The organism is Mesorhizobium loti CJ3sym, from assembly GCF_000472785.1.
Taxonomy (GTDB): Bacteria; Pseudomonadota; Alphaproteobacteria; order Rhizobiales; family Rhizobiaceae; genus Mesorhizobium; species Mesorhizobium loti_E.
On sequence record NZ_AXAL01000039.1, the window covers coordinates 1 to 45,158 of the forward strand.

General features: G+C 60.8%; 14 protein-coding genes. 8 read left to right on the forward strand and 6 right to left on the reverse strand.

Annotation, left to right across the window (positions count from 1 at the left end; all coding sequences use genetic code 11):
• Positions 1–711: 711 nt before the first annotated feature.
• The 6 genes from A3A9_RS0133430 to A3A9_RS0133455 all read right to left on the reverse strand — a co-directional run bounded on the left by A3A9_RS0133430 (position 712) and on the right by A3A9_RS0133455 (position 9,437).
• Positions 712–1,542, reverse strand: coding sequence for an efflux RND transporter periplasmic adaptor subunit (locus A3A9_RS0133430; protein WP_027062465.1), 831 nt, complete (start codon positions 1,540–1,542; stop codon positions 712–714).
• 4 nt (positions 1,543–1,546) lie between these two features.
• Positions 1,547–3,535, reverse strand: a complete 1,989-nt coding sequence (locus A3A9_RS0133435; RefSeq protein WP_027062466.1) for a preprotein translocase subunit SecA — start codon at positions 3,533–3,535, stop codon at positions 1,547–1,549.
• Positions 3,528–5,681, reverse strand: coding sequence for a peptidase M50 (locus tag A3A9_RS0133440; RefSeq protein ID WP_027062467.1), 2,154 nt, complete (start codon positions 5,679–5,681; stop codon positions 3,528–3,530). The genes A3A9_RS0133435 and A3A9_RS0133440 overlap by 8 nt, the downstream gene beginning before the upstream one ends.
• A gap of 1 nt (position 5,682) precedes the next feature.
• A complete protein-coding gene (locus A3A9_RS0133445; RefSeq protein ID WP_051371399.1) occupies positions 5,683–7,563 on the reverse strand; it encodes an efflux RND transporter periplasmic adaptor subunit in 1,881 nt (626 codons plus the stop codon).
• 10 nt (positions 7,564–7,573) lie between these two features.
• Positions 7,574–7,900: a DUF3467 domain-containing protein gene (locus A3A9_RS0133450; protein WP_027062469.1), complete on the reverse strand. Its 327-nt coding sequence runs from the start codon at positions 7,898–7,900 to the stop codon at positions 7,574–7,576.
• Positions 7,901–8,132: 232 nt separating this feature from the next.
• Positions 8,133–9,437, reverse strand: coding sequence for an outer membrane protein (locus A3A9_RS0133455; protein WP_027062470.1), 1,305 nt, complete (start codon positions 9,435–9,437; stop codon positions 8,133–8,135).
• 172 nt (positions 9,438–9,609) lie between these two features.
• On the opposite strand from A3A9_RS0133455, the gene A3A9_RS0133460 reads away from it, so the two are divergent.
• The 8 genes from A3A9_RS0133460 to A3A9_RS0133495 all read left to right on the forward strand — a co-directional run.
• Positions 9,610–10,638 (forward strand): methyltransferase, encoded by a 1,029-nt coding sequence (locus A3A9_RS0133460; RefSeq protein WP_027062471.1) that lies wholly within the window; start codon positions 9,610–9,612, stop codon positions 10,636–10,638.
• Positions 10,629–12,071, forward strand: coding sequence for a hypothetical protein (locus tag A3A9_RS41990; protein WP_152536238.1), 1,443 nt, complete (start codon positions 10,629–10,631; stop codon positions 12,069–12,071). Before A3A9_RS0133460 ends, A3A9_RS41990 begins: the two co-directional genes overlap by 10 nt.
• Entirely contained in the window at positions 12,064–12,927 is an 864-nt protein-coding gene (locus A3A9_RS0133470) for a hypothetical protein (protein ID WP_027062473.1), read from the forward strand. The genes A3A9_RS41990 and A3A9_RS0133470 overlap by 8 nt, the downstream gene beginning before the upstream one ends.
• A 17-nt stretch (positions 12,928–12,944) precedes the next feature.
• A complete protein-coding gene (locus tag A3A9_RS40190) occupies positions 12,945–13,883 on the forward strand; it encodes a radical SAM protein (RefSeq protein ID WP_051371400.1) in 939 nt (312 codons plus the stop codon).
• A gap of 84 nt (positions 13,884–13,967) precedes the next feature.
• The gene (locus A3A9_RS0133480; RefSeq protein ID WP_027062474.1) at positions 13,968–14,750 is read left to right on the forward strand and encodes a SapC family protein; all 783 of its coding nucleotides are present in this window, start codon (positions 13,968–13,970) and stop codon (positions 14,748–14,750) included.
• A 123-nt stretch (positions 14,751–14,873) separates the two neighbouring features.
• On the forward strand, positions 14,874–44,519 hold the full coding sequence (locus A3A9_RS40195; protein ID WP_033839016.1) for an LEPR-XLL domain-containing protein: 29,646 nt from the start codon (positions 14,874–14,876) through the stop codon (positions 44,517–44,519).
• Between the two features lie 25 nt (positions 44,520–44,544).
• Entirely contained in the window at positions 44,545–44,751 is a 207-nt protein-coding gene (locus A3A9_RS45460) for a hypothetical protein (RefSeq protein WP_027062475.1), read from the forward strand.
• A 205-nt stretch (positions 44,752–44,956) separates the two neighbouring features.
• On the forward strand, positions 44,957–45,158 hold a 202-nt coding region (locus tag A3A9_RS0133495; RefSeq protein WP_027062476.1), incomplete at its 3' end, for a transposase.

Here is a 45,158-nt window from a genome sequence, read left to right on the forward strand (position 1 = left end):
TGGCGAGGCCGAGCAGTATCTGTGCCCACTCTCGCACCGGCATGGCCAGCGTGCGGCGTTGGTAGAGCGCCAGCAGCGACAGAACGAGATGCGTGGCGACCGCGCCGTAGAGGAGCAGCGTGCCGGCCGGGTTGCGCCAGATCAGCAGGAACACNGCGCGCCCCTTATCCGCTGCTTCAAGCGAGATCAGGAGCAACGCATGGTTCAGGAAATGCAGCGTCACGAAGGCCATCAGCACGAGGCCGGACACCAGCCGTGCGTTGCGGAGCCACGCGTCCGGCAGCCATCCGGGCGGTGCTGCTGGGACCTGCGATTGGCTCATTTCCAGTGCCTTGAACGATTCGCTAACCAAAACACGCCGACAATAGCGCCTTCCGGTCAAGATTTGCCGGCGGCGACAATCAGTCAATCAAGCCTTGCCGCCTGCCATTCTACGACGTGGTGGCAGTTCGATACGGCCAAATCGCCTGGGGTTCCTGGAAGCTTTTTGAACTTTCTGGATCGCGCCTCAACCCGAATTGCGTCTGCTCATGGGACATGGGTCATCCGATTCGATGGTGCGGATTGCTGTCAAGCAGAGACGTTGTAGGCAGGTTTGAAGGCGTTCACGAAGGTCGTCGAACAATTCTGCGGCACGGGTGGAAGGGGCGGATGCAAATTTCTTGCAAGCCTTCCCGACACCGATGCTCGAACAGAGGCGCCGCGTGAACATCACGGCGAGACGGACGCCTGTGAGGTCACGTTAAAGTCCACCTGACATCTCTGTCCCGCCGGAATCTGATCATCGGGATTGGGAAGTTCCAACCTTACGCCGAAAGTGCCACTGGCGGCATCGAAGACCTTGTCTACCACTGTGACGGCAGCGCTTCGCCGCTGCTGGTCAGGCTGGTTGAGAATGATCGAGCCGCGAGTGCCGACGATGATCTTTCCCCAAAGACTGACAGGCACATAAGCCTCGATATAAAGCGGGTCGATCTGCACGATCGTCATGATAGGACTGTCCTGGCGGACAAATTCGCCGGCACGCAGGGTTTGTTCGGCGACAAATCCCTTGATGGGACTGCGAATGCTTTGCCGATCAAGCAACGTCTGCTGGCGCTGAAGCTCGATCTGGGCCAACAGAATCTTTCGCTTCTCGGTGTCCAGGTCTCGCTTGGCGATCTCGACATTGGCCTGCAACTCCTCGACTTTCGAAGTCGCAACCGAGCCCGAATTCACGAGTTTTTGTGATCTGCCCAGATCTGCCTCCGCGAGCGTCAGCCGCGTCTGCTGCGCTTGTACCGCTTCGTCGGCCTCCGCCTGCGCCTTTGCTAGCGCAACGTTTGCCTGCTCAACAGTCGATTCCAGTCGGGCCACGATATCGCCAGGCATGACAAGCGCGCCACGGCCAACATCGACAGATGCCAACAGCCCGGTCACCGGAGTACCGATCTGCACGCGCTGCGCAGGCTGAGCAAGGCAATCAAACGTCGTGTCCCCAGCGTACGTGGCCGTGCTGGCGATACAGATAAAGGCGGCTGCAACTGGGACTGTTAAATTCATTGGTTCACTCTGGTCGACCCGAAAAGGCCAATGTGCGACTTTGCTTTTCATCGGAAGCCAGCAGGTCCTTTCGCATGCCCGCATGGACACGTTCGGCCCTGCGCTGTGCGTGCCGCAGCAGCCAGCGCGACGGGCCTTCGCCCAGCACCGGACCAAGGGCAAGACACAGATTCTTGAATGTACGGCTGGCGGCGAAATCGACGAGAGGGTCGTCGAGGGACAGGATTGCCTGGAAGCAGCCCGGCTGGCCTTGTCTGCCGCTGCGGCCCGCGAGTTGATCGTCGATGCGCCGCGCCTCGTGGCGTTCCATCATGATGACGTGCAACCCGCCGAGGTTCTCGACCCCTTCGGCAAGATGGATGTCGGTGCCGCGCCCCGCCATGTTGGTGGCAACCGTGATGCGACCGAGTTCGCCGGCCTGGGCAACGACGGCGGCTTCTGTGCTGTCCTGCGCCGCGCTGAGAACAAGGTGCGGCAGGCCGGCATTGGCAAGATGCTCGCTGGCAACCATCGAGCAAGCCACCGAGCCGGTGCCGACCAGGACTGGCACCCCTCGCGCATGGAGATCTGCTATCAGTTCAACCGCGAGCCGCCATTTGGCCTCCTCATCGGCGAGCACGCGATCGATCAGGTTTTTTCGTTGTCGCGGCCGATGCGTTGGGATCGTTACGACTGGAAGCCGGTAGACGGTCCAGAATTCCCGTGCGACCTGCCGCGCTGTTCCGGTCATGCCCGAAAGATGAGTGTAGCGCCGAAAGAACCGCTGGTAGGTCATGCGGGCTATGGTCGTGCGCCGCGCCGACGGCTTGCAGCGCTCCTTGACCTCTATCATCTGGTGCAGTCCATCGGTCCAGGCACGGTCGGGCATCAAGCGGCCCGTATGCTGGTCGATGATCTGCACCTTGCCGTCACGCACAAGATACTCCTCGCCGCGATGAAAGAGATGAAGCGCAGACAGGGCCTGGCGAGCGAATTCCTCGCGAACGATGACGCCCCGCCACTCCTTGCCATGCGCTTCGGCAAAATCCGCGATCCGTTCGCGACCGACGTCGGTCAGCACCACGCGTTTTTGTTCGCTCAACAGCAGGTAATCGCTGCCTGGTTGCAGGGCGGCGGCGAGTTCAAGCGCCTCGCGCGCGGCGTTGGCGGAAATCTCACCCTTGGCTTCACCTGAAATGACGAGAGGTGTCCGTGCTTCGTCGACCAGGACGCTGTCCGCCTCGTCAACGATGGCAAAATGCAGTCCGCGCAGGCGCAGCCTCGTCGAGCGCGGCGTCGCATCCTGCAATCCCTCGATTTTCAACCTCAAATTTCCGGCGCGTTGCCCCAGGATAATGCGGTCGCGCAGATAGTCGAAAGCGAGTTCCTTGTTGGTGCAATAGGTGATATCGGCGCGATAGGCTGCCTGTCGCTCCTGCAGGGATTGGCCGCCAATGACGACACCAACCGAAAGGCCGAGCGCATCGTAAATAGGCTTGGTGAGTTCGGCGTCGCGCGTGGCCAGATAATCATTGACCGTGACAACATGCACCGGCATGCCGGCCAGCGCTGCCGTGCCGGCGGCCAACGCCGCGGTCAATGTCTTGCCTTCGCCGGTGGCCATCTCGGCGAGGTATCCTCGGATCATTGCATAAGCGCCTATCAGCTGTACGGGGTAGTGCCGTCGGCCGCTCAAGCGGTCGGAAAGCTCACGGATGACCGCGAAGCATTCCGCCACTGAATCCTCAGGAAAGCCTCGACGGCGCCGCAGCGACATGGAGGCCTGCCTGGCACGGAGCCGCAGAGCATCGTCCGACAGCGCTCGAAATTCAGTGTCGAACGCGTTGACCCTCGGAACGATGTTTGCCAGCCTGCGCGAACGGCGGCCGGAGCCGGCGACCACCGCATAGGCCAGCAGCCCCGAAGCGAGCTCTTCAAGTGGGGCTTTGCGAGCAACCTCTCGCTCGGCATAGAGAACCGGCAAAGGCAGCCTTGTCGAAACGGCGTCAGACATTGAAGCGGCTCAGGAATGTCTGGCGCACTGTGCGTACCCAACGCCAGATCAAGGGCTCCCTGCCATGATCGAAGCGCACGAAAACGCGGCTGCCGAGCAACAGATGCTGTCCGGGCTGGTCAGGAGAAACGTCGAAGACAAAGAGCCCTTCCAGCGCACGAGGTTTGCCGTTGGAGTCATTTCCCGACCGCATGGCGACGGTCCCGCCACCTTCGACCGACAGAGCCAGGCTTGGCAGGTCGTACTGAGCCGCCGGAACCTCCCGGCTAACATGGGCTCGAACCGGCTTCCCGGTTTCGCCTGCGTAACGCACCTCGACACCGCTAGTGCGTGCTCGGACGAGATCAACCTCGCTTTGCGGTACGATGACGCGTAATTGTGGTGTTGCCGATGAAACGACATATCCGACGAGATCGCCCTGATTAAGGAATCTGCCGGGGAGGTTGGTTGCCTTTGGCAAAATGAACCGCCCGGCCTCATGCGCGTTTATTACAAGTCCGTCGCGTCGCTGTCTCACCGAGGCGAGCACGCCATCCATATTCTTTATCTGCTCAAGTACGACATCGGCCTCGACGCGGTCGGAAAATCGAACAGCCTCATAGCGCAGTTGCAATTCGTGTCTTTGCGCTTCGATCAGCGCCACGCGACCGCTGATGCCGGGGTCTTCAAGCCTCAGGAGCGGCGTTCCGGCTGAAACGATTGTATCCGGCTTGCTCAGAATCTCGGTGACAATACCTGCCGTGTCCGCCCGAACCTCGGCGCGATCCGGTATCCACACCACGCCTTGCGCCACCGTCCCATACGGCATCGGTATGAAGATGACCAGGATGGCAAGTGCCGCGAGACCGACACCGGTCAACGCGATTGCGCGTCCACGCTGGCCCTGCAGGCGCGGTGTGGTGAACAAGAATTTGGCGCCCTTGAACACCGGCATCACCATGGTGCCGAACACTGTGAACAGGGCAAGCAAGACACCGATGAAGAAAAGTTTGCTGGCCACCAGAAGGGCAATCGTGAGGCTGAGCGCGATGCGATAGCAGAAAGATAGGACCGCGTAACCGAACAGCCATTTGCGCTCGCCCGGCGCCGACGCCGGATTGTCGATGTTGGTTATTCCCAGGATGTAGTGCTGGACCAGATACCAGAAGTAGCGGTTGGCGCGTGTGCCCAGATTGGGGACCTCAATCAGGTCGGCGAATATGTAGTAGCCATCAAAGCGCAGCAGGGGATTGCCGTTGAAGAAAAGCGTTGAAACGCCTCCAATGACCATAATGTTGAAGGCCGCGGCCCTCGCCAGACCGGGTTCGGCATTGGCCCAGAAGATCATGGCGGCAGCGGCAAGCGAGAACTCGACCATGATGCCGGCACTGCTGACCACCATGCGGCGCCATTTCTCCCGAAACGCCGTCGACGATGTGGCATCGACATAAGGTGCCGGCACAAAAATGAGCAGCATCAGGCCAACTTCGTGAACCGCTCCGCCCCAGGCTTTCGTGGCATAGGCGTGGCCTGCTTCATGGAACGTTTTTACCAGCGGATAGATGGCGATGATCAATGCGACATTGCCGGCGCTGAGTAGGCGATCGGACGCATCAGAACTCAGTTCTGACCAGTTCATCACCGCCAGAACAATGCCACTTCCAACTAAAGCCAACCATGCAAGCAAACCATAGATGGTGAACAGCGGCCGAACCAGCGGCATTGTGAGATCCAGCCACCGGTCGGGATCGAACAGCGGCAAGCGCAAAGCCATCGGGTTGCGCAATTTGTTCATCACATCGTTTCGCGCCTGCTTGGCAGACCGGTCGCTCAGTTCCCCGAAGTCGGGCGGCAGTTCGCCCTGCAGGAGATCGGAGGCGTGCAGTTCGGCAAGCAGGTGAATGGCCTCGTCCTGCGTCGGTGGATCGTCGCCGGCGCGCCGCCCCACGAGATCCCAGATTTCATGCAGTGTGCGTCTGCCGTCCATCAACGAAATCATGAGGTTGGATGATGACGACAGCCGGTGAAAGCGGCCTGTCTGGTGATCCTGCAAGACATACCAGGTTTCACCACGAAATTGCTGCCGATGGATTTGGGCATGTCTGCGAAGTTTGAGCTTCAGCTCGGCGACACGATACCATGAGGAACTGAAGAGCGACTTTGCCACGTCACGGCATCCAACGCCAGCTGGCTAGGCGCCACCACTCAAGCGCCGGCCTCAGCCAGATCGAGACTAGCCGGCGCTGGTCGATCGCTATCTTGGCGACACCGATCATCCCTGGTCTCAACCTTGGCGAGACATGGGTGAGGCTGCCCTCCACCTGGAACAGGTTCTTGCCGTCCTTGGCCTGAGCCACCGGTGTGATCTTGTCGACCGTCAGATCGAAATGCTCCTCTGGTAGCGACGCGAAGATCACCTCGCCACTTTGGCCCTCGCTGACATCGGCGATTTCCCGTTCGTCGACTTGCATCACCACGCGATAGTCGGTCAGCGGCGCAATCTCGTACAGCAGTTCGCCGCGGGTAACAGAGCCACCAATGCGTTGGCTGAGATCACCGGAGACGACAAGACCGTCGAATGGCGCCACGATTCTTGTGCGGGCGATCTGTTCGTCGATCAGCTTGAGCTGCGCGTCTGCCTGATCGATCTGGCTCTTCACGACATTGATGGTTGCAGGTTGGCGCGTCGCCAGCGCCTTGTCGTATTCAAAACTGTATTGCTGCCGCTGCGTCGCCCAGCGCAGCCGCTCCAGAGCAAGTTCACGGTCTTCAAGCGTGGCCAGTTCGTCGCCGGACTTCACCAGATCGCCGGCCCGCGCCTTTGCCTCCTGAATAAACCCGTCATAGGAGGAGATGATTGCCCGGCGAACGGACCCTTCGATCTGCGCATCGGCATTGACGCGATAGGTGTCGGTGGCGAAGTAGCCGAAAATGCCTGCCGCGACTACGGCGATAGCCGAAAGCTTGCGTCCGGTGTAACCTGGACCGAGAAGTCGCTTGACCTGCTCCCAAAGCGATTCCGCGGCCTTCAAGATCAGCCAGCGGTCGTTCATCCGTTTCTCATTGAGGATTGGCCCGATGGCCGTCGAGATCATATCGAGAATCTGCACGATCTCCGGCTCGAAGACGTGGCCGCGCCGGCGCTCAAAGGTTACGGCGCCGACAAAGGCATCGACGACGAACATGGGCACGGTAAGGACTTGGCCGTCATGTTGCAGCCGGGCGACTTCGCTGTGGGCGTGGGTCGCGATCGGTTCGTCAATGCCGATCGGATAGAGAATGGAGCAACGCTGGTCGATGGCCTCGTCCATGGCCGCACCGATCGCCCGCACCAGCCCCATCTGGCGGCCGAACTGGGCCGTATGCGAAATCGCTGCGACTTTGGCCGATCCACGATTGATGAAACCGATGCTGACGCGGGCGCAATCGAAACGGATTGCCAGCTCGGTGGCGGCCGCCATGGTCGCGGACCCGAACCGCTGATGGTCGAGAATCGACGCGATCAGGTCGAGCGTGGCGCGAGACCGATCGAGTTGACGCACGTTGGTGGTCGCCCTCTGGCTGCGCAGATGATCGCGCAGCCATGCCGAGCCCCACTGGATCTGGCGAATGGCGGCCCGCATCGCTTCTTTTGCCTGCGCCGGCTTGGCGACGTTGATGGCGACCGCCACCACGGCGACAACGATGTCGTCAAGCAGGATCGGGAAGGCAACCGACGGTCTGGCGGTTGAATCGATGGCGGTGCCACGGGCCACGGCACGGCGCTCGGAGCGAGCGAGGTCGATTGTCGTCAGCAGATCAGCGGGTTCATCGTTCGCCTCTGGCCATGCCGACAGCAGGCGGTATCCGGTTGGTGTTTCGGTCCGTACGATGGCCTTGGTCGCGCCTGGTATCATGCTGCATTGCAGCGCCAACCACGCCGTCGCGAGGTCTTCCGATGTCGTCGCGTCCGACAGTCGTTTCCAAAGGGCGGGCGCAAGCAGCGTCAGCGAACTGGCCGAACCATCCTCGATGGTGCCCGTATCGTCGCTGTGCGTGACCTTGGCCATTGGTCGGTCCCTAATCGACGTTGAGAGGCCCGTAACGGGATTCGTGTTCGCGCAGCACGCCGCCAAGAACCGTCCAGAGCCGCTTGGCCGCCAAGGGCGTCAAAATTATGCGGTTGGACAATTCGACGGAAACGGAGCTGCCTTCCTCCACGTTCCAGGTGCGGTTGGTGCCGAAGAACAGATCGACCTGTTCCCTGGTCCCTTGAACGTTGACCACATTGGCAAAGTGCGTCGACATCTGCCCTTCCAACCATTCAACGCCTTTGCGGGGCTTGCCATTATCGTCGGCAGATGCCGCCGATTTTCCTGCCTTTGCCGATGCTGCTGCCTTTGCCATGTGTTCTCCCACGCCTGTCATCGTTTTCTGATCCCGGTCGAAACCGCGATTTTAGATGCAATGCCGTTTGTCGATGCTCACCCCGAGAAGGCGCCGGCCATTTTTCGCCGGCGCGCCCTGGGGCGGACAATAGTTCAAATGGCATTAGACCGGAAGCGGTCTTCGCAGCATGCGGCGAGAGCGAGGCGGCAAGGTTAATCCGCCTTCGGAATACATATTGGCACAGCCCACGCTAGAAGTGATAGGCGAGTCCGATTTTGCCAGTCAGCAGGGAAGGCTTGAGTTCGTTCTGGTCAAGTTGGCTGTTGGCGACAGTCAGGCCTGTGAAGGCCTTGGTGTACACACCTTCTACACGCAGGCTGAGCTTGTCGGTCAAAGCCGATTCGATGCCGGCGCCAACCTGGTAGGCCGACAGCATTTTGCTGCCCCCACCGTCGAGGCCAAAGAATTCGTCATTGGCGTCGGTCAACAGACCGGCAAAGCCGCCCTTGGCATAAACAAGCGTCGACGGAGTGGCGAAATAGCCGGCGCGAGCCGTCAGCGACAGCGAGGCCTTAACCGTGCCGAACAAGGTCGGACCGTCCGGGTCGAGAGAGTTTTGCGTAGGATCCTTGAAGCGTGCATCAAGATATTCGGCCCCGGCCTCGACGCCAAGCAGATAGGACGAGCCGAGCAGGAAATTGTAGCCGGCGAAACCGCCGCCGCCGAAGGTTTGCGCCCCATAGGGCCCAACCGTTGCACCTGGAACATCGACATCGAGGTGCATGACGCCGAAATTGTAGGAGCCGTCGAGACCGGCATAGAAGCCGCTCCACTTCATGTCCGGTGCAGCCTCCGCCGAATAGGCGGATCCGTTCTGCGCATTGAAGCGATAGGCAAGGCCGGCGGTCACGAGCAAATAATGGGGCTCGAACGACTCTCCATCAGCATCGAGAGTGAACTTGTTGAACCCTTGAAAATAGTTCGCCTCGATCCGTCCCGTGAGGTTGCCATACAGGAAGGTTTCGGCGCCAACCCCGAGTTCGACCGCGCCAACCGTTTTGCTGGCGGTGTCGAAAAATCCTTCCTCGGCTTCAAGTTTGATGCCGCCATAACCAAGCCTGCCATACACCAGCGTCTGGGGCGTCACGAGATAACCCGCGCGACCAGAAACCGAATAGATCGAATTGGCCTTGACCAGTGTGCCGTGGCCTCCGGATTCGAAAGGCGAATAGTCGGAGTTGATCTGCGTGTAGTCGAGTTCGAATCCGGCCACCCAGCGGTTGCTGAACTGGTAGTCGAACCCGCCATGCACGCCATAGGCAAAATTCTCGGCGCCGAAGCGATAGCTGAGTGATGTGTCGCCCGGCGGCACCGGAAGCTGGTCATAGCCCATGTTGCCGAATGCGCCGCCGCCATGGACTCCAATGTAGAAGCCCGTCCATGACGGGCCAGTTACTTCCTGTGCCGCGACGACCTGATCGGCGGCGGAAGCGAGAGACGCGGTCGATAGGAGCGCAGCGAGCGACAACGATGCGGCAAATAGACTGCGGATCATGACGGCGCCCCCGATAAAGTACTGTATTGCGACTAACACGCGATTCTGAAATGTGTCAAAAAATTGGCCGTTGTATTGGCAGGATTTGTTACACTAGCCATACGGTGTGTCGAATATGCCACAATGGACTTCGGCAAGGATGTCGAGGCAGCGGCAACAAGGCAGGCCACACATGAGCGGGGCGGATTCCATCAGACAAGTCGACCGGTTCATTGAGACCGAGATCGAGGCACGCGCGCTGGCGTTGGCCTTTTCGCTTGGGATCATCGACAGGCTTTTGGTTGAGGAGTTCGTTGCCAAAGACGAAATCTTCCTGCTTGGCAAAATGCCCGAGGCTGCATTCCACCTTTTTCTAGATCTGCTCGTCGGCAACGAGGTCACGCGTGGCCATGAAACGATTGGCCTCACACCTCAATTCCGTGCCGCGCTGGCCTGTCGCGATCTTCTTGAAGCGAAGCTCTGGTTCGCAAATCTGGTCGCTCCCGACATACATGGCCTTTTCGCCGAACTGCTTTCGGATATACCCCAGTTCATGGCGCGCGCGCGGGTGTTCGAACTCTTCCGATACGACCGCTGCATGGTGGTGACCCCGGAAAATCTGGCCGCCACGGCGCAATGGGTTAACTACACCACGATACTTACCCGGTACGAAGCGCCGTCCTGTCTCGACCGACTCGTCCTCGCAGAACATCGACAAATCATGGATATCGGCGGCAACAGCGGCGAATTCGTCCGCCAGATTTGCGAGCGCAATCAGGCGATTAGGGCGACGGTGTTCGACCTGCCCGTCGTGTGCGAATTAGGCCGCAGGCATGTCTCCGGGTCGCCGCAGGCGGGGCGGATCGCCTTCTTGGAAGGCGACCTTCGGAACGATCCCTTGCCGGCGGATCATGACGTCATCAGTTTCAAGTCCGTTCTGCATGACTGGCCGCAGGAAGATGCAGCCGCCTTCATCGGCAAGGCCGCTCAGGCCCTCGCTCCGGGCGGTCGGATTGTGATCTTCGAGCGCATGCCGATTGAACTCAGGGGTGCGCGGCTTCCCTATTCAATGGTCGCCAACCTCGTTTTCCTGCCGTTTTTCCGCAGTCCGGATTTTTATGCTGGTCAACTCGACAAACTCAGCTTCATCGATATCACTGTGCGATCCATCGGGATCGAGATGCCTTTTGCCCTCATCACCGCGAGAAAAAAATGGCAATGAACCGCGCGCCCATCGTTGCGATATCGGGCCATCCCGGCAGCGGCAAGACGTCGCTGACGAAAGCGTTGCAGGATCGACTTGGCGTGCCTGCGCTGCACTATGACGAGTACGAGACGATCACCGCGTCTCCGCCGGCCAGGATAAGGGATTGGATTGAACGCGGCTCGGATTACAACGAGATCGCGCTGGAGCCCCTGGTCCGGGAGATGGTTCGGCTTGCCGAGTCGACGCCACGTCCAAAATGCGTCCTGCTCGACACACTGCTTGGTCGAGCACACGGCGCCACGGGCGAACTGATCGACACGCTGATCTGGGTCGACACGCCGCCGGATATCGCGCTCGCCCGCAAGATCAGTGAAGCAGCAGCAAGGGCTAACGCGGCACCCGATGAAGCTCCGGCCTTCGTCAACTGGCTGGAGTCCTATCTGGCGCACTACACGGGGTTCATCGCCGGCACCTATACCGAGCAACGCGACCGGGTGCGGCCCGCCGCCGACATCATCCTGGATGGCCGGGCTTCCGTGAACAAGCTGGCCGACGACGCCGTTCTGGCGATCCAGCAGCGGCAGGATCGTTTCGCGCAGGCCGGTGATCCGAAGAGGATTCCGATAGAGGCGCAAGGGCGGCTCATGCTCTCGTTGATCGAAAGCCTGAACTGTCCGTTCGGGCTCGAGCGGTCGGCCAAGCTTGGCGACAGCGACATCAACGAGGATCGGTTCCTCGCGATCGTGCACAAGGATTCACTTGGACGCGACGCCAAGGCAGGACTGAGGCAGATCGCCCGCAAGCTGTCACTGCCGGAAGACATGCTCGACATGCTGTGCCAGCATCTTGGCGAGGCAGAGATCGTCCATTTCGGCTATGAGGGTGGTAAGGTTGGGCTCTACAAGATCTATGTGGAGTTCTCCGGAAGAGTTAGGCGCGGTCTGGCCAAGGGGGCGAAAGTGGCGACTGAATTGGTCCACATCGCCGTCAAATGGCGTCCGGAAGAGCCAGGATCCGCCAGGGTATCGCGATATCTTTGGCCGGCCGAAGCGCGCGGCGTCGAAGCCATCGGGCAGCGGCTTGTAGGCCTGCGCTCCAATAGCGGCTTCTTCCCTTCGGTGGACGCGGCCTTCGAGATGATCGAGGTTGCGCGCCATCATTGCCCGGAGGACCGGATCTTCTTCATGGAAGTGCAGGAAGATGGATCGCCACGGCACTCCTTCGACATCAATTTCTATTCCGCCGGGATCCAGGTGGCCTCTGTTGAGGACGCAGTCAGGCGTCTGGCAAGCGCCTACGATATTGAGGCCGATAAACTTGATCGGTGGCTTTCGCGCATTGCCGGCGAGCCGCTCGGCCACCTGTCCGGCGGCCTCGGGCGCAATGGTCGGGACTTCGCGACGCTTTATTTTGGCGCGTCCGCGCGGAAAGGCGCGGAGCGTGGCTGATCTTTTCGACTGGGCGCAACCTGAGGACACGCAGTTCGACTATTGCCTTTGGCCCTACAAGCCCGTCGCCGCGACGACTGGCAAGCTCCGCTCATCGACGTTGTTGTGGCAGTCTTTCGAGGCGCTTGGCGCGCCGCCCCTGCTGGGCGAGATGGTCCGTGCGGTGCGCAGCGAGATCGGTCCGTTCCGGACCGTCTGGGGCGTCAAGCAGAAAGGAGCTGACTTCAGCTGGGAGCTCTACTTCTACGATTACGAGCGGCTGGAGCGAGATGTCTCGATCGAGCGTGTGCTTGGAGCCCTCGCGACCTACGCACCGTCAAGGCTCGCTTTGTCGCCGAAACGACCATACTTCATGTTTTCACTTGATCTCGATGCGGCGTTGGGCGAACGACAGCGCGCTATCGAGGAAATCAGCGTCTATCTCGGCAATCCGAGCAGTGTGGTTTCGTCTGGCCTTTGTTATCAGCTCACCGCATCCGGACTTCGATTTGACAATCTGTATTATTTCTTCGATGCCAAGGATGATTGGGAAGACATCGTTGGCAAGGTGGCGGCTTCGGCACATCTCGACCTTGACGGCCTGGACGTTTCATCGATCCTGTGGCCCGAATTATGCGACTGTGGGATCATCGTGGTTGCCAACAAAAAATACAATGACGGCATCTATTTCTCCCGAATCCGAATCGACCAGTTGATCTGGTTTGTCGATAAATTGGGCTATCCCTACACGATCAAGGCTTTCCTCCAGGCACACAAACACCAGCTCGACCACATGCTCTATGATGTCGGCATCGATTACCGTATGATCGACGGCAAGTTGGAAATCCTCAAGAGCGCCTATTATGGCGTTGTGTAGCTTCCCGTGGGCAATTGATGGCGATCTACGATCACAGCAAATACGTCTCGCTGACGATGGAGTTCCGCTGCAACCTCAAATGCGTGCATTGCATGATCGAGGGCACGATGGATCGGCTTGTGCCCGAAAGCGACGAGAGCTTCCATGAGCTTCTTGCCCACAACAGTCGCACGCGACAGTGGACTGGTCTCATTCTTACAGGTTCCGAGATCACGCTCCGGCGCGATCTTCCGGATCTGGCCCGGCAGGCCCGAGCCGCGGGGTTCAACCATGTCCGCATTCAGACCCATGGCATGCATCTTGGCCGTCGGGCGTACAGTGAGAGCCTCGTCGAAGCCGGCGTCGATGAGTTTTTCGTTAGCGTGGCCGGGAGCGATGCGCTCAGCCACGATAAGATAACCACGGTCAAGGGCTCGTTCGACAAGACGTTGCGGGGGCTGGAAATCCTCGACGAATACCCTGATGTCGCGACGATCACCAACACCGTCGTAACCGAGGCCAGCTATCGGCTGCTGCCTGCCGTGGTCGAAAGGCTGGCGCATCTCAAGCGGCTCACCCAGATGGAATTCTGGCTGTATTGGCCGATGACCGAAACCGACGAAAAACGGTTGGCCGCCAACCATCTGGACGTGTTGCCATATCTCAAGGAAGCTGCGGCGATGGCGCGGTCCCTTGGTCGTTCGGTGGAGATCAAGAACTTTCCGGAATGCCTGCTAGGCGACGATTCTTCACTCCTGGTTAACGATCAGCCCCAGCTGTTTATCGACCCTGCGTTTTGGGACGAATTCGCCAGGAATGGCTTCTACCAGTGCCCTTACAAGGATGAATGTAAGTCAACTCAATGCCTGGGTCTCAACACCGCCTATATTAAAAGACATGGCGACCACTCAGACCATCTCGTTCCTATGAACAAATCCCTAACAAAAGATATTGCCCTTAGGGAAACCATGGTCTAATCCTAAATTAGGGTTTAGCGAAATTTCGTTGGATGCGCATTGGGCGGGGGTGCCCGATCCGCATGCGTTTGGGTTTGGGTGGGCATGGCAAAGCAACTTTTGATTTACGAGCGGGCGGTACCGGTATCACGCCAAAGCCACGGGAATCTGTCTGTCAAGACGGGCAACAATTTTTCCTTTGCAAGAGATGTCAATTCGGTGCCCTTGATGGCAGCCGAGTTCGCCAGCGCCGCGGCCGAATACTCCGTGGTTTTTGCCGGCCAGGGCGAGAGCATAATTCCGGTCGTTCTGCTTGGTGTGCGTGATGGCGAGAACCTTTTCGTCAACGATGACGGATCATGGGGAGGGCGCTATGTGCCCGCCTTTCTTCGCCGCTATCCTTTTGTCTTTTCGAGCACCGACGACGGCGCGAACTTTACGCTGTGTGTGGATGAGAAATTTGATGGCTGCAACCGCAAGGGTCGCGGCGAACGTCTGTTCGACGGCGATGGCGAGCGCACTCTCTACATGCAGAACGTACTCGGTTTCCTGCAGGCCTATCAGGTGCAGTTTCAGCGGACCCAGGCGCTGACCAAGCGGCTGAACGACCTCAACCTTTTTGAGGCCATGCAGGCGCGTTTCACCCTGCGCGACGGCAAGATGCTGATGCTGTCCGGTTTTCTGGCTGTGAGCCGCGACCGCCTAAAGGCATTGTCCGGCGAGCAGTTGGCCGAACTGGCCAGGACCGACGATCTGGAATTGATCTACTTGCATCTGCAGTCCATGCGACATCTCTCGGCGACAGCCGAGCGAATGGGGGCTGGGGCGTTGAAGGGCAAGGACGAGGTCCCTGAGCCGGAAACCGCTCCGGAGCCCGCTGACGCATGATTTAAGGAAGGGCGCAAGTTTGCGCCCTTTTTTGTGCTTGGGCATTGGAATTTGGGCATTTGGATTTGGGGCGTTCGGCGCGGTCGCGTGAAAACGGTCGGCATGGGCGAGGGGTGAACCGGCATGGCATTTCCGTTCAAGTCCGAAGGCATTTCCGGCAAGCCTATTTCGCATAGGCGAGCAAAGCTGTCCGAAATCTTGCGGGCCAAGCTGGAACGCCTGGCCAAAGGTTCACGCGTGCAGCGCGAATTCGCAGACCGCGTTCGGCTGATCTTCGATCCGCTGGAGCCGCGCCTGCTGCTCAACGCGGACCTCAATGTGAATCTGGCTACCGATGGTCCGAACGTAGATCACGAAATCCTCGTGCGGCTGCTCGAGGAAGTGCAGACCATCAACAATGTCGCGACGACAGTCCAGCAGGTGCAGATCATCGACCAGACCGATGGCGGCAAGGTGCTTGCCTTCGGTGATCTGAGCACCATCAATGCCAGCGCCAACACGTCGTCAATCTCGATCACCGGCGGCAGCGGCAGGGATACGTTAAAGATCGACGAGGATTCGTTTGGAGGGCACACGCTTGCGAAGTCCATCCTGTTTGATGGCGCCGGCGGTGACGACAAGGTTGTGTTCGACAGTTCCGCCGACGCCGCCTGGACGCTGAGCGGCAATAATGCCGGCAGCATCAACGGCGCCAAAGTCGATGTGAATTTCTCCAATACGGAAAACCTGAAGGGCGCTGACGGCAACAACGATACCTTCACCATCCAGGCCGCCGGAAAACTCAGCGGCACGATGGACGGCGGCTTCGGTGGCCATGACACGATCGTCTATTCAGGCGTCACAGCGAGCAGCGCGGCGCTGGGAGCGAACGGCTCGGGAAAGGTGACTTTCACGAATCCGAACGGCTCGACGCTGGCCTTCGAGAACATGGAGCCCTTTACCGTCGGCGGCGGTATTCAGGTTGTTGATAGGTCGGCGGCAGTAAACGCCTCCAGCAACAAGAACGTCACGATCACCGGTTCTGGAGCTAATCTTCAGCTGAGCATTGGCGGCGGCGCGGCACAGACCGTTGCCAACGCCAGCAGTTCTGTCTGGCTCTATCTGGGCGACAACACCGCCGTCACCACAATCAATTCGCTGCCGAATTCGCCCAGTTTCTCGCTGATGGTCGATGCAGGAGACGAGATCGACGTCAACACAAGCCTGACAGTTTCGGGCACGCTTGGACTGAGCGCCGGAAAGATCAATATTGGCGACGTCAATCACTCGACCGTGATAAGCGCTCAGTCGATTGATATTGACGCCGTGGATTGGGCGCGCACGTCGCTGGATGCCGCCGGAATCGTGTCGACACTCAGCGCAACGACCGCTACGTCGGCCTCCATCACCTTGGCCGGTTCGCTGACCGCGGCCGGCTCTATCAATATCTCCTCGCAGGTGTCGAACACGGTCAAGGCGCACGGCAAGGCGCTAACCAGCTTGCGATCCATCGTCGCGACGCTGACGAATACGTCGAGTGTGACACTTGCGGCGACTGCCTCGGTCACGGGTTCTGCGGTCAACATGGCTGCCAATACCAGTGTCGATGTCGACCTGATGATCACCGAGGTGCCGATCCCCAATCTGCTTGGCCTGACGGAAGTCGTCGTTCCCGACAGCGTTCTTGCGCTCACCAGCATACCTGCGGACACGATCGCCCAGATCAAGGCGGTCACAGCGGACAATCCGCTTGGCGTTTTCAGCACCGCCTCGCAGGCCTTCAACGACGCACTGTCGCGTGGCGAGATCACCATGGAAGACCTGGAAACGATGGCGAAGAACGTCGTCAGCGGGTTCACCAATTCACAGGTCGCGTCCGACGTTACGGTTACCAACAACACGACGATGTCGGTCGACGCGGCGGCAAAGATCATCCAGACCGGCGGCACGATCAACGACGGCGTGACGGATGTGAAGATTTCCGCCGTCGACGACAGTCGCGTTACGGTCGGGCTGCAGACGGAAACCGACGTGCTGATCCCGGGCACGGAGGGGATCGTCATCTTTTCGGCGATCGGCTCGGACACCAATGTCACCAGGACAACCGCCGTCACCGTTGGTCCGGCGACCGCCGACGTCGCGACGCATCCGACAACGATCAGCGCCCATGGCGATGTTGCGGTTGCTGCGTCCAGTGAAGGTGAGGTACGCAACGCCATTATCTCTGGTTCGCTCGGCTCAGTTACCAATGTCGCCTCCGATTCAACAAAAGCTCTGGTTCGTGGCATCACCGGCAACGCCGGCGGCCTCGCAGTTACCGCCGACAGTGCGACCACCTACCGCTCGACAGGTCTCGATTCGGAGAACCGCGTCACCGGCGAGACCAGCGCGGGAATAGATGAAAGTGTCGTCAACGCGGGCGCCGGCGGCGTTTCGGTGCTGGCCGGTGACTATTCGACGTTCATCGCGATCGCTACGCCGTTCCAGCCGCGCGTCAACCCCGATGACACAGCGCCGTCGACGCAAGTCGCGCGTGTCAGCGTCATCAACATGGTCACCAAGACCACCGCAGCTTCGATCTCGCAATCGGACGTCAACAGCGACGGCACGGTTACGGTCGCGGCGATAAACCAGACGAACCTGCTCGCCTACTCGTCCACCTCGCCAGTCGGCCAAGATGACGGTGCCCCGGTCGTCGCCAAGACAGCGGTCGCCGGCGTGCTTGCCGTCAACGTCGTCAATGGCTCGACCACGGCAACGATCGATCTCAGCGATGTCCAGACGACCGGCACCGCCGATGTCGTCGTTTCGGCCACCGACAACAGCTTTGTCGACGCAACCATCTATGTCGACATCGATGGTCGCGGCCCGGTCAGCCTAGCCATGGGCTCGTCAAAAGCGGTGACCGGGCTGGAGGCGCTCAACGTCATCGGCTTCAATGTCGGCAGCACGGCCGCCGCTCTCGCCAAGGCGACGCTCGATGTACTGCTCGGCACCCAGTTCTGGACCAACGAGCAACCTGTTAAGGTCAACGCCACGATCTCGGATTCCGTCGTCGCGGCGGCCGGCGCGCTGATGGTTACGGCGCTTTCAAAGGGCGTCGTCAACGCCACGGTCAGCAATGCCTCGCGCAATGTCTCCGAAGGCGGGATTCTTTCCAGCAGTGCAAAGTCAATCGCCGCTATCTTGTCGAGCAACCAGGTCAGCCGGCTTGCATCGGCGACGATCGACGGCGGTTCGACTTCCAAACTGGTCAGCGCAGGCGGTGCCCTCGACGTTAACGCCTGGGACGACACCACGATCAATTCCAACACCAAGATCGAGACGGCGGCGATCGCCTCGAGCGACGGCGGCCTGCACGCGCTTGCCGACCTGTTTGATGACGGGCAGAAACCCGACGCTGACCGCTTGCTGACCGACGACAAGGTGGTGCCGCTGGCCTATGGCACCAAGGTTGGCCTCGACTACGATGTGAAGACCGACGGCAGCACGGGGTCGATCGATGTCAAGAGCGGCGATATCGTCTATGTGTCGGTGCTGGGCGGCGCTGGCCATCTCTACAAGTATACCGGCCCCGACAAGCATATCGATTTCGCACACAGCTCCACTACCGTCGATTTCGCCACCGATCCTGATTTTGTCCTGCTGACCGGGGAACGCGGGCAGACCTTCACCTATCTGGGCGCCGACAATCCGACGCTGGATTTGACCGACCCGACGCAGGTAGATTTCACCGACAAGGATCTGTGGAAGGCCGATCTCGACTATTCGATACTCGATTTCAACCTGCGCGCGACCGGCGGCAGCGCGATTGGCGCCGCCATTGTGTTCAATGACGTGCGTGGCGGTGCTACCGCGCTTATCAACGATGCCAAAGTCCAGGCTGCCGCTGTCTCTGTGACGGCGGATTCGACCGGCACCATCCAGGCCATGGCCGATGTGCTCAGCGAAGTGGAGGGCGGATCGCCCTTCGACCAGGATGCGCTGGTCCAGAAAGCGCTCGGTTCGGTCAAGGGGTTCCTGTTCAAGGCCGGTGCCAGTAGTGGGCAGAGCGCGGTGGTCGCCACCAACCTGATCCAGGGCCAGACCTCCGCCAAGATAACCGGCGCCACCATTGGCACCAGTGCCAACAAGGTTGGTGACGTCACCGTCCGGGCCGAGAACCATTCGTTGATCGAGTCCGAAAACAAGACCGTCGCCGAAGTGGGGGAAGGCGAGAAGGCCGCTGCTTTCCAGATCGCCAACAACACCATCGGCTGGGAACGCGGCAACTTCCTGTTCAATACGGTGGAGACGCTGCTTGGCGACGTGGTCGCCGATGTTGCCGGCGCCACGGGTGACACCAACACGTCGCTGCGTCATGAAAACCCGTTCAACGTTGAAGCGTCGATCACCGATTCCGACATTGTCTCCGACGGCGACGTTGTCGTCGAAGCGGTTTCGGGCGCACTGGTCTCTTCCGAAATCACCAATGAAGCCTCGGCTTCCGTTGAAGCCCTGTTCGATGGGGCGACGACCGGCTATGGCGCCGTCATTTCCGGCAACAAGGTCAGCAGTACCGCCACCGCCTTAATCAGCGGCGGCACCGTCGTCGCCAAGACGGTCGCGGTCAGTGCCACCGACGAGGCCGGCATCGAAGCCACCACCGGCCTTGGCGTCAGTTCGCAGCTCGACAACACCAATGGTGTCAACATCGTCAACGAAATCGCTGGCGACATGCTGAACGACTACAAATACACGACGAAGTCGGGGACGCCTTCACTCAACCTGGGCGACACCGTTCGTATCAGCGACGCTGACGACTATGCGGGCACGGGCGAGAAGGGCGGCATCTATCAATATATGGGGCCGGACAACACGCCGGTTAATCTGGCGACGGCCGATTTCGACGATTTCGGCCTGTGGAAGAAACTCAACACCGACAATCTGATCCCGGCGGACCTGGCCAAGACCGGTCTGATGGCGGCCGGCATGTCGGAGAAATCCGTGGTCGGCAATGCCACCGGTACAGGCGGCATCTTCGCGCGCAACCAGGTGACCAGCAACGTCACCGCCAAGCTCATCAACACGGCGGTGACGGCTCTTGGCGCGGTTTCGGTAAAGGCGGACGAGTCCGCGACCATCGAATCCAGCGACACCAGCGTCATCGATTCCTGGGACACCAAGAGCGGAGTCTCCGTCACCAACACTGTGCAGGGGGGCGCTTCGGCTTCGGTTGAAAACACCTCGGTCACCAAGGCGTCGGGCGCGGGCGCCGACAACAATCTGACCGTCGAGGCGATCACCGAAGCAACGATCGAGGCCACCGCGCTTAGCCAGGCTTACGGATCGGGAGGCGTCTTTGGCTTCGTGCTGGCCTTCAACGCGGTCGGTTACAAGCCGCAGAACCTGTTGTTCGACGCGGTCGACACGCTGATCGGTTCGCCCGAGGTCGGCAAAGCGCTCGGGTTGGAAACCCCGGTGCTGACCACGGCTTTCATCAAGAATTCCGACATCGAGATTGCCGGCGACATCGATCTGTCGGCCGAAAACAACGCCGGCATCACCGCCACGACCGGCGACGAAACGTCGATGGACTGGACGAACACGTTCACGCCCTCGGCTAAATACGGTGTCAGCGGTACGGCCGCCGGCGCGATCCTGGCCAGCAACAAGGTCAGTTCAGGCGCCTCCGCCTATATCGACAACAGCGACGAGCCACTGGCGACGGTTACCGCCGGTGAGATCGGCATAAACAGCTCCAACGCAGCAACCATATCGGCCGATATTTCGGTGGTGTCGACAGCCGCGCCCGGCAGCACGCTCGGTGCGCTGGAGGATGTCGTCGGCCATGCCGCCGATGCGCTTGGCGCTGGCGACTACAACTTCACCAGCAAGTCCGGATCGCGCACGGTCGAGAGCGGCGACAAGGTTCGTGTCGCGCTCGACTATGCCCCGACGGTCGCACATCCAGGCGTTCACAAGGGCGAGGTCTACAAATATATCGGCAGCGCGACGTTCACGGGCGACCTGGCGCAGGTCGACTATTCCGACACGACGAAATGGCAGCAGCTGAAGACGTCCGACTTTGAGGACATCTTCTTTCCGGCTATCGGCAATGTCGTGACCACCAATTCCAAGGCCATCGGCCTGTCGATCGCCTACAACGACACGCGCGGCGATTCCAAGGCCTACATCAAGGGCGCCACGGTTACCGCCGAGGAGGGCGATTTGACCGTCGCCGCTGTCGGCGCCTCGACGATTACCGCTTATACGACCAACACTGTCTCGGCCGCCGGCGGCAGCGGTATCGACGGCAGCGGTGACGTGCTCGGCTTTAACGGCCAGATCGATACCAACGTCGTTCTGGGCAAGACCTCTGCCTCGATCGAGAACAGCACGGTCACTGCGGGCGGTGATCTGGTTGTCTCCGCTGACAACGATGCACGCATCGACGCCCGGCTTTATGCCTCGGGCGCGTCGGGCGCGACGGCCGTGGGCGTCACGCTCGCCTACAATTCGGTGGGCTGGGAAGCACAGAACATCCTGTTCAACACGCTGGACACGCTGATCGGTGCGCCTTACCTCGCCGACAACGCGTTCGACGGCAATATCGGCGCTGACGCCACCGCGTCGATCCTGCAGAGTTCGGTCGACGTTGACGGCGGCATCGAGGTTTCCGCCGTCAATCACGCACAGATCAATGCCACGGTCAGCAATGCCGCGGTCACCGAGACGGCTGCGCTTTACGGCGCCTCGGGCGCGTCCTACGGCGCAATCATTTCCGGCAACAAGGTGTCCGGCGCTGCCAAGGCGACCATCGACAACACCGGCACGACAGGCAAGACCATCGCTGCGGGCGATGCCGTCACGGTCACGGCCAATGATTCCAGCGGTATCTATTCCAACTCGAAGCTTACCGTCGAGACGTCGGTTACCAATGATGGCGGCGCGGCCATCATCCAGGAGACGTTGAACGATCTCTACGACGCCGACTATGACAGCAAGCCCGACGCAGGCATCGGTACCAAGGTCCGCGACCTGCAGTTCGGCGACCGTGTGCGCATCGCCGACGACTACGGCGGCAATGTCGTGATCAACCTGAACCAGGTGCTGCCGCCGTCGAAGTTCGCGATTTCGACTGGCGATGCGATCCAGTTCGAGGGCGAGGGCGACGAAAGCGGTCCGATCTACCAGTATAATGGCGCTGACGACATCATCGACCTCGAAGCGCTGGTCGCCGCTGGCGTCGACAATCTCGACCCGGCCGACTGGACCAAGGTCGGCGGCAATGCCGGCAGCATCTACATCTACATGGGCACTGCCGCGAGCGGCTTACACACCGATCTCGCCAGCACCGATTACACAGACCTTGGCTACTGGAAGGAAGCACCGGAAGCGACGCTTCTGCTGCAGGATCTGAATCTCTCCGCCGCGCCGTCAAAGGCGGTCGGCGGCCTGATCGTGATGAACGACGTACGTGGCGGTTCCGACGCCTCGATCAAGAACGCGACGGTCTCCAATACATCAGGCGATGTCCAGGTGCTGGCGTTGGAGAGCGCCACGATCAGCGCCAAGGTCGATACGTCGGTCTCGGCCTCGGGGGGCAGTTCGATCGATTGGGACGGCGACGGCAAGACCGGCGCGACCGATACAAACCCCGGCACCAAACACACACCCGGGGCGCCGGCCGATCCGGCAACGCCGGCAACGCCTGCCGATCCGAAGGAGGAAACGGCAAGCGACAAGGTGCTGGCCATCAACGGCACGATTGCCACCAACATCGTACAGTCGAGCGCGACCGCGACCATTGACAACAGCGACGTGACGAGCAGCGGTGACGTGGACGTCGCGGCCCAGAACGTGTCGTCGATCGTGGCCGATACCAAGAGCTCCGCCTATTCGAGCGGTGGCGACACCGTCGGCGTGACGCTCGCCTTCAATTCGATCGGCTGGAAGGCGACGAACATCCTGTTCAACGGCGTCGATGCGCTTTTGGGTGACGATCTGATCGCGGACGCCTTTGGTGGCCGCAATCCGGCGATGACATCGGCGACGATCATCGATTCCGAGATCGACGCCGACGGCGCAGTGTCGGTTACAGCCGACAACAAGGCATCGATCGACGCCACGGTCAGCAACGAATCCACCTCGTCGTCGACCTCGATTTCGGGCACCAGCGGCAAGGCCATCGGTCTGGTCATCGCCAGCAACAAGGTGGCCAGCGAAGCCACCGCCAAGATCGACAATAGCGGCTCGGACACGCTCGAGGTCAACGGCGACAGCGTCGAGGTTTCCTCGACGGACGATGCTTCGATCACGTCTTCTGGCAACCTTCTGGCGCTGGCCGAAATCAAGAATGACTACGGCATCAGCGTCGCGGCCAATCTTCTCAAGACGCTGACCGGCAGCTACCAGTTCACGACCAAGTCGGGCGCGCAGACGGTCAACAACGGCGACCTCGTCTACATAGACACGACAAAGGGCGGCGCAACAGCTGGCGAGACCTGGGAGTATACAGGATCTGACAATTCCACGGTGAATTTCGATACCGAGGATTTCTCCAGCGGCTGGAAGAAATACATCGTCAACGATGTGATCGACACCATAAACAGCCTGCTTCCGAGTCTCGCCGGGGGCGATGCCATCGGCGTCGGCGGCATGGCGATCCGCAACGATATCGACAGCGGCGCGGCCGCCACCATCAATGCGGCAACGATAATCGCCGCCGGCAGCGTGCTCGTCTCGGCGCTGCAGACCAGCGCCATCCTGGCGGACGTCACCGCGCGGGTGGAAGTCACGGGCAGCGCCAAGGGCAAGTCGATCGCCGTCAACGGCGTCATCGCCACCAACAATGTCGTGAGCCACGCCAAGGCCGACGTCACCGACAGCGATATTTCCGGCGCCAGTCTCGGCGTGAATGCCGAAAGTTCGGCTTCGATCGACGCGTCGATCGATGCCGATACGATCGCCAAGGCGACTGCTGTGGGCATCACGCTCGCTTTCAACACGGTCGGCATCGCCGGCCAGAACTTCCTGTTCAACACCGTTGATGCGCTGCTCGGCACCGACCTTGTCGGCACGATCTACGGCCATGACCCCAATGCGGCAATCGAGGCCAAGATCGACAATTCGAAGGTCGACATGACCGGCGCCGTGACAGTGTCGGCCATCGCGTCGCAGACGATCGATTCGGAAATCTCGAATTACACCAAGACGTTGCGCGGCGGCGCGCCGACGGCGGTCACCGTCGGCGGTGTCTTTGCGCTGAACCGCGTGCAGATGATCGTGGCCGCCTCGATCGAGGATTCCGCCAACATCGATGCCGATGGCGCGCTGACTGTTTCGGCCAGCAACACCGCCGAAATCACATCGCACGTCATCGCGCCGGTGATCGCCATCAACTACACCTACGGCCAGGATCCTGATGGCAAGTCCGTCTCGATCGGCCTGGTGGTCTCGCGCAACGCGGTCGACGCCACGGTTTCCGCCACCATCGACAATGTGGATGATCTCAACGGGGGCAGCGTGTCCGTCACCGCGTCCCAGGCGGGCAAGATCGACGCCACGGCGGCGGCGGCCTCCGTATCGGTGGCTGCCGGTACAGGCAGCGGGCTCGCCGTCGGCGTGGCCGGCACCATCGCCTTCAACACCATATTGGGCGCCGTCGATGCGCTGATCCAGGACAGCGATGTGCAGGCGACCGGCGACGTCACCGTGTCTGCCACCAACAGCGCCGACATCGACGCCACCATAGCGGCGGCCGCCGTCTCGGTCGCCGGAGGTTTCAATAAATCGGGCACCGCCGTTGCCGTCGGTATCGTGCTTGCCTTCAACTATATCGGCTATGCCGGCAGCGTCGAGGCGCCTGGCGTTGCGACGCCGCTGAAGACCGAAGCGCGCATCCGTCATTCGACGGTCGGCGGCAGCAAGGTCGGGGTTTCGGCGACGTCCGACCAGACCATCGACGCACTCACGGTGGCGGCTTCCGTCGCGGTTGGCATTTCGGCATCCGGCAACGGTACTTCGTTCAGCGCCGGTGGGGTGTTTGCCCAGAACAGCATTGCCGCGGACACGACGGCGTCGATCGACGGCGGTACCGTCGCCGGCAACAAATCGACAATCACCGGCGGCGCCGGCGGTGTCGATATCGAGGCGCTCAATACCAGCGAGATCAACGCGCTGGCAGCGGCCGCAACGGTCGCGGCATCCTTCTCCAGCAAGAATGCGACAGCAGTTTCCATCGGCCTTGCCGTTGCGCTCAACGACATCAAGGGCAGCGTCGCCGCCGCGGCCGATCACGCGGATCTTTCCGCTGACGGGGCAATCACAGTCAAGGCGGACAACCACGCCCTGATCGACGCCAAGGGTGCCGCGGCGTCGATAACCGTCGCCTTCTCGGGCAAGACATCCATCGCCATCAGCGGCGCGGGTGCCGCGCTTTCCAACCTCATCGGTGTCGATACGCTGGCATCGATCACCAACAGCAGCATCCTCGACAGCGGCAGCGTCGATGTGGAGGCGCTCAGCGAATCGTCGATCACCGCCACTGTGCTGGCGGCGTCGGCCGCGGTCGGCGGCGGCAATACCGGCATCGGCGCCTCGATCGGTGCCGCCGTCGCCATCAATCGCATCGGCGACTGGACGGTCGAGGAGGCCCTCGATTCAGCCAGCGGCCGCAGCCTGCCGACCGGCAATGCGACGCTTGCCGCCGACGGCACGACCGGGGTCCGCGCATTCATCAGTAGCACCGGTGTGAAGAGCGACGGTCAGGTGACGGTCGACGCGCATTCCACCGGATCGATCGATGCCACCGTGGCGGCCGGATCGGTGGCGATCGCCGGCGGCTCGACCGGCATCGGCGTCAGCGTCGCAGGCGTCTACACGCTCAATTTCGTGGCGGTGGCGACCCAGGCCTATGTCTTGGACGCTGCCAGCGTCTCCGCCGGATCTGTGGACATTTCCGCCAAGGACGAAACGACGATCGACGTGCTGGCTGGAGCGGCCAGTCTTGCCGCCGGCATGGCCGGCACCACGGGCGTAGCCGTGTCGATCGGTTTCGCCATGGCGCAAAACAAGATCGAGAACAACGTCGCCGCCTATCTCAAGAACGCCGACAGCGTGGAGGCCACGGCGGGCAGCATCTCGGTAAGCGCCGAGAATGCGGCCAAGGTCCATTCGACCGTTGCCACCGCCTCCATTTCGGTGGCCATCGGCGGCACCACCGGCATTTCGTTCAGCGGCGGCGGCGCGGTGGCGCTCAACAATATCGCCACCGACACCAATGCCTTCATCGAGGCCAGCACGATCACCGAGGCGGATTCCGTTTCGGTCACCGCCAAGGGCTCCTCGACCATCAAGGCCGAGACGCTCGCGATATCGCTTTCGATCGGTGTCGGCGGGACCGTCGGCGGCGCGGCGTCCTTCGGCGCGGCGGTGGCGATCAACGAGATCGGCCACGGCGAAGCGGACCGCGACCAGGTGCAGGCCTATGTGCGCGGCACCTCCATCGAGGCCACGGGCGCGCTTGCTGTCGACGCGACCTCGACCGAGACCATCGACGCCCTCGTTGCCGCCGGATCGGCCGCGATCGGTGCCGGCACCACGGGCGTCGGCATCAGTGGCGCCGGCGCGGGCGCGCGCAACACTGTTGCGGTGCGGACCGCGGCCTTCCTTGACGATCCGAACGACCAGACCGGATCCATCATCACCGTCGGCTCGGCCGCCATCGGCGCCAGCGATACGTCCCACATCAAGGCGCTCGTCGGGGCGGCCTCGCTGGCCGCTGGCTTCGGTGCCACGGGTGTCGCCATCACAATCGGCATCTCGATTGCGCTTAACGACATCCACAACGACACCTATGCCGGCGTCCTCGATGGCCAGGTACTGACCTCGACGTCAGGCGCGATCTCGGTCAAGGCCACGCAGGGCGCCACCATCGACGCCATCTCGGTGGCGGCATCCATCGGCGTCGCTGCCGGCACCGCCGGCATCGCGTTTTCGGGCGCAGGTGCCGCGGCCAAAAACACGATCAACGACAACACCATCGCCACCGTCGTCGACAGCACGCTGGACAGCGCCGGCGCGGTCACCGTGGAAGCGATCTCGACCTCCGCCATCACCGCGAAGATCGCCGCGCTGTCGCTCGCGGTCGGCGTCGGAGCAGGACCCGGCATCGGCGCCGCCATCGGCGTCTCGGTGGCGATCAACCAGATCGGCAACTGGACTGTTCCCGTCAATCCCGTCGATGCGGATGGCAAGCCAGATCCGACCCGGGCGCCCACCTTCAACGCCGCCAACAGCGGTGGCGTCAGCGCCACCATCATCGACAGCGGCGTGACGGCCGACGGCACGCTCACGGTTCACGCCAAGGCCGACCAGACCATCAATGCCTTGGTGATCGCCGGCGCCGCTGCGCTCGGCGCCGGCACCGTTGGCGTCGGCGTCGCAGGCGCCGGCGTCTACACCGAAAACATGATCGGCGTGCTGACCGAAGCTTCCATCACCGGCGCGTCCGCGGCCGACAAGGCGACGATCCGTGCGGCCAATGTGGGTGTGAGCGCGGAAGACACCTCGCACATCACCGCCAATGCCGGTGCTGCCGCGATCTCGGCGGCCATCGGCAGTGTCGGCGTCAGCGTCAGCTTCGGCGTCGCGGTCGCCAAGAACACCATCGCCAATGACGTCGACGCTCATCTTGATTTCGCCGATGTCGCGGTCACCGACATACCGGTCCACAATCCGACCTACGACACCATCACCCACCTCGAAACCAATGTGCCGACGCATGCGGCCGCTCCGGGCACCATCAGCGTATCGGCAACGGAAGACGCTTCGATAGACGCCATATCCGCCGCCGCCGCCGTTGCCATTTCCGGCGGGGCCGTGGGCGTGTCCGTTGCGGGCGGCGGTGCTGTCGCGACCAATGTAATCTTGGGCGGAACCCGTGCGTACGCACTCGACAGCATGCTCGATGCCGGCGGCGATATTGATTTCAGCGCCAGCAACAGTTCGCAGATCCACGCCGATATCGTTGCGGCTGCGGTCGGTGTCGCGATCGGCGGCGTTTCGGTCGGTGCCTCGCTCGGCTTCGGTGTCGCGCTGAATTCGATCGGATACAGCGTCGGCGGCACTCGCTCGGCCGTCGAGGTCTCCGCCTATCTGCAAGACACCAATGTCGACACCTATGGCACGCTTGGCGTCTCGGCCAATTCGGATCAGTCGATCGAAGCCAATGTAGCGGCAGCATCGGTCGCACTTGCTTTCGGCATGTACTCCTTCAGTGCTGCCGGCGCGGCGGCCACGACGGTGAACCGCGTTGGCGTGAACGTGCATGGCTTCATCGACGGTGGCTCGATCAAGGCCGGCGATGTCGCGATCGAGGCGATCGACTCATCGTCCATTGATGCCTTCGCAGGGGCCGCCGCGGTGGCGATTTCTGTCGGCTTCGGCGGGGGCAGCAGCGCCGTGGCGCTGGGCGTCGCTTACGCGGAGAATCTCATCTCAAACGACATCGCCGGCTACGCCACCGGCACCAACATGACGGTGACCGGGCAGATTCCGGTGCAGTCGAACGGCTACATCTACACAGTGCCTGGCGCGGGACCGACCTTCCTGCCACGCGTGATGCCGGCCTACCAGGCCAACACCGGCACGCTCTCGATCACGGCGCGTGAGAGCGCCACGCTATCGTCGGCTGCCATCATGGCCTCGCTGGCGGCGTCGACCGATATTGGCGTTACTGTCGCCGGTGGCGGTGCGGTTACGAAAAACACCGCCTCGTCGAGCACTTCGGTTTCGATCGCAGGCAGCACGATCAAGGCCAACGGTGCGATCACGATGAGCGCTCGTGACGTTACCTCGGTCGTTACCGAAGTGGACGCGATTTCCCTGGCCATCGGCATCTTCAGCCTGGCGGCCGGCGGGGCATCGGCGGAATCGAATGTGAATTCCAGCGTTTCGGCGAACATTTCCGGTTCTTCCATCACGGCCGGCGCCGTTGATGTCGAAGCGGTCATGACGCCGAAGGCGCGTTCCCAGGCGGCCGGCGTCAATGCTGGCACGGCGGCGGTCGGCGTTTCCGTGGCCAAGGCCTACGTCGACACGCATGTCAGCGCGCAGACCAGCGGCACTACCTTCAATGTTGACAGCCTGCGCATCGCGGCAAGCCAGAATTTGCCGACGGTTGGCGATACCGCCAACGCAAAGGCACAGGGCCTTGCCGGTGGTCTCATCGGTGTCGACGCAACAGTGACCGAAGCGATCAACACCAGCACGGTGGTGGCGCTGCTTGGCGCAGGCACGCTAATCACCGCAGCCCGCGGCGTCAGCGTCGCGGCGCAGAACGACAGCCGGCAGCGCGCCGATTCCAACAGCGCCGCCTACGGGTTGGTCGCCGCCGGCGCCACCAAGGCGAAGGCGCAATCGCTGCAGCATTCCGACGCTAACGGGCAGATCGCCAATACCACCGCGCAGGTGGCGGACAATGTCTTGATCAGCGCTGGCGCCATGAGCATCTCGGCGCTGGGCAGCGACGACAACCAGGCATCGAGTTCGCCGGGCGCGGGCGGTCTGGTCGGAATCGCAGCGGCCGTGGCCGACACAACTTCCAACGCTGTCACGCAAGCCGTGCTGGGCAACAACACACTGATCACCCTGTCTAAAGCAGCGACGCAATTGGCCGGCGAGAGCGCAGCCGCGTTCGCCAATTACAATGTAACGGCCGGCCGTTTCAGCATGACGTCCGACCATCTGGCGCGTGCCAACACGGTCATCGTGACCAGTGCTTACGGCCTGCTTTCGGGGTCTGGCGCCGAGGCCGACAACAACATCAACTCAACGTCCAACGTGATCATCGGGGACGGCGCCAAGGTCACCGCATATGCGATCAACGCCACATCGCTCAACCGCTTCGACAAGCCGAATATCGGCGATAACGTCAACGGCAGCACAGGTGGCCTGGTCAACGGCGCCGGTGTCAGCAGCGACACGCACCTGACGCTCAACACCAAGACGTTGGTCAAGAACAACGCGCAACTCAAGGTCATCGGTACGTCCATAGATGCCGGCGAGTTCACGCTCGCGGCGCGCAACGATATCGCCTACTACGAGAACATTTCCTACAAGGGCGGTGGTCTTGGCTCCGGTATCGGTGCTGAGAGCACGTTCGACGCCGACAATGTCTTTGCCACGGTCCAGATCGGCACCAATACCGCCGTCGACAGCAATGTCGAACTGAATACCGTCGGCGAGATGGATCTCAAGGCCGATACCAACGCAAATGCGGAATTGCATGTCAGCGTCGACAATTATGGCGGTGTGACTGTCTCGGTGGCCGATGCGACCATCAATCTCAGCCCGACCAATAGCATCCTTGTCGGCAATGGATCGCACATCAAGGCGTTGTCCGACGTCAACATGCTGTCTGGGATGGACGCTAACTCCAATCACGACGTCTATCGCGTCGCCGTCTACAGCGACACTTTTGCCGGCAGCGTCATTCCGATCGACCATGTGGTGTCGGACGCATTGCTCTATCAGGAAAACCTGATCACCATCTATGCCGGAGCGCTGGTCGAAACCGGCGGCAATGTCAGGCTTTTTGCCGACAAATCCGCATTCGCCGACATGACGTCACAGGGCAAAGCTGTCAACTGGGCTTCTTCGCTCTCCGGCGCCATCGACAAGGCTTTGGGCGGAAATGCCTACGCACAGTTCGACGGCACGGCACACACCGATTCCCACGCCATCGTCACTGTTGACGGCACGGTCCGGACCGGCCTCAACCGCAACATCGACATCACCATCACGGCGATCGGCGGAACGCAGACGGCTCCTACGATAACCTACAGCGGCGCCGGTTCGGATTCCGTCACGCTGGGCATCGATCAGGCACCGCTTCAGTCGAGCTATTTCGACCTTATCGCCGATGCGGAGGATAAGAAGCTCGAGTACGCCAGCAATCAGGATCTCGTCGATTTCTACAATCGCGAAATCGACCGCATGGTCAGCGAGTTGCAGTTCCTCGGGCTGGTTGAAAAACGGGAAGTTCTGAACCCGGACGGCACTCAGAAGGTCGTCAATGGCGTGCCCCAGTTTGCGCTGCTGCCGGTTCACAAGGACGTGCTGACAATCCACGTCGCGCCCATCCTGGCCGAAGCCGGCTATATCGACATCAGGGCCGACGTGCTGCAGGGGGCCGGCAAGCTCGATGCGCCCGGCAATGTGAGCGTCAAGATCACCAACAACACGACCGCATTCCTGGACATCCAGGGCATATACATCCCCGAAAACAATGGCGGCGTGTACTTAAACGGGTTCCAGAACGAGATTTCGCAGATCGACAGCAGCGCCACCGATCCCGCCACTGTGCGTGCTCTGCTCAATGGCGCGATCGCTCAGCAGAACCAGGCGAACGCCGACGCCGACAATTCGGATGGTCAGCGTGGCGGCGAGCCGGTTCTGGTGCCTGGAGCGGTCAATCTCGACATCACCCGCACGTTTGGAACGGCGCCGGTCAACACCGTGCTCATCAAGAACACGTTGATCGTCAATTCTGATACGAATCCGTGGCCCGGGATTACCATCTCCGGCGATATCGATGCCATTTCGAGCGATGTGACGATCGATAACAGCGTCGGTTCCGGTGACATCACCATCACCGGCAATATCCACAGCGCGTCACTGCATGTCGTTACCTTCGGCATGGTCATCATCGACTTGCCTCCGGGCAGCGTGCTCAACACCGGCGGCGATCCCTATATCGCCTGGAAGCAAATCACCAATCCCGACGGTATGGGCGCGGCGACCAATGCCGACCGCGATGCCGAGCTTGCTAAGCAGCCGACCAGCGGCATTTATGCCAGCCTCATCTCGATCAACGCCGAATATGTGAACCTCAACGGCCTGATCCAGAGCGGTTCCAGCGACTATGTGCTGAACATCGGCGCCAACACGATCGCCGAGATCGACCAGATCAAGGCGGATATTGCCAGCGGCAAGATCCAGGGCGGCAAGATCATGCTGAAGACCGCCCAGTACAACGAGTTCAAGGCGTATTGGGATTCGGACCTCGGCAAGATCGTTATCCAGGAGTTCAGAACGCCTGCCGGATCTATAACGATCACTGGCAAGCTGATGAACACCGGCAACGGGCAGATCAAGGCCCTAGGAGCCTATGTCAACGTCACCGTCAACAATGCGTCTAACTATGACGTGCTGATCAAGCGGATTGACGTTACGGAGCGTGGCCTGGGCACGATCATCCTGAACGACAAGTCGAAGCGTTCCGACGGCGGCTATACGCAGACCTGGTACCAGACGCAAATCGACGGAACAGTAGACGTGCGCGTCGTCGACTTCACGCCGGTGGTCAATCCGCTCGGTGCAAACGGCCAGCCCGAGGCGACCAAGCAGATGGTCGAGACCGGCGCAGTGTCACTCAACACCGTTGCAGGCCAGCACAACGGCACCTGGGACTACGCGACGCAATACAATCCGCAGGCCGGATGGCGCTACGGCTGGTCAGTGGCGACAAAGACACTGGAAAGCGTCACGACCACCTACGGAACGTCTGCCTGGCTCGGCATTGATTTCCTCGCCGCCGACCCGGCCAACGTCGTCGACACGACATACACGTTGCTCGAGAAGCCGACTCTGGTTCCCGGCAGCGACTATTTCTATCAGAGCAACGTCTCGTCCCCCTACACGCACAGTTCCGCGACGGTAACGCTAAGCCAGACCGATCCGGTGCCGGGCGACAAGTGGACGACGAGCACCTGGTACGGCAAAAAGACCTACTATCAGAAGTTCACCACCGAGCGGCGGACCCAGACCACCGCCACCAACTCGATCAAGGCCGACCTGCCGGTTCAGATCAGCTTCATCGGCTACGAGGAAGCAACGGTTAAGATCAATTCGACCGGGTCCGGCAAGGTCATCGTCGACAACGGCATCTACAATGATACCGGCCTCACGCAGATCGTTTCCAATACAACGATTGAGGCCAGCAACGACGATTCCGTCGTGCAGGGGGTGCGCGTCACCTTAGACGGCAATCTGGGCGTGGGCACCGCCCAACGGCCGTTGCAGATCGATCTCGTCGATCTCTACCCGGCGGGATACAAGGGCGTGCCGGGCCAATCGACGGCCTATGCCTATCTGACTGGTCACTCGGCGAATGGTGACATCTATATCAAGGAACGCACCGGCGACATGTCGATCAATTCGGTCGTCGCCGACAAGGGGAACGTGACGTTGACGTCCCAGGCCGGCATCGTCGTCGCCGATTCCGGTCCCGGCAGCTACCTGCAGGGCCTGGTCAAGGGCGCGAAAATCACGCTGATCGCCGACACCTATGTCGATGGACAAGGTGCGTTGCCTGCGGGCGCACAGGGTGGCGTCGGCAACTCGGCGCTGCGTCCGCTGCTGATCGATTCCGGCGACACAAACGACGACAAGGTCAATATCAGGGCTCAGGGCGATGTTTATGTCTCCGAGACCACTGGCGACATGCACCTCGAGCGGTTGATCACCGAGGGCAATGTCTGGGTCCAGGTCCAGAATGGTTCGCTGCTCGATTGCGACGACGTTTCGGTCAAGGACAAGCGTACCTACGACGAGCTGAAGGCGGGCGTGTGGACCGATCTGCAACTGACCGGAACCACCGGTGTCCAGGACAAGATCAACTCAACGTTGCTCGGCTACGAGCTGCTGAAGCGCGGCGACTACGACACCTACTGGCGCCTGAAGGGTAGCTACGATTCGACCTCGGGAACGGTGAAGCTTAGCGACGCAGAGCGGCAGTATTACGAAGACACGCTCTCGCCGGCGGACGCCGCGGCGGCGATTGCCACTCTGGAGGCCTCGCGCACGGCCCAGTTCAACAGTCTGGACGCAATCTATGCCAGCTATGGCTCGACTTACCGTGCAGACATCGAGACCGCCTACAAGCAGTATTGGGCTTATCGTCACACGCAGGCGGATTCGACCAGCTACAATCCCGGCGCCGCGGCCGGTCTGACCGCGGGTCAACTGGCCGATTATTCCGATCTGCAGAAGATGTTCGGCCGGCTGGGCGAGACCCAGCAGGACACGACGCTATTCATGAGCGCCGACATCAAGGCCGACTATGACCAATACTGGAATTACCGGAGCGGCCAGGCCGACCCGACCAAGTTCGACCCCGAATATGTCGTGGCAATAACCGGCGCCGAGTTGGCCAGTCTGACCAGCGATCTGACCACGAAGGCTCAGCTCAGTGGCCTTTCGGGTAGCGCTCTCGACGCTTACGTCGCCGATGGAATCCAGACGGAGCGGGACAGCCGCACCGTAGAGTACCGCAAGCTAAACGAGCAGTTTGCCACGCTCAACGAGACGCAAAAGGACGCTGGCCGGACCTTCGGCTACAAGCTTCTGTTCGCGGTCGGCGACAAGGCGACCGAACTCACCAGCACGATCAAGGTCTGGTCCGAGGACGAATTGCTAAACGCGTTCGGAGCCGGGCTGACGAAGTCAGTGACCGATACGGAAGTGGTGATCGAAAGCTCCAACATCGTTGGCAAGAACATCGAGATCCACACCAGCCAGAACATCGGCAGCGTGCTCGGCGAATTCAACCTCGATCTGGGCGACGGCAATCAGCACATCATCCTGAATGACGACCAGCGCGTGGCTCTTGCCGCGGCCGAGCGGCAGGACATCGTCTATGTCGGCGGCTATGAATCATCGCCCGGGGTGGTTTCCAGTGCCTATATCGGTTCGACGATCGTCGACTTTGCCGCGCTGCCCAACGGTACCCAGGGCACCATCACGCGCGCCAGCAACTGGCCGACCGGGACGTTCAAGGCGGGCGATCTCCTCTACATCGCCGGCAACAACACGCAGAACATCACCGAGGACGACGCCTATTTCACCATCGCTTCGGTGGTCGGCAATGTTATCACGGTCAATCTTGCACCCGAGCAGTCGATGGTCACCGAGCTTGGCCGTACGGTCACGATGGCCGCCGTGGTCGATGATCCGACGAGCACGACCGAGCGCATCACCCGCATCATCGTCAATCGGCGCGAGGACGTGGATCTGACGGTTGGCAATCTGCTGACGGCCAAGGCCGGTGGCGCTATCTACCTTGGATCCGAAACCACCATCAAGCTCGCCAATATCGTCGCGGGCGAAGGCCATGCGGACGGTGATGACATCCGCATCAAGACCAGCGGCAGCCTGATCAATGCCGCGACAAGCGGCGTCAATCTGGACGGCGCCAACATCCTGCTTGAAGCCAGCAAGGGCCACATTGGTGAGGACGGAAAGCCTGTTACCGTGACGATGCGCGGCGAGGGCGGGTTGATCGCACGGGCGCAGGACGATGTGCGCATCACGGCGCCGATCAGCGATCTCAGGGTGGAATCCGTCTATTCCAAGAGCGGCGACGCTTTCCTGACCGCGACGGTTCAGTCGATCCTCGACGCTCTGCCGGGCTCGACGGCGACCAAGGTGCAGGCGCAGCACATCTCGCTCAGTGCCGGCGGTAGCATCGGCACGAGCAACAACGCGCTCGAGATCGACGTCACCGGTGCCCTGTCGAGTGATCCGACCATCAACGCCACCAATCGCGGCACGATCATCGCGGTCGCGGGCGGCTCGATATTCCTGACTGAAACCCATGGCGACATGAATGTCCGTGGCATCCGTTCGATCAACGAGGATGTCACCTTGGTCGCCAACGAGGGATCGATCATCGACGCCGAGCTTCCGGATCCAAACTACAATCTCACCATTCCGGACTCGAACATCGACCCGTCGCATCCGACACGTGCGGTGGTGCTGCCGAAAGCCGACGTCATCGGACGCAACATCAACCTGACAGCCCATCTCGGCATCGGTACGGTTGCCAATGAACTCGACATCGACAGCTCTTCATCGGGACCTGGCACCGTCAGCGCACACACCGACCTCGAGAGCATCTACCTGATCGAGACTTCTGGGGATCTCGTCCTCAATGAAGTGGGTGCCGGCACGGCCAATGCAGCGGCGTTCGCGGATGCGGTGGCCTTCATCACGGCAGTCAACGGCAACATCCTCAACGGTCGCGCCGACGGCCTTGCAAACGTCATTTCGAAGAAAACCTATCTGTTTGCTTCCAAGAACATCGGTACGTCTTCGAAGCGCGTAACGACCTCGGTCGCCAATCTCGAATCCTGGTCTTACGGTGACGACACCTGGATCCAGAACCTGGGTGCGCTCGAGGTTGGTGGCGTGCGGGCCGAGACGTCCGGCGTTAATGCCGGCGGTGGCGCCTATATTATGGCCTCAAGCCCAATCCTGATCACCGAAAGCAGCGTCGCGGAAAAGACGACGCTTGAATTCTGGGCCGAGGATGACCTTGAAGGCACGCACATTGGCGATGACGACCTGCCCGACAACATCACAGTCGCTGCGGGCGTGACGCTTGAAGCCTCGGTCGGCGACGTTCGCCTGCTGGCCGGCGACGACGTCTACACCGATGCAACGTCGGTCATCATCTCACCGACCAAGATACTGATTGCCGGTGACTATCAGGCGCCGAACGTGCCCGATCCAGATCCGGGTGTGGGTTCCAACATCGAGCTGCATGGCACGCTGCAGGCGCCGCAGATCGAGATTGCTGGCGGCCGCGACAAGGACAACATCCTCATCGACGTGGCCGCGCTGCGCGGCAACACGCTTGTCCATGGCGGAGCCGATGACGATCTCATTACCGTCAACAAGCTGCCGTCCATGACCACCTATCAAGGCGTCGACGTGGCGCCTGGCGCCAATGGCCTGCCGGCCTTTGGCCGCGATGCGACAGGTCGCGTGATCCGCGACGAACTGACCATAGACGGCGAGGGCGGCACGGATTCTGTGGTCGTCAACGTTGAGGGTGATGCCGATTATGTCATGAACGTCCATGACACCGGCGCTGGCGATGACGGTGTGGACACGCTGACGATCGAGGGCACAAGCCTTGCGGATACCTTCCTTTTCCGCAAGAATTTCATCGCCCACATGGTGCCGGATGGCGCTGGCGGTTATCTCTCCGCCGTTGAGCGCATCAACTACGACGCCACGAGCAACGGGCGCGTCATCGTCGAAGGCAATGAAGGCGATGATCGCTTCTACTTCGACGACAATTCCGCAATCCTCACCGTCGATGGCGGCGAAGGCAACGATTTCTTCCAGGTCGGCCAGATTTTCGGAAGCTCGCGTGACCAGAAGGTCGATGCTGAAGGGAATCTGGATCCGAACGGCTCCTACGCGATCATTTCGCAAGAGGACCGCTTCGAGACGACCGAGACCACACTCGGCTATCTGTCCGAAGGCATCACCCTGCCGGCCGTGCTCTATGGCGGCACCGGAGAGGACATGTTCGTCGTCTATTCCAACCATGCCGATCTGAGGCTGGAGGGCGAGGACGGCAATGACGAGTTCGTCATCCGGGCTTTCGCTTTGCCAGAGGGCGTCAACGTCAAGGTCAATGGCGGTAATGGCGACGACCTTATCCAGTACAATGTCAACGCGCCGGTCGACATCGATGGCGGCGCCGGCTTTGACAGGGTTGTCGTGCTGGGAACGGAACTTGCCGACACGTTCGTGATAACCAAGGATGGCGTGTACGGCGCCGGCCTCACGGTCAAGGTTACAAACGCCGAAGCAATGGATGTGGACGGCCTCGAAGGCAACGACACCTTCTACGTGCTCTCGACTGCCGACAACATCGTCACCACGCTGATCGGCGGCCTGGGCAGTGACACGTTCAACGTCGCTGGCGATGTGACCAAGACCGTGGTTTCGGACGATGCCAATGGCGACAGCGGCACGATCACCCATACGGTGACCAGCGCTGATCCGCGCTATAACGGCCTGTTCACGCGCGGCATCGATCTGACCACAAAGGGCAGCACGGCCGTAGCCGTCGACACAGGCGATGGGATTACGGTCAAGGAAGACGATCCGACATCGGTGGACAGCTATATGCTGACGCTGCCGATGGCGCCGGTTGCCGGCACCATAGCCTATGTCACCATATCGGCCGCGCAGGCATCGGCGCAGCAACGCGCCAAGCAGGGCCAGACCATCCTGGTTTCGCTGACCGGAAACGCCGACGATTGGCACGAAGCCGTGACGGCTGCTTTCGACAGCGGCAATTGGGCCGCTGGACAGCTCATCTACGTCGAGGCGATCTCTGACACAGCAGAGGAAGGCAAAACCGTAGTCGCCATCAGCCACTCGGTCATCAATGTCGACAGCAATGGCGTCGCGCAGGCGCTGGACAGTTTTGCAATTCCAAACGTGCTGGTCACTGTCATCGACGATGACAAGCCGGACGCCATCATCACCGAGAGCGGTGGTTCGACAAGCGTATTCGAAGGCGGCGCCGCCGACGACTATACGGTCGTGCTGAGCAAGCCGCCGGCCGCGGGCGAAACGGTCACGGTATCGCTGTCTTCCAGCAGTGATCAGGTCAATCTATCGCGCACTGCCATCAAGTTCGGGCTGGTCGCGGATGCCGCCAACGATATCTTCGCCTGGAACGACGCACAAACGGTGTTCGTCTCGTCGCCGACCGATTCCACGCCCGAGAACCGTATCGTCGCGACGATCAGCAACACCGTCACATCGGACAAGGCGGATGGTGTTTATGCTGACGTCGATACCCAGAAGGTCAGCGTCGAGGTGGTCGATTCCGACACCGCAGCCGTGCAGATCATCGAAACGAACGGCAGTACGGCCGTGTCGCAGGCCGGCGAAACAGACAGCTACCAGATCGTGCTGACGACGCAGCCAACCGCGCCCGTCACGGTTCACATCGCCATCGATGGTCAGGCCAAGGTCGATCTTGGCGCCTCTCCAGGGGTGCAGCAGGACGCAAGCGGCTATTTCGTGACCTTCGATGACACCAACTGGGACCAGCCCGTCACCGTCAACCTGATTTTCGACTCGACCGGCGAGACGCCTCCGGACGGCATCCGCGTATTCTCGCAGCAGCCGCATGACTTGACCCGCATCGGCGGACCTCTCTTCGTCGAGGGCGGCGTCGGACCGGAAGACCGTTCGTTGACGCCTTCAGTGGCTCTGCCAGACGAGTTCAATCCGGAAGTGATCAGACAGATCGAGGTCGACAACGGCACCGACGTCGATCAACTCGTCGTATTCAGCGACACAGCCCAGGCGCCGCTGACCGGCGTGCTCACCGATACCCACATTTCGGGCCTTGGCATGCCAGCGAACCCGCTGTCGGTCGATTACAATGATGGCAATCCGCCGGTCGATGTCGCGCGCGGCATCACCTACACCAACCTGCAAATTGTCGAAGTTCTGCTTGGCGTCGCCAACGACAACTTCACCATCGACAGCACCAAGGACCAGACCCTGACGGTCGTCCACGGCGGCGGTGGCAGCGATACGCTGACTGTCCATGACAGCACCGGACCGGTCGTCCTGTTCGGCGACACCTCGGCCAACGGCTTGCGCTACAGTTCGACGCCAGGCGCGCCAAACGGTACCGCCTATTCGTTCCTCAACACCGGCAACGACATCATCGATGCCTCGGGTGCCCATGGCGTCGTCGTCATCGATGGCGGTGCCGGGACAGACACGCTCACCGGCGGCCACGGCACAAACTTCATCGCCGGCGGCGCCGATAGCGATCACATCATCGGCGGCAAGGACGGCAAGAACTGGATCATCGGCGACTCCTCCTTCGACGTTGACTATCTCAACCGCACCGTCATCATCGACGATGACGGTATCAACGCTCAAGGCGTTACCGAAACCCCCGGCGCCGACATCATCACCGGCGGCGATCTCGGCGACGTCATCATCGGCGATCATGGCATCATCACGCAGGTCGCGACGATCGACGGTTCCGATCTCGTGCTGGTACCCGGCACGCTCGACATGATGGTCGACCGCGCGGTGATCAAGGTGGAGACATCCAATCCGTCGGTCGGCGGGAACGATGATATCGATGCCGGCGATGGCCCTAACATCGTGTTCGGCGGCTTCGGTGCCGACATCATAAAGAGCACCGGCGGCCAGGATGTGATCGTCGGCGACAACGGCAGCGCCGAATTCGCGAACGGACTGCCGACGATCGTCAAGACCACATATCCGGAATTCGGCGGCGCCGACCAGATCACCAGTGCCGGCGGCCGTAACATCCTCGTCGGCGGTTCGGCCGGCGACACGATCAAGGTGCTCGGCGGCAGCCCCATGGACATCGGCGACGTCGTGCTTGGCGACAATGGCGTGATCCTGTTCGACGCCTCGGGCAACGTCACCAGCATCGAAAGCACTGATCCAATCTATTATGGCGACGATGACATCAGCACAGGTGCGGGTGACAACATCGTCATCGCCGGCTCGGGCAACGACAAGGTCACCTCGCAGGGCGGTGATGACGTTATCCTCGGCGACAACGGCAAGGCGACTTTCGAAAACAACATCCTTATCCGGATCGAAAGCACGTTCGCCGATTTTGCCCCATTGTTGAATGGCGTGCCGGTGGTGATCGGCTACAAGGATACGATCAAGGCCGGATCGGGCAGAAACGTCGTTTTCGGTGGCAATGGCGACGACGACATCACGGCTGGCGACGGCGACAGTGTCATCCTCGGTGACAACGGCCTCGCGATCTTCGATGCACAAGGCCGACGCGTATCGATCGAGACGACGAATGTCGCCTATGGCGGCAACGACACGATCACCATCGACAGTGGCAATCACGTGTTGATGGGTGGCTCGTTTGCAGACACGATCATCGCTGGTGGCGGCAATGATGTCATCCTGGGTGACAATGGCCTGGCGCTTTTTGTCGACGGCAAGATGACATCCGTGCGCAGCGCATGGACCGAGAATGACGGCATCGACGATATCCAGGCGGGCAATGGCAGCCATGTCGTGTTCGGCGGCGGCGCCGGCGACAAGATCAAGATCGGTACGGGCAACAGTGTCGTGTTTGGCGACAGTGGCTATGCCGAATTCGACAACACCTTGCCGACGCTTGCCTATTCGATCGACACCGCCAAGGGTGGCGCCGATACGATCACGACCGGCGATGGCGACAACATCGTTGCCGGCGGCGCCTTCGGCGACACGATAACCACCGGAAATGGCGCCGATGTCATATTCGGCGACAATGCGCGGTTTGAATTCACAATCGCAACGGTCCTGGGACAGCGCGTTGCCAATCTGCAGAGAGGTTTCACCATCAGCCCGCTCGACGGCGGCAATGACCTGATCAACGCTGGCGGCGGCAACGACATTGTCGTCGGCGGCACCGGAGCCGATGAGATCCATGGTGGCGCCAATGATGATCGGCTGTTTGGCGATAATGCGCTGTTTGACCTGACGCTGCCAGAAAACCAGCGGATCATTTCGATCTACACCACCGTTCAAGACGGCGGCGGCAACGACGCGATCTACGGCGATGCAGGCAACGACATCATCGTTGGTCAACAAGGCAACGACCGTCTGTTCGGCGGCGATGGCGACGACGACATCACTGGCGGTCACAATGTGGTCGGCGGGGCCGACGGCGATGACTATGTTGAAGGTGGAGCAGGCGAAGACGTCATACTGGGCGACAATGGCCTGATCGCCCGCAAGGTGGTCGGGGGAACGTCCTGGAAAAATACCGTATGGCAGCTCGATCCGGCGGTGCCGGGCAAGGCAGCTTCGCTGCTGCGCGATGTTGTCAGGTTCGACCTCATCGACGGTGTCGGCGGCAAGGATGAGATCCATGGCGGCGATGGTGACGACCGGATCTTTGGCCAGCGCGGTGACGATCGTCTGTACGGTGACAATGGCATAGACGAGATCGTTGGAGGGCTTGGTTCCGATACGATCGAAGGCGGTGCCGGTGTTGATTATCTTCTTGGCGACGAGGGCCAGGTTCTGCGCGCTTATAATCCCGACGGCACTGCCTTGCTGAACAGCGACGGCAGTTGGCATCGCGATGTGGTTCTGGAAGAAGTCGCCACGGCGGTCAGCGTCGTCTCGATAAGTTCCAGCAAGACGGTCTCGCGCACCAATCTGGCGTCGAACTTGCTCAATCCGGATATGCTGCTGGTTGGCGGGGTCGTCGACGCCAATGGCGTCAAGGTGACGTTGGCCGGCGGCACATGGGATACGCAGGCGATCGGCATCGACCTTGAAGCCGCTTATGACGACCACATCGATGGCGGCGACGGCAACGACGTGATCTTTGGCCAACGTGGAAACGACACGCTTCTCGGCGGTAGTGGCGACGACACGATCTTCGGCGACCGCGCGTCCAATGCAAGCGGCTTCCAGACGGACCTCCCCAAGATCGTCAATGCCTATCGCATCATCGGTGCGGCAGCAGGCCTCAATATCTCGCTTCCGATCGGCGGCGAGCTTGTCGTGCCTGCCGTCAATTTGCTGCCATCCGAACTGACCAATTCCCTGCCGCAGATCGAAATTCTGCCTGGAGCCAGCGGCTTCCTCGGCGAGTTCTCGGCAAAGAACGACATATCGCATGTCGACGGCAAACATATTGAAGTGTTTGCCTCGGTGCTGTCCGATGTGACGCGTGTGAAGGATTTTGCCTACGGCAACGACACAATCGACGGCGGCTCCGGCAAGGATACTATTTTCGGTGATGATGGCCGGATAACCACCATCACCGAGACCGGGCTGACGGCTATCGACAATGAGGTTGCCGGCCTGTCGGTTTCCATGAACGATCTCCTGGTCGATCTGGCATCGTTGGGATTTGCCAAGAACGCGCTGGATGCGATACCGAACGCGGCCATGGTCAACATCACGATCGGTGCCGATCAAATCATCGGCGGAAACGACGACGATACGATCTTCGGCGACACTGGAACCATCATTGTCCCGGCAACCGCGCTTACGCTGGTCGGTCCCAATCTCACAGCCGGTGCGCTCAGCCTGCACAACTGGCTGATGGATTTCCAGACCGTCGTCGCCGACATGTCTTACACGGCGCATGCGGCCGGCGAGCAGGTGATCGCTGATTTCGGCGTTAAGACCAACACGACAAACGCCACTTTCGTTGCCGGCCAGTCGGCACTGCGGCCCGCAACCTATCGGCTGAACATCGGGAATGATGTCATCCATGGCGGCTTGGGCAACGACCTTATTATTGGCGACAATGGTGTTGTCGTGCTGCCGGTCGTGAACGCCGCGAATTCCGCGACGCTTGCGGGCATCTCGACCGCCGAGCTATCAGCTGTCAACGCTGCGCTGATGGCCCAGGACAAGGCACGAACCACGGCACTCGCTGCCCATATAAGCCGAGACGACGCCATCAACGCGAATGCCAACAAGGTTGGCAACTGGCTGTTCGGCAATGGTCTGGGCTATGGTCTCAATGTCGGCAACGATCAGATATTCGGTGACGATGGCAATGACATTCTTATCGGCGACGTCGGTTTGATAGAACAACCGATGACAACGATAGCCATGACTTCATCGACGGCAAAGGGTGTCGCTGACGGCCTGCAGAATGCTTTCTTCAAAACGATAGACCGTCTCTATCTCGGTAATATCAGTGCCAAGAACGCCAGCGCCGAGGCTTGGGGCGTGCAGTCCGCGCTTGCCAAATCCAAGGCTGTCGACTGGTCGAAAAATGGATCGAAGAGCTCTTGGCTGCTCGATACCAAGGACAAGCGACAGGCGCAGCGGCCCGCGGCCGACTATATCGTTCTCAACAGCGATGTCATGGATGGCGGGATCGGCAACGACTTGATGTTCGGCGATATGGCGGCCGTTCTGCCGATCGTCAGCAGTTCCACAGGCGCCGGCATGATCCAGAGCATGCGGGTTCTTCCCGTCGGCGAGACGGGTGCCACGCTTACCGCCACGCTTCGCTACGTCTACAATTTCGGTGCCTTTGGAGCACTGCATGGCGTGGTGACGACAGATGTGAACACGCCGTCCCTGTTCAAGATCGATGCTGACAGGCTGATAGGCAATGACGGCGACGATGTTCTCTACGGTCTGCTCGGGGATGATTATGTTTCCGGCGGCATCGGCAATGATCAGCTGTCTGGCGGCAATGGCTTCGATACCGTCAATGGCGGCATCGGCACAAATATTTACGCCTTCGATCGCAAGCGCGATAAGGTCGAGGCAGGCGGCGGCAAGGATGTGGTGCGACAGACACTCGACGCAAGCTCCAGCAGCTTGGTGCTGGGTGGCTCATGGATCAGTCCGCTTATGACGCAACTTGGCGCCAATGCCAGGACGGCGGCGGCATCGTTGGATCCGACCGGACTGAATCTAGTCAGGTCCGGCACGGCGCCCAAACTGGCCAAGGGCGTCAGCACGACACCCAAGGTTATCAACACGATCACGACCACGCCGGTCTATCGGCCGACCGCTGATCTGACGTTCGTCAAGGGCTTCGACGAAACGACCTTGCCCAGCGAAGATGATGTTTCGCCCATGATGATGCTGATGGCACTTGCGCCGGACGTGGACGTGACGGGACTGTTCATGACATTCGCGGCTCCGCAGCCGCAAAAGAATGCGCGGCTTGTCGCGCCGGCGGCAAAGAGCAGCAGTGCAAACCTGTCGGAGCTTATCGCAGGCATTCGAAACGGCGATATCACCATCAAGGGGACGACAGCCGTCGCGACGCCACTGAACGAAATCATCCGCAGTGTTCGCAACGTCGTGTTCCGGGTTGCAGAAGAGGTGGGAGCAGACCCCTATCTTGACCTCGATGTCTTGTTCTTCGATGCCGACACAGGCGCGTTCGTGTTGCACGCCGATCACGATGACGACATCGCTTTTCACTAAGGCGAGTGCAATAGACGGGAGAGCGATGGATGAGTTCCTTGACCTCGAAAACGCGACCCGCCACTTGCTGAAGTCGTCCGGCTTTCGCTTGGGCAAGGTTGGACGCAGGGCGTTTAAGCAAGCAGTGCGCCAGCCGGTGGCGGACGATCCGCTGCCGGTCGAGTTGATGGACGCCAAGCTGTCGGCGCGCGGCGCTATGGAAACAGTATTGCCGACTGCGATCGCCTCGTGAAATGTTCGGGCGCAGCGAACCGTGCCGAGGCCTCGTGGCGATTGCCGGCGTCGGCCCGTGACGGCGCTCTCGTCTATGACGGCGTTCGCGGAACCGACGCACTTCCGCGGCGCACGCTAGGCCGGGGGATTAGGGTCAGGACCTATTAAAGTTCTTGCGGAGACAGCAAACGGCTGATTCATTGGCGGTGCGAGGAGGCGCTGCAATGAGTGATTTGATCTGGCTGTCGGAGGCGCAGATGCGCCGGATCGAGCGGCATTTCCCGCTGTCTCACGGAGTGCCCAGGGTCGATGATCGGCGGATCGTCAGTGGCATCATCTTCGTGATCAGGAACGGCCTTCGGTGGCGCGACGCGCCCAGCGAGTATGGTCCCCACAAGACGATCTACAACCGCTTCATCCGCTGGA

What these genes read in the sequence shown, in the direction of transcription:
- A3A9_RS0133430 (WP_027062465.1), bottom strand. Translation starts at nt 1,542, where the DNA reads ATGAATTTAACAGTCCCAGTTGCAGCCGCCTTTATCTGTATCGCCAGC.
- A3A9_RS0133435 (WP_027062466.1), bottom strand. Translation starts at nt 3,535, where the DNA reads ATGTCTGACGCCGTTTCGACAAGGCTGCCTTTGCCGGTTCTCTATGCC.
- A3A9_RS0133445 (WP_051371399.1), bottom strand. Translation starts at nt 7,563, where the DNA reads ATGGCCAAGGTCACGCACAGCGACGATACGGGCACCATCGAGGATGGT.
- A3A9_RS0133450 (WP_027062469.1), bottom strand. Translation starts at nt 7,900, where the DNA reads ATGGCAAAGGCAGCAGCATCGGCAAAGGCAGGAAAATCGGCGGCATCT.
- A3A9_RS0133455 (WP_027062470.1), bottom strand. Translation starts at nt 9,437, where the DNA reads ATGATCCGCAGTCTATTTGCCGCATCGTTGTCGCTCGCTGCGCTCCTA.
- A3A9_RS0133460 (WP_027062471.1), top strand. Translation starts at nt 9,610, where the DNA reads ATGAGCGGGGCGGATTCCATCAGACAAGTCGACCGGTTCATTGAGACC.
- A3A9_RS41990 (WP_152536238.1), top strand. Translation starts at nt 10,629, where the DNA reads ATGGCAATGAACCGCGCGCCCATCGTTGCGATATCGGGCCATCCCGGC.
- A3A9_RS40190 (WP_051371400.1), top strand. Translation starts at nt 12,945, where the DNA reads ATGGCGATCTACGATCACAGCAAATACGTCTCGCTGACGATGGAGTTC.
- A3A9_RS0133480 (WP_027062474.1), top strand. Translation starts at nt 13,968, where the DNA reads ATGGCAAAGCAACTTTTGATTTACGAGCGGGCGGTACCGGTATCACGC.
- A3A9_RS40195 (WP_033839016.1), top strand. Translation starts at nt 14,874, where the DNA reads ATGGCATTTCCGTTCAAGTCCGAAGGCATTTCCGGCAAGCCTATTTCG.
- A3A9_RS45460 (WP_027062475.1), top strand. Translation starts at nt 44,545, where the DNA reads ATGGATGAGTTCCTTGACCTCGAAAACGCGACCCGCCACTTGCTGAAG.